We start from the raw sequence: 57,671 nt of genomic DNA on the forward strand, positions 1-57,671 counted from the left end.
CATTGCGGGTAACTTCCGCGCCCTGGAAATCTGGAGCGCCGTTGCGGTGTTCTATCTGATCATTACGCTGGTGCTGAGCTTCATTCTGCGTCGTCTGGAAAGAAGGATGAAAATCCTGTGATTGAATTTAAAAACGTTTCTAAGCACTTTGGTCCAACCCAGGTGCTACACAACATCGATCTGAATATTAAACAAGGTGAAGTCGTGGTGATTATCGGGCCATCTGGCTCCGGTAAATCTACGCTGCTGCGCTGCATTAACAAGCTGGAAGAAATTACCTCCGGTGACCTGATTGTTGACGGTCTGAAAGTCAACGATCCCAAGGTCGATGAACGGTTAATCCGCCAGGAAGCCGGAATGGTGTTTCAGCAGTTCTATCTGTTCCCCCATCTGACCGCGCTGGAAAACGTCATGTTTGGCCCGCTACGCGTACGTGGGGCGAATAAAGAACAGGCGGAAAAACTGGCTAAAGAGCTGCTGGCAAAAGTCGGTCTGGCCGAGCGTGCCCACCACTACCCTTCTGAGCTTTCCGGCGGTCAGCAGCAGCGTGTTGCCATTGCCCGTGCGCTGGCGGTGAAGCCGAAAATGATGCTGTTTGACGAGCCAACCTCGGCGCTGGACCCGGAACTGCGTCATGAGGTTCTGAAAGTCATGCAGGACCTGGCAGAAGAAGGGATGACCATGGTGATTGTGACTCACGAAATTGGCTTCGCCGAAAAAGTAGCCTCACGCCTGATTTTCATCGATAAAGGACGTATTGCCGAAGATGGTAATCCGCAAGCCCTGATTGAAAATCCACCCAGCCAGCGTTTGCAGGAATTTTTGCAGCACGTTTCCTGATGCCTGATACCTCCCTTCAGCCGGAAGGGAGGTTTTTCACCAGAATCCTCTCATTTCAATCCTCTCCCGCCCTGACATCTATACTTATCCTTTTGAATTTGTTTTCTCATGGGAGGAGTGATGCGCTGGTTCCTGTTCATCTTCTTTTGTCTTCTGAGCATGCCGACTCACGCGGTAACGATACCCGGCGTTCCCTCCCCGGCCTCAACCAGCCCGCAAACTGGCCCCACGACAGAACCCGATATCGAACAAAAAAAGGCGGCCTATGGCGCACTGGCGGATGTGCTGGAAAATGAGAGTTCACGCCAGGAGCTGATCGGTCAATTGCGCAAAGTGGCGGCCACGCCACCTCCCGAACCGGTGCCCACCATTGTCCCACCAACGTTAACGGAAGAAAAAACGGTGCTGGAGAATGTCACGGATATCAGCCGTCATTATGGCGAGGCTCTCTCAAGCCGCTTTGCCCAGCTGTATCGCAACATTACTGACGCCCCCCACAAAACCTTTAATCCACAAACATTCTCGAATGCCCTGACCCATTTCCTTATGCTGGCGGTATCTGTTTTTGGCTTTTACTGGCTGATACGGCTTTGCGCACTGCCGCTGTATCGCAAAATGGGGCAGTGGGCGCGACGGAAAAACCGCGAGCGCAGTAACTGGTTACAGCTTCCCGCCATGATCGTTGGCGCGTTCATTGTCGATTTACTGCTGCTGGCGCTCACCCTGTTTGTCGGGCAGATATTGAGTGATCGAATGAATGCCGGTAGCCGCACGATTGCATTCCAGCAGAGCTTGTTTCTCAATGCCTTCGCACTGATTGAATTTTTTAAGGCCATTTTGCGCCTGATTTTTTGCCCGGCGGTGACAGAGCTGCGACCATTTAACATTCAGGATGCAGGCGCACGCTACTGGAACCGGCGTCTGAGTTCATTAAGCAGTCTGATTGGTTACGGGCTTATTGTGGCGGTTCCCATTATTTCGAACCAGGTCAACGTACAGGTCGGCGCAATGGCTAACGTCATCATCATGCTGTGCATCACGCTGTGGGCGCTGTACCTGATTTTCAGAAACAAGAATGAGATTACCCAGCACTTACAGAATCTTGCCGCACGCTCTTTAGCCTTCTTTAGCTTGTTTATCCGTGCTTTTGCGCTGGTCTGGCATTGGCTGGCCAGCACCTATTTCATTGTGTTGTTCTTTTTCTCACTCTTTGATCCGGGCAATAGCCTGAAATTCATGATGGGCGCAACGTTACGCAGCCTGGTGATCATCGGGATCGCCGCCTTTGTATCCGGCATGCTATCCCGCTGGATTGCCAAAACCATTACCTTGTCGCCGCACACGCAGCGCAGCTATCCGGAATTACAGAAGCGACTAAATGGCTGGCTGTCAACGGCGTTAAGCGTGGCCAGGATCCTGACGGTGTGTGTCGCCGTTATGTTGCTACTCAACGCCTGGGGACTGTTCGACTTCTGGAACTGGCTGCATTACGGCGCGGGCGAAAAAACGGTCGATATTCTGATCCGCATCGCACTGATTCTCTTCTTCTCTGCTATCGGTTGGACTATCCTTGCCAGCCTGATTGAAAACCGCCTGGCTTCAGATATTCACGGTCGTCCGCTGCCCAGTGCGCGGACTCGTACGCTGTTGACGCTATTTCGCAACGCGCTGGCAGTGATCATCAGTACCATCACAATCATGATTGTATTGTCAGAGATTGGCGTCAATATCGCTCCATTACTGGCCGGGGCCGGCGCGCTGGGGCTGGCGATCTCTTTCGGATCACAGACACTGGTGAAAGATATTATTACTGGGATATTTATCCAGTTTGAAAACGGCATGAATACCGGCGATCTGGTCACTATCGGCCCGTTAACCGGCACGGTCGAACGCATGTCGATCCGCTCTGTTGGGGTACGCCAGGACACAGGGGCATACCACATCATCCCGTGGTCCTCGATAACGACCTTCGCCAACTTCGTCCGTGGGATCGGATCGGTCGTTGCAAATTACGACGTCGACCGTCATGAAGATGCGGATAAAGCCAATCAGGCGCTGAAGGATGCAGTCGCTGCGGTGATGGAAAAGGATGATATTCATGGGCTTATCATTGGCGAGCCGTCATTCGCCGGGATTGTCGGTTTGACCAATACGGCATTCACCTTGCGGGTCTCGTTTACTACCCTGCCGCTGAAGCAGTGGACGGTACGTTTTGCGCTCGACAGCGAGGTGAAAAAACACTTCGATCTGGCCAACGTGCGCCCCCCGGTACAGACCTATCAGGTACTGCCTGCACCGGTGCCAGGCCCACAATCAACGGCAGCAGAACCGCTGCCGCCGAGCGAGCCCACGATTTAGCGTTGACGCGCCATAAAACGACGACGCTGATCGTTATCCATAAAGGTCCAGGCAATAAAGCGACTCTGCTTTTGCCCCTGGGCCATCTCTTTTTTAACCACTTTCACCGCGCCAGCATCGGTTAACGCATAGTACAACGGAGGCAGATTCTCACCCCGCGATACCAGCGTGGTGAACCACATCACCTGACGACCAAAGGCCTGGCTTTCTGCGATCATTTTCCTGATGAACGCCACTTCACCTCCTTCGCACCACAGCTCCTGCTGCTGGCCGCCAAAGTTCAGCGCATCATCTTTGTCTTGCCCCAGATTGCGGCGTTTGCGCTCGCTTCCGGCACGGGCAGAGGCAGCAGAATCATGGAATGGCGGATTACACAACGTAGCTTCGTACTGCTCATTCTTGTGAATAATGCCGTTGAAGATAGCCGAAGCATCTTTCTGACGACGCAGACGAATCGCCCGGGTTAAGCCAGGGTTGCCATTGATGATTGCCTGAGCGCTGCTAAACGCTTCGCTACTGGTTTCGCTGCCGGTAAAACGCCAGCCGTATTCATGCACGCCGATCAGTGGATAAATGCAGTTCGCCCCTACCCCAACATCCAGCACGCTGGCATTTGCAGGGATGGTTCCGGTGGTTTCACCCAACAGGTCAGCCAGATGGTGAATGTAGTCCGCACGACCCGGAACCGGCGGGCACAGGAAACCTTCCGGGATATCCCAGTTTGCCACCGCATAATAATGCGCCAGCAGTGCTTTATTGAGCGCCTTAACTGCCTGCGGATTCGCGAAATCAACACTCTGCTCGCCGCCTGGCGTGAGGATGAGATATTGCGTCAGCTCGGGGGTAACCTGGCATAACGTCGCAAGATCATAACGGCCATTGTGGCGGTTGCGTGGATGTAATCCCGGTTTCTGGGGGGGCATAGCATTCTCCTTTTAACAGCGGCGTAAGATACCCGCATAACGCCACGGGGTAAACATACACTGCAGGGAAATTTCATTTTTTATGCGAATGGCATCGTTCAAAAAACAGCCTGTTGTTGGTCGATTTTTTGCGGCAAATGCCCTGCAATGACGACCTAAACTTATCAGGCACGATCTGTTGTTTCTCAGAGGATATCATCATGAAGAAATGCCTCACATTCCTTGCCGCTACCGTACTTACCGGCATGACATTTGCGACTTTTGCTGCACAGCCCAATACCAGTCCTGCCACCGGTCCACTACAAGCCTCCGGTACGATTTCCGTGAGCGGAGCATCAAGCCTGGATGACCTTGAAGGTAAGCTGGCAGAAAAAGCGAAAGAGCAAGGCGCGAAAGGCTTTGTGGTTAATTCCGCTGGCGGTAAAAATCAGATGTACGGTACAGCAACTATCTATAAGTAACTCTCCCTCAGCTCAACTGCATTCGCCCTGAATGCAGTTTGCTGTCCTTTCTTTCTGAAATCCCCTGCATGAACTGTAACCACCATGTTGGAATTTTGAGTTCAATGTAAATAAATGTATTTATTTTTGAAGTAATGAATGCTAAAACGTCGCACTTATTGATAATGCTTATCAAAATTATTATCAATTACGCATTTCATTCAGGCGAGACCTGCAGGGTATAACGTCCACAGAGATGTCCCTTCGTTTGAGTGAAACCTTCTAATCAATAATAATAAGTCATTCATTAACATGGATAAAAATCGCAATCTGCCGTCTAGTAGTTTTCACTCGCTCACCTTCTTTGCCGGCCTGTGTATTGGCCTGTCTCCTGTAGCCCAGGCCGTCGCCGCAGGCTCACAAGAGACAAAGCAGGAAGATACGCTGGTCGTTGAAGCAGCTAAGCCCTCGCTGTATGCCCCAACGCACTCTGCCGACCCGAAGTTCTCTCGTCCGGTGGCTGATACCACTCGCACCATGACGGTGATTTCTGAGCAGGTTATTAAAGATCAGGGAGCAACCAATCTTACTGATGCGTTGAAAAACGTGCCGGGAGTTGGCGCATTTTTTGCGGGTGAAAATGGTAACTCCACCACTGGCGATGCGGTGTATATGCGCGGTGCTGACACCTCAAACAGCATTTATATCGACGGTATTCGTGATATTGGTAGCGTCACGCGTGACACCTTCAATACGGAACAGGTTGAAGTGATTAAAGGGCCTTCCGGCACCGACTATGGTCGCAGTGCCCCCACAGGCTCCATCAATATGATCAGCAAGCAGCCGCGCACCGATTCAGGTATTGATGCCTCAGCCAGCGTCGGTAGCGCCTGGTTCCGCCGGGGAACGCTGGATATCAATCAGGTCATCGGTGACACCACCGCAGTGCGCTTAAACCTGATGGGTGAAAAAACGCATGATGCCGGACGCGATAACATTAAAAATGAACGCTACGGCGTGGCCCCCTCTATTGCCTTTGGCTTAGGCACCGAAAACCGACTGTATCTGAACTATCTACACGTCACCCAGCACAACACACCGGACGGAGGAATTCCGACTATTGGTCTGCCTGGCTACTCAGCGCCGTCTGCTGGAACGTCGGCCCTGAACCATTCAGGAAAAGTAGATACACATAATTTCTATGGTACCGACTCCGATTACGACGACTCGACGACCGATACCGCGACAATGCGTTTCGAGCATGACCTGAGTGACAGCACGACCCTTCGTAACACCACGCGCTGGTCGCGCATTAAACAGGATTATCTGATGACCGCGGTCATGGGCGGCGCATCAAACATCACGCAGCCAACCCGCAACGTCGATACCTGGAGCTGGTCACGGGTGGCGAATACCAAAGATGTCAGCAACAAAATCCTCACCAACCAGACCAACCTGACGTCAAAATTTTATACCGGTGCGGTCGGACATGACATCAGTACCGGCGTGGAGTTGACCCGTGAAACACAGACCAACTATGGCGTAGCACCACTCACCCCGCCACCGGTCAATATTTACTCACCGAACAGCAACGTGAACATTGGCGGATTATCCCGTAATGGCGCTAACGCCAACGGACAGACCGATACCTTCGGTATTTACGCCTTCGATACGCTGCAAATTACGCGTGATATTGAACTGAACGGTGGTATTCGTCTGGATAATTACCGAACCGAGTATGACAGTGCAACCGCGTGCGGCGCTTCTGGCCGCGGTGCCGTCGCGTGCCCAACGGGCGCAGCCAAAGGTTCTCCGGTCACCACCGTCGACACCGCGAAATCCGGTAATCTGGTGAACTGGAAAGCGGGTGCGCTGTACCATTTGACCGAGAACGGCAACGTTTACATCAACTACGCGGTTTCTCAGCAACCGCCGGGCGGCAGTAATTTTGCCCTTGCTCAAAGTGGGACCGGTAACAGCGCCAACCGTACCGATTTTAAACCGCAAAAGGCAAAGACCAGCGAAATCGGGACGAAATGGGAGGTGCTGGATAAACGCCTGCTGTTGACCGCCGCCGTTTTCCGCACGGATATCGAGAACGAAGTTGAACAGAACGATGACGGGACATACTCCCAGTATGGCGAAAAACGTGTTGAAGGCTACGAGCTCTCCGTGGCAGGAAATATTACCCCGGCATGGCAGGTGATTGGCGGTTATACCCAACAACGCGCCACGGTGCATAGCGGTCAAGACGTCGCGCAGGATGGTTCATCTTCCCTGCCGTATACGCCGGAACATGCCTTCACGCTGTGGAGTCAGTACCAGGCTACTGATGATGTTTCCGTTGGTGCCGGTGCTCGCTACGTAGGCAGCATGCATCGCGGTTCGGACGGCGCCGTTGGGACGCCATCCTATACCGAAGGCTACTGGGTGGCGGATGCCAAGTTAGGCTATCGCGTAAACCGCAATCTCGATTTCCAGTTGAACGTCTACAACCTGTTTGACACCCAATACGTATCCTCCATTAACAAAAGTGGATACCGTTACCATCCGGGTGAGCCAAGAACCTTCCTGCTCACCGCGAATATGCATTTCTAATCCATTGTGTGGGGCGCAAGCCCCACTTTCAGGAGAAACTCTGATGATGTACCACATTCCCGGCGTCCTGTCGGCGCAGGATGTAGCCTGGTTTCGCGAACAACTGGAAACCATCGACTGGGTTGATGGCCGTGTCACAACGGGCGCTCAGGGAGCACAGGTTAAAAATAACCAGCAGGTTGACACGCGTAGCGAGCGCTATATGGCATTGCAACAAGCGGTGCAGAACGCCGTGAACAACAGCGCGTTGTTTTTCGCTGCCGCACTGCCGAAAACCCTCTCTACACCGCTGTTCAATCGTTATCAGAACAACGAAACCTACGGTTTTCACGTTGATGGCGCGGTGCGTAGTCACCCGGAAAACGGCTGGATGCGAACTGACCTTTCCGCGACCTTGTTTTTAAGCCATCCCGACAGCTATGACGGCGGGGAACTTCGGGTAAATGATACTTACGGACAACATACGGTGAAGCTTCCGGCTGGCGATCTGGTACTTTACCCCTCCAGCAGTCTGCACTGCGTCACGCCGGTTACCCGAGGAACCCGTGTGGCATCGTTTATGTGGGTCCAGTCTATGATCCGTGATGACAAAAAACGCGCCATGCTGTTTGAACTGGATAAGAACATTCAATCACTGAAAGCGCGCCACGGAGAAAGTGCAGAGATCCTGTCGTTGCTTAATCTTTACCATAACCTGCTGCGCGAGTGGTCCGAAATCTGATACGCCTGTAAGCGCTCATTTTTTCCCCATCTCATTCGCTATAATTATTCTATAAATGAATTTTATAAAACGAATGACAGGAGGCACACATGGCATCCGGCTGGGCAAATGACGACGCCGTGAACGAACAGATCAACAATACGATTGAAGATGCTGTTGCCCGTGCCCGTGGCGAGTTACCCACGGGAGAAAGTCTGCATGAATGTGAAGAATGTGGCAATCCTATCCCGCAGGCGCGCCGTGAAGCGGTACCTGGCGTGCGTTTGTGCATCTCCTGCCAACAGGATAAAGATTCACATAACTCTGCATTTTCAGGATATAATCGCAGAGGTTCGAAAGACAGCCAGCTACGTTGACTCATCTTTACCAAAAGTTTCAGCGCATACGATTTCCTTTACGAGCACGCTTTTTCACTCACGGTGTAGCAAAATGTGCCGTTGTCACTTTCTCTGTAAAGCGCAATGACAAGAACTGTAAATCCCTCTTCTGAATTTATTAATATTCAATAAGTTATTTGTCATTCAATTTTTTTGATTGATGTCGTCAATTCTATTCGATTTTATCTCACCGAAAAAAACGTGATACTTCTCACATCGACAGAACAACGTCTACTGAACAGAACATCGACTAACCGAATAAACCTGCGAGAGAAAAATCATGAAAAACATTAAATTTGCTGTTGCTGCTATCGCCCTGTCTACCCTGTCATTTGGTGTTTTCGCTGCTGAGCCGGTTACCTCCACTCAGGCGCAAAGCATGAATAAAATGGGTGTGGTATCTGCTGATGGCGCCACCACGCTGGACGGCCTGGAAGCAAAACTGGCTGAAAAAGCGGCTGCTGCTGGTGCAAGTGGTTACAGCATCACCTCCGCTGTCGGCAACGACAAAATGAGCGGCACCGCGGTTATCTACAAATAACCAACAGAATTACTGTACGACCCAATGCTCCAACCCTCATTGACCCTGTTTGTTACCCTTTGTTTGCCCGTCCGCCACTGGACGGGCTTTTTTTTATCTAGTGTTCAAGCCGTTGGCGAAACGCCTGCAATACCGCATCCGGCATACCGATTTGCCGTGCCGCCTCACATATCGCTTGCCAGCTTCCGACATCAAGCGGGATACCCTGCGCCAGCCGTTCTTCACGGGTATTCACTTCCCACTCACCCGGTAACAGGATAGGCGCATCCTCAGCATGCGGCGATGCTTTGACCCATTCAGCAAATGCCGAAACCTGATTGTCACAGTCCGGGGCACCGAAGAGTGTTGGGTTAATGATGATCGTGGTCATGCAGTTAATAATGGCGTCTGCGCTGTTCTGCAAACTGGCTTCGTGGGTCGTTTTACCGCCAGAGAGCGCACCGCCCATGATTTCACACATTGCCGCCAGCGCGTAGCCTTTATGCTGGGCGAAGGTGAGCAGCGCGCCCAATGGCGATTCCTGCATAACGGCAGGATCGGTGGTAGGAGCCCCCTGGGCATCAATCAGACAACCCGGCGCAACCGGCTCACCTTTGTGCCACGCCACACGCGTTTTACCAAAAGCGATGGCGCTGGTTGCGTAGTCCAACAGCAACGGGAAATCATTTTTACGTGGAAACACAACGCAGAAAGGGTTGGTGCCAAAACGGCTATCACGACCATGGAATGGGGCAACCATCGGGATCCCCACCACATTCACAAAGTGTATAGAGACAAAGCCCGCCGCCGCACACTGCTCCGCCCAGTAGCCAATGCGCCCAATATGATGAGAATTATGCAGTGCTACCGCAGCAATTCCGTACTGCTGTGCTTTCTCAATCCCCAGCGCGATAGCTTCATGCGCGGCTACCTGACCAAATGCGCAATCCCCATCCAGCGTAACCACTGCCCCCGCCTCTTTCACCACTTTCGCATGACGATTAATCTGCAAATGCCCCTGCGAGAATGAGCGAATGTAGCTTGGGATCATCCCGATACCATGTGAATCATGGCCGGCGAGGTTTGAGGCAATCAGATGATCGGCCACCAACTGCGCTTCCTGCTCGTCACTCCCCATCTGGCGGAAAACGGCCTGAATAAACGCATGCAGCGTTGGCGCGTGAAAGCGATGTCCACTGTTCATTGTAATCTCCTGTTGTGTTGCGTGTTTGTTGTGTTTCTTATTTTTCAACAAACTATGCTGCGCTACGGTAGCCAGGAGGTCAATAAACGTGCAGAAATTTCACGTTACAGAGGGTGCAGGACAGGAGCAACTGACGGGCCAGATGACAGGCCCGTCGGAATGACGAAAGGGTCAGAAGCTTTGATCGACGCGAGCAAGCCCGTCTGCCAGCGTGGCGGATTCCCCGGTGGCCACCAGACAGCAAGCCATCTGAATTTTCAATGAGGCCGGTATCGGCTCGCTTCCGGCCAGACAGCGTTCTATCCAGCGGGCGGTCGTCTCCGGATCTTTTGCTACCGGCAGTGGGACTGGCTCGTCAGGCATTTCACTCTGGCGGTCCTGTAGCACACGCACTCCCGTCGGGTCTATCAGGCTAATCTGCGGGCAGCGTTGCGGGTTGGCATACACTTCGCCTTCCGTGCCGTGCATCAGCAGACCACGGCCGCCAATGTCGCCGAAAAATTTCGCCACTCGCGAGACATATTCAGGATGAGAAACACTGGCAAGACGCAGCGCGGCATCTTCTGCAAACGGTGTGGCCAGCTTCGCCAGCGTATGCGCACTGTTGCGCACGCCCATTCTCCAGCGCATCGCCAGTTGCGTCTCCAGCGGCGGACACAGCGCACGCACCGGAATAAACACCGGTTCATGGCCATCCAGTTTTGCCTGTGCCTGGCCGGCATGCAGCGTGGGCATGATCCCCATCAGGTCAAAAATGGTTTCTGTCAGCACGCGGGTTGGATCTTCGCTGACGCCGTGTACCAGCACCGGGAATCCCAGTTTATGCAGTAAAATAGCCAGCAGCGGCGTCAGATTGGCCTGCTTGCGCGCGCCATTGTAACTGGGGATCACAATAGGCATGGGTTTGGCAACAGGCGGCGTCAGGCGAATGGTATGGTTTTGCATCGCTTCATAAAAGCCCAGCATCTCCGCTTCTCCCTCGCCTTTAATACGCAGCGCAATCAGCACGCCGCCCATCTCAAGGTCAGGGACATCGCCATTCAACATATGGGTATACAGTCCGCGAGCAGTATCCTGGTCCAGGTCACGCGCGTGATTTTTACCTCGCCCAATCTCTTTGATGATTTTGCGGTAATCCATCGATAACTCCTTTCCTGTTGCTCGCATCGTTAACGCCGACGGCGGCGCGTGGGTTTCGCTTTTTCTTTTGGTTTTACTATAACGTCTGGCACAGCAGGTTGCTCTATCGGAAAAATGGGTAACGCATTCAGTAAACGCTTGCCATAGTTTTTGGTCAACAACCGCTTATCGTAGATCACGACTTCACCCCAGCAGCCATGGCTACGAATGAGTCGCCCAACTTGCTGGATCAAATTGAATGACGCTGCCGGTAAGCTTTGCACCTCAAAAGGGTAGCGGTTCAGGCTTTTCAGCCACTCGCCCTCAGTGAGCACTACCGGACTGTCGATGGGCGGAAAGGCGATTTTGTGAATATGTACCTGGGTCAGCAATTCGCCTTTCAAATCCAGACCTTCGGCAAAAGATTGCAGTCCGACCAGTACGCTGCGTTCGCCGTTTTCTACCCGCTTTCGGTGTAACTCCACCAGACGATAGCGCGGCTGGTCACCCTGTACCAGCAGCAGCAAGCGCAGATCGGTAACATGCTCAAGAAAACGCTGCATCGCCCGCCCGCTGGCAAAAAGCACCAGCATGCCCTGATGCTTTTTACTTTCCAGTTGCTCGCGGAAATAGGCCGCCATTTCCGCAATATGCTGCTCTTCGTTCTCCATCAACGGTTCGTAACGCATCTTTGGAATGACGATTTTGCCTTGCTCGACATGGTTAAACGGTGAATCCAGCGCGACAAAGCGGTCTCCCGCTTTTTCTTTCAGACCGCTCATCTCCTGCAGACGCGAGAAGCTATTGAGAGAACGGAGCGTGGCAGAGGTCACAATAATATGCGGTACGCTACGCCACAGCAGTCGTTCGAGCTGATCGCTCACGCGGATCCCGACACAATGGAACCAGACGTGGATCTGCCCATCGCGCACCTCGCGCGTTGCCCATTTACTCACCGGCGCGCCTGACGACTGCGCCAGCGACGCCAGACGCCACAATTTGCTTTGCGCCTCGAACATGCCCAATGCCCGGTTCATCTGCAAAATAACCCGATGCAGGCGCACAATATCGTGGGTACCGGTTTTTTCACTGAGATCGTTGAGGAACAGTTCTGCCAGGCCGCGCAGCATTTCCGTCAGTTTCGCCAGTCGCTGGCAGATTTCCATCACTTCATCAGGCAGTTCTCCCATTGCAAAGCGGTGTTCCGCTTCCTGCGTGGCGGGCATATAGAGATTAAGGATGTTATTAAGTGAAGCAATCAGCTCATATAGCTCTTCACAGTGGCCGTTCAACCGCTCGGCGTTCGCCAGCGGCGGCGTGGTTTTCGGGCGGAACTGCTCCATGCAGGTTGCTACTAATTTGCAGAACAGATCCAGCTGAAGTCGATACCAGGGGGCACTGATTTCCGCACTCATCTCCAGCGCATCGCGGGCGACGTCGGGCAGATGGTGGCCTTCATCAAGGACTAACAGCAGGTTTTTCGGCTCTGGCAGTACGGCTTCGCTTTCCATTGCCGCCATCACCAACGCGTGGTTCGCCACCACCACTTCAGCTTCCTGAATCTCGCGGCGGGCGACAAAGAAAGGGCATTCACGATAGTAGTGGCAGTTGCGGTTCAGACAGCTCGCTTTATCGGTGCTCAGACGCTGCCAGAGTCCGTCATCAATGGCGATATCCGTGTGATCGCGCAACCCGTCCCATTTATAGCTGTCGAGATCGCCTTTCAGCCTGGCGCAGCGCTTTTGTTCTTCCTGGTTATTGGGCGTCAGGTCATCGTCGAGAAAGGCCAGCAGATCCTGTTGATTGGGTTCGGTACTCGCCAGCGCAGCCAAATTGCGCGGGCAGACATAACGACCACGACCAAAAGCAGCGGTAAAACGCAGATCGGGGATGATTTTACGCAGTAGCGGCAGGTCTTTGCTGTAGATCTGATCCTGCAGCGCGACGTTAGCGGTACTGACCACCAACGTTTTCTGTTCTTCACGCGCAATGGCGATACCGGGGATCAGGTAAGATAACGTTTTCCCTACACCGGTCGGTGCTTCAATCGCCAGATGCCGTCCCTCTTCCCCTGCCAGCGTTTTCGCGACATCGGCAATCATCTGCCGCTGCGGTGCTCGGGGAATAAAGTCGGGGATCTGTTCCTGAAGCGCCTTGTACCAGGCGGCTATTTGCGCTTTTAGCGCCGCGGTTAATGCCATGAGAAAACCTGAAATACTGTATAAACAGCCACCATTGTGGCACATTTCAGACGCTCAATGTACCTTTTTCCCCCATTCTGGAAAGTGGCTCGCAGCACTGGCTTAAATTGCCGGATGTCGGCTTACACGCCTTATCCGGCCTACAATCCGGGTTCGCGCCTTATTCGGCACATTGCAAGCCGAATAAGGGTGTCGGTTAATAGTACCCCAACAACTTCCACCACAGCATGCCCACGGCAAAAATGATAATCACATTCGCCGTCACCACGCAGAGGTTGATTTTGTAAAAGCGCGGACGTTCAAAATACCCCTGGGCAAAATAGATGGGGCCTGGCCCGCCACCGTACTCCGTATTGCCCCACATCAGGTTGCTGAAGATACCAAAACAGATAGCGACCATCATCGGCGGCGCGCCTGCTGCGATCGCCGTTGCCGCAAAAGGGGCATACAGTGCAGCGACATGCCCGGTCGCCGTGGCAAAGAGATAATGAACGTAAATATAAAGGATCCCCAGCATAACAAAGGATTCTATCGCGCCAAATCCCTGAATACCGCTGCCCAGTTTTATCGTCATCCATTTAATAAAGCCCAGATCGGCAAGTCCGGTCGCGAGGCTAATAATGACGCTAAACCAAATCACCGTATCCCAGGCCGCGTGGTCATTGAGCAGGCTTTTCCAACTGACTGCGCCAGAGGCGAACAGATAGGCGGCCAGCCCCAGCCCAACAGAGGTCGCCGATAATCCCGTGATCAAGCTGGTGCCCCAGCCGACCAACGCCAGCACAAAGCCAAAGGCGACCTTTTTCTCGTTGCTGCTCATCGCACCGAGTTCACCCAACGCCTGCTTGCCCATCGCTTTTGCTTCTGGCGTCCGCTTAAGCTCAGGGTCCAGCAATTTATAGACCAGAAGCGGCATCAGGCAGAAACAGACCATCGCCGGAACCACCGCGGAAATAAACCATCCGCCCCAGGTTATCTCAACGCCTAACGAGGATTTTGCCAGACTGGCCACCAGCGGATTCGCCGCCATCCCGGTGAGGAATATCGCCCCGGTAATCGGCGTAAACTGAAAGCACACCATGGTTAAGAAATCGCCGATGCGCTTGCCAGTTACCCCAGGCGCAGAGCCCAGAACGTCATTGATTGAACGGGTGATGGGAAAAATTATCCCCCCGGAGCGGGCAGTAACCGACGGCATTGCCGGGGCCATAATCAGATCGGACACCCCCAGCGAGTAGGCGATACCCAGGCTGCTGCCGCCAAAAAGCGACAGCATTTTGTACGCGATACGTTTCCCAAGCCCTGAGGTAACAAACCCCAGAGATAGGACATAAGCGCAGAAGATAAGCCATACCGTGCCGGAAGCAAACCCGGAAAGCGCTTTTGCCTCTGGCAAGGTTTTGGTAAAAATGACCACGCAAAGCGCAATCAACATCACCGCCCCCGACGGGAGCGGTTGGGTAAGAATAGCGGCAATGGTCGCGGCAAAAATGGCAAACATATGCCAGGCCTGAGGCGTCAGACCATCAGGTACGGGATAAAACCAAATGATCCCCCCAATGGCCAGCGGTATCAGGAACGACAGAATGGATTTTCCCGCGACAGAATTCGTTGACATAAAAATATCCTTATTCCGTTAACCCGAGAACCGTCATTTCTGCGACAGATATTTGGCCAGCACCTGATCGACCATCGCGGGTGCCATTCCCAGGTAATTCGCCGGGTCGGTCAGTTCTTCAATCAACTGTGGGTCCAGTCGTTCACAGACGGATGGCATCGCATTCAGCACATCCGCCAGTCGTCCCCCGTTTTCATTGACGATACGACAGGCGTCATACACGACGTCATGCGCATCCTGACGACCGATATACGGTGCCAGTCCCATCATGACTGCTTCCGCCACAATCAGCCCGTTGGTCATGCCGAGGTTACGTTTCATCGCAGCCTCATCAACCACCAGCCCCGCTAACATAAAGTTGGCCTGATGCAATGCCCCGGCGCTGAGGACGAAACTTTCCGGGATAGCAATCCATTCCGCATGCCACGGTCCGGTCGCCCGCTCCAGATCCTGCACCATCGCATCCAGCATCAGTCCCGCTTGCTGACGTACGCCTTTCGCACAGGCCAGCATCAACTCGCTGGAAATGGGGTTACGTTTCTGCGGCATAGTGCTGCTGGCTCCGCGGCCTTTGACAAACGGTTCATACAGCTCACCAAACTCGTTTGATGCCATCAGCATCACGTCATACGCAATTTTGCCCAGCGAACCGGTCATTACCGCCAGCAGGTTTACGGCTTCGGCAAAACCATCACGCGCAACGTGCCAGGTGGAGGTCGGTACATTGAGTCCCAACTCTTCCATCATGGCTTTTTGTACCGCCAGCCCTTTATCCCCCAGCGATGCCAGCGTACCGGCCGCACCCGCAAACTCGCCTACCAGTACACGCGGACGCGCCTGGGTAAGACGTTCCGCGTGGCGTTCAAACATATCCAGCCAGATGGCCGTTTTGTAACCGAAGGTCACGGGCAAAGCCTGTTGTAAATGGGTTCTCCCTGCCATCGGCGTATCACGGTAGCGGCGTGAAAGATCGGCCAGCGTTGCACGGAGTTTGTCCATATCGGATTCAATGAGCGCAAAAGCATCACGAATTTGCAGGACCACTGCGGTGTCCATAATGTCCTGAGTGGTTGCCCCCCAGTGCACATAGCCACCGGACTCGCCAGCCTGTTTAGAAATCTGGTGCACCAGTGGTAGGATCGGATAACCCACAATTTCGGTTTCATGGCGCAATAAATCAAAATCGAGCGTGTCAGCATTACATTTTTCTGCAATTTCCTGCGCCGCAGATTCGGGTATCACACCGCAGCGTGCCTGGGCTTTGGCTAATGCCACTTCCACTTCCACGTATTTGCGCACCAGCTCGCGATCGTCAAACACCGCGCGCATCGCCGGTGTGCCGAAAGAATCCCTGAACAGAACAGAATCAAGTACATTCGAAGCCATAAATCCCCCTGGAAAATCTGATAATGATAAGATGCGTGTTTACGGCAGTTTGTTGGATATTCAAATGCCGCCATAATGTCCAGACATAAATAAATGTCCGTACATTTGAATGTACGGACATTTATAGTATTCATAAGAAATGTAGGGAATAGTCCGTACAAATTTTCGTGATAAAGATCACTAATATTTTGATGAAACTGCGATGAAAGAATCTCTGTACAAGCGAATAGCACGTGAACTGGCGCAGCAAATTGCGGTGGGAACTTTTGCCCCCGGTTCGCTGTTTCCTACGGAAATGGAACTGTGCGAAACATGGCAGGTCAGCCGCCACACCATGCGTGAGGCGCTAAGGGAATTAACAGAGCAAGGTCTGATTTCACGGCGTAAAGGTGCAGGAACACGCGTTTGCGAACCACAGGCAAACGGTGTTAATCACCCGCTATCGCATCTGGAAGATCTGTTACTGCTGGCAAAAAACAACCTGCGCGTGATTAAGAAAATCGACGAGATTGTGGCGGATATTGAGCTTTCCCAGATGATTGGTTGCCCGCCAGGCTCCCGCTGGCTGCACATTGCCAGTACGCGTGAAGATGCGCAGAACCCGGATGCGCCAATCTGCTGGACCGACAGTTACGCCAGTACGGATTACGCCAAGCTGCGCACGTACATCCGCGACGATCCGCACTCGTTAATTAGCGATCTGATCGAAACGCATTACGGCATTAAAAGCCATGAAGTTCACCAGACGATTACGGCCGTCGGCGTGCCCAGGAAGATGGCAAAAATCCTTAACGTCGCACCTGATTCTCCGGCGATGAGAATTGTGCGTCGCTATCTGGACAGGGAAGGAAAGGTTTTTGAAACGACGATTTCGATTCATCCGGCAGGACGCTATACCTGCTCAATCGTACTGAAATCGCAAAGTTCCGGGGAATGATGCATTGCGTATCCGACCTACGCGACAGGCAGGCCGGATAACACGTTTACGCTGCCATCCGGTAGCGTAACTTACTGTGCAGATGAAGGTTTGCGTGGACGACGCGGCGGACGAGGCTTATCGCCCGCCGGTTTGCCTTCGCTGCTACGCGGTTTCGCTTTTGGCGCACCGCTATCCTGACGACGCGGCTGCTGCCCGCGACCCGCACCACCCTGACCACGACCACCGCCGCCACGCTGCTGACGTCCGTTCTGGATCGGCTCAGCTTTGATTGACGGGTCTGGCTCATAGCCCGGGATCGCAATACGCGGGATCTCTTTTTTCAACAGCTTCTCGATATCACGCAGCAACTTGTGTTCATCAACGCACACCAGCGACAACGCTTCACCGGTTGCCGCCGCACGGCCGGTACGGCCAATACGGTGCACGTAATCTTCCGGTACGTTTGGCAACTCGTAGTTCACAACATGCGGCAGCTCTTCGATATCCAGCCCGCGTGCTGCAATGTCGGTCGCCACCAGCACACGAATATCCCCGGATTTAAAGTCAGCCAGCGCACGCGTACGCGCCCCCTGAGATTTATTGCCGTGGATCGCCGCACTGCGAATACCGTCTTTGTTCAACTGTTCTGCCAGATGGTTCGCGCCGTGTTTAGTACGGGTAAATACCAGCACCTGCTGCCAGTTACCCTGACCAATCATCTGCGACAGCAGTTCACGTTTACGTTTTTTATCCACGAAATGCACATGCTGAGTCACCTGCTCTGACGCGGTATTACGACGCGCCACTTCAATTTCCAGCGGATTGTGCAGCAGCTTTTCGGCCAGCGATTTAATGTCGTCAGAGAACGTAGCCGAGAACAGCAGGTTCTGACGTTTTGCCGGCAGTTTAGCCAGTACGCGACGAATATCATGGATAAAACCCATATCCAGCATGCGGTCGGCTTCATCCAGCACCAGGATCTCAACCTGATCCAGCTTCACCGCATTCTGGTGTTCCAGATCGAGCAAACGTCCCGGCGTTGCAATCAGTACATCCACACCACCGCGCAGTTTCATCATCTGCGGGTTAATGCTGACGCCGCCAAAAACCACCAGCGAGCGAATATTCAGATACTTACTGTAATCACGCACGTTTTCGCCAATCTGAGCCGCCAGTTCGCGGGTTGGCGTGAGGATCAGCGCACGTACCGGACGACGGCTTTTGCCATGCGGCTGATGGGTAATGAGATGTTGTAACAGTGGCAGGGTAAAACCTGCCGTTTTACCCGTGCCGGTCTGGGCGCTGGCCATCAGATCGCGGCCTTCCAGCACGGCAGGGATCGCCTGCTGCTGAATAGGGGTAGGTTCACGGTAACCCTGCTCGGCAACGGCACGTAAAATATCAGGGTTTAAACCAAGGGAATCAAAAGACATAACAACTCCGAACCACCCTGACCGTTACCGGTGTCGTTTTCAGGGAGATACATATAATAGAGATGACAAAAACCACAATGTCATGAAGGGGCGGAGTGTAGCAGTTTTTGTGATATACCGCATAAATTTCCCGCCCACGGAAAATACGTCGACAGACTGGACAAGGTGACGTATGAGTCATAATCTTAATCAATCGATTGATTAAGTTCAGAGTCGCGCAATGAATACACCCACCATGACAACCAAAGGTGAACAGGCGAAAAATCAGCTCATTGCCGCCGCACTGGCGCAATTTGGCGAGTACGGCCTGCACGCCACTACGCGTGATATTGCGGCTCAGGCCGGACAAAACATTGCGGCCATCACCTACTATTTTGGCTCAAAAGAAGATTTATATCTCGCCTGCGCCCAGTGGATTGCTGATTTTATCGGCTCGCAGTTTCGCCCTCACGCGGAGGAAGCAGAGCGACTGTTTGCTCAGCCAACGCCAGACCGGGCCGCGATGCGCGAACTTATCCTGCGCGCCTGCAAAAATATGATCATGCTGTTAACCCAGGACGACACGGTTAACCTGAGCAAGTTTATTTCACGCGAGCAGCTTTCCCCTACCGCCGCGTATCAACTGGTGCATGACCAGGTTATCAACCCACTGCATACCCACCTGACACGCCTGATCGCCGCCTATACTGGCTGCGATGCCCATGATACCCATATGATCCTGCACACCCACGCCATACTTGGCGAGGTGCTGGCCTTTCGCCTGGGTAAAGAAACGATTCTGTTACGTACGGGCTGGTCACAATTTGATGAGGATAAAACCGCGCTGATTTACCAAACGGTCACCTGTCATATCGATCTTATTCTGCAAGGTTTAACGCAAAGGAGTCTGGAGTCATGAAAAAACCTGTCGTTCTTGGGCTGGTTATCGCGGCCCTCGTTGCCGTGATTGCCGGTGGAACGTGGTGGTATCAAAGTCGGCAAGATAACGGCCTGACGCTGTACGGCAACGTCGACATCCGTAGCGTCAACCTGAGTTTTCGCGTCGGTGGCCGGCTGGCCTCGCTGGCGGTTGACGAAGGCGATGCCATTACCGCAGGCCAGGTGCTGGGCGAACTGGATCACGCCCCGTATGAGAACGCGCTGATGCAGGCGAAAGCCAATGTTGCCGCCGCCCAGGCGCAGTACGACCTGATGCTGGCAGGTTATCGGGAAGAAGAGATCGCGCAAACTGCCGCGGCGGTAAAACAGGCGCAGGCGGCTTATGATTACGCGCAGAATTTTTATAATCGCCAGGTAGGATTGTGGAAAAGTCGCACCATCTCCGCCAACGATCTGGAAAATGCCCGTTCATCGCGTGACCAGGCGCTGGCCTCGTTAAAAGCCGCGCAAGATAAACTCACACAATATCGCAGCGGTAACCGTGTGCAGGATATTGCGCAGGCAAAAGCCACGCTCGAACAGGCTCAGGCTGAACTGGCACAGGCTGAGCTTAATTTGCATGACACCACGCTAACCTCACCGTCAGACGGCACGCTGCTTACCCGTGCGGTCGAACCCGGCAGTATGCTCAGCGCAGGCGGTACGGTACTGACGCTGTCGCTCACCCGCCCGGTCTGGGTGCGCGCCTATGTTGACGAACGTAATCTGAGCCAGGCGCAGCCGGGACGTGAAATTTTGCTCTACACCGACGGTCGGCCGGACAAACCGTATCACGGTAAAATTGGCTTCGTGTCACCTACCGCAGAATTTACCCCGAAAACGGTGGAAACCCCGGACCTGCGTACTGACCTGGTTTACCGTCTGCGTATTGTCGTGACCGACGCAGACGATGCGCTACGCCAGGGAATGCCGGTGACGGTAAAATTCGGTACCGAGGCGCGGCATGAATGACGCTGTCATTACGCTGAATGGTCTGACGAAACGCTTTGCCGGGATGGAAAAACCGGCGGTTGCCCCACTCGACTGCACCATTCATGCAGGCTACGTCACCGGGCTTGTCGGGCCTGATGGCGCCGGAAAAACCACGCTAATGCGGATGCTGGCAGGTCTGTTAAAACCCGATGACGGTAGCGCCACCGTGATCGGCTTTGACCCCATCAAGGACGACAGTGCGCTGCATGCGGTACTGGGCTATATGCCGCAGAAATTTGGCCTGTATGAAGATTTAACCGTCATGGAGAACCTCAATCTCTATGCCGATTTGCGCAGTGTCACCGGCGAAGCGCGAGAAAAAACCTTTGCCCGCCTGCTGGAATTTACCTCGTTGGGGCCATTTACCGGGCGTCTGGCTGGCAAACTTTCCGGTGGGATGAAACAGAAACTGGGGCTGGCCTGTACGCTGGTCGGCGAGCCCAAAGTGTTGTTGCTTGATGAGCCAGGTGTCGGCGTCGACCCCATCTCCCGTCGTGAACTGTGGCAAATGGTGCACGAACTGGCAGGGGATGGCATGTTGATCCTCTGGAGTACCTCGTATCTGGATGAGGCAGAGCAGTGCCGTGATGTGCTGTTGATGAACGAAGGCGAACTGTTGTATCAGGGCGAACCGACGCGACTGACGCAAACCATGGCGGGCCGCAGTTTCCTGATGAGCAGTCCGCAGGAAAACAACCGTCGGTTGCTGCAGCGGGCATTAAAACTACCGCAGGTCAGCGACGGGATGATTCAGGGTAAATCGGTACGTTTGATCCTGAAAAAAACAGCCACTGCGGACGATATTCGTCGGGCGGACGGGATGCCGGAGATTAACATCAGCGAAACGACGCCCCGCTTCGAGGATGCCTTCATTGATTTACTGGGTGGTGCCGGTACGTCGGAATCACCGCTGGGCGCGATCCTGCATACGGTTGAGGGAACGCCTGGTGAAACGGTGATCGAAGCCAAAGCACTGACCAAGAAATTTGGTGATTTTGCGGCCACCGATCATGTGGATTTTGCCGTACAACGTGGTGAGATTTTTGGCCTGCTTGGGCCAAACGGTGCCGGTAAATCCACCACCTTTAAAATGATGTGCGGTCTGCTGGTCCCCACCTCCGGCAAAGCGCTGGTGCTGGATATGGATCTGAAAGTCAGCTCCGGCAAAGCGCGCCAGCATCTGGGTTATATGGCGCAAAAATTCTCCCTGTACGGCAACCTGACGGTTGAGCAGAATCTGCGCTTTTTCTCCGGGGTCTACGGTCTGCGCGGCCGTGCGCAGAAAGACAAAATTGGGAGTATGAGCGAGGCATTCGGCCTGAAAAGCATCGCGTCTCACGCCACCGACGATCTGCCGCTGGGCTTTAAGCAGCGCCTGGCACTGGCCTGCTCGCTGATGCATGAACCCGATATCCTGTTCCTCGATGAACCCACTTCCGGGGTCGATCCCCTCACCCGTCGGGAGTTCTGGTTGCATATCAACAGCATGGTGGAAAAAGGCGTCACGGTGATGGTGACCACCCACTTTATGGATGAGGCGGAATACTGCGATCGTATCGGGTTGGTGTATCGCGGCAAACTGATTGCCAGCGGTACGCCGGACGACCTGAAAGCTCAGGCTGCCGACAGCGACACGCCGGATCCGACCATGGAGCAGGCGTTTATTACGCTAATCAATGACTGGGATAAGGAGCATACGCATGAGTAACTCCGCTCTCTCCTGGCGTCGCGTACGTGCGCTGTGCGTAAAAGAGACGCGCCAGATCGTCCGCGATCCCAGTAGCTGGCTGATTGCCGTCGTGATCCCGCTGCTGCTGCTGTTTATCTTCGGCTACGGGATCAACCTCGACTCCAGCAAGTTGCGGGTGGGGATTTTGCTTGAACAGCAAAGCAAAGAGGCGCTGGACTTTACCCATACCATGACCGGCTCGCCCTATATTGATGCCACCATCAGCGATAACCGTCAGGAATTGATTGAGAAAATGCAGGCCGGACGCATTCGCGGGCTGGTGGTGATCCCGGTAGATTTTGCCCAGCAGATGGCGCGACCCAACGACGTGGCGCCCATTCAGGTCATCACCGACGGCAGTGAGCCAAACACGGCTAACTTTGTGCAGGGCTATGTCGAAGGTATCTGGCAGATTTGGCAAAAGCAACGGGCGGAAGACCGGGGTGAATCGCTCGAGCCACTGATCGATGTGCAGACCCGGTACTGGTTTAACCCGGCGGCCATCAGCCAGCATTTTATTATTCCCGGGGCGGTTACTATCATTATGACGGTCATTGGCGCGATCCTCACCTCGCTGGTGGTAGCGCGTGAGTGGGAACGTGGCACCATGGAAGCGCTGCTGTCTACCGAAGTCACCCGCGTCGAACTCCTACTGTGCAAACTGATCCCCTATTACTTTCTGGGCATGCTGGCGATGCTGCTGTGTATGCTGGTATCGGTGTTTATTCTTGGCGTGCCCTATCGTGGCTCGTTGCTGATCCTGTTTTTTATTACCAGCCTGTTTCTGCTCAGTACGCTCGGCATGGGGTTGCTTATTTCCACCATCACTCGCAACCAGTTTAACGCCGCGCAGGTCGCGCTGAATGCCGCCTTCCTGCCCTCCATTATGTTGTCGGGATTTATCTTCCAAATAGACAGCATGCCCGCGATTATTCGGGCGGTGACCTACATTATTCCGGCTCGTTATTTCGTCAGCACGTTGCAAAGCCTGTTTCTGGCGGGAAATATTCCAGTGGTGCTGATTGTCAACGTGCTGTTTTTAATCGCTTCGGCAGTAATGTTTATCGGCCTGACGTGGCTTAAAACCAAACGTCGGCTGGATTAAGGGGACGGGCATGTTTCATCGATTATGGACATTAATTCGCAAAGAGCTGCAATCGCTGCTGCGTGAGCCGCAGACGCGGGCCATTCTGATTTTACCGGTACTGATTCAGGTCATTCTGTTCCCGTTCGCCGCAACACTGGAAGTCACTAACGCCACTATCGCTATCTATAACGAAGATAACGGTAAACATTCGGTGGAATTAACCCAGCGTTTTGCCCGTGCCAGCGCCTTTACCCATATTCTGCTGCTGAAAAGCCCACAGGAAATCCAACCCACCATCGACACGCAAAAAGCACTGCTGCTGGTACGCTTCCCGGCAGACTTCTCGCGTAATCTGGATACTTTCCAGCAGGCGCCCATGCAGCTCATTCTCGATGGGCGCAACTCCAACAGCGCGCAGATTGCCGCGAATTATCTGCAGCAGATCGTTAAGGCGTATCAGCAGGATCTGATGGACGGCAAGCCGAAACCGAACAACAGCGAGCTGGTCGTGCGTAACTGGTATAACCCTAATCTGGATTACAAATGGTTCGTGGTTCCGTCGCTGATCGCCATGATCACCACCATCGGCGTGATGATCGTCACCTCACTGTCGGTCGCCCGCGAACGCGAACAGGGCACACTTGATCAACTGCTGGTTTCCCCACTGACGACCTGGCAGATTTTCATCGGTAAAGCGGTGCCCGCACTGATTGTTGCCACCTTTCAGGCCACCATCGTACTGGCCATCGGCATCTGGGCCTATCACATCCCGTTTGCCGGTTCACTGGGTTTGTTCTACTTCACGATGGTGATTTACGGGTTGTCGCTGGTGGGATTTGGCTTGCTGATTTCGTCACTGTGCGCGACACAGCAGCAGGCATTTATCGGCGTCTTTGTCTTTATGATGCCGGCGATTTTGCTGTCCGGATATGTCTCTCCGGTCGAAAATATGCCGGTATGGTTGCAAAATCTGACATGGATAAACCCGATCCGTCACTTTACGGACATCACAAAACAGATTTACCTGAAGGATGCGAGTCTGAAGATTGTCTGGGGAAGTTTGTGGCCGCTATTGGTGATAGCGGCCACAACAGGCTCAGCGGCGTATGCGATGTTTAGACGCAAAGTGATGTAACTTTTTGTCTTTCGCCAACAGCGAGACCACTGCGGGTCCGGCAAGGATCGCCAGCCCCGCCAGCGCCAGTAACACGTTGTTTTGCAGCACACGCGACAGCAGCCACAGTACGATCATTGCCGCACCGAAATACCACGTGGTCGTCAGTTCTTCCAGCACGTCAGCCACATCACGCCAGCGCTGTTCATGGTGACGTTGCAATGCCAGCATTAAGATAACCGTTACGCCATACACGACGCATAATCCCAGGCCGACGTGCACCAGCTTGCCGCTCATCCAGCCCATTACCAGCAACGCCACTACCAGTAAATGCAACACAATCTGCCAGCAACTTAGACCCGTTGCGACACGAACACGTTGTTGCCACCTCATGGCTTTTCTCCTGAAGGATTTTTAACTAATTATTCAGAGTACCGGACTTTACGGAAAATTCCGCAACACCGCATCTTTTTGTGACGGCGACTACACTATTTATTTCGCCACAGAATTCACGATACGGTCAAAACCCCCGCATCCCGAAGGATGACGGAGAGAGTCAGGAAAGTGACGCCAACGGGAGAATCATGAGCGAATCAGCAGACCGATTTTCATTCAATGTGCTCACCATTAATACTCACAAGGGTTTCACCGCCTTTAACAGGCGCTTTATTTTGCCCGAGCTGCGGGATGCCGTCAGGGCAGTTGGCGCAGATATTGTGTGCCTGCAGGAAGTGCTGGGCGCTCACGACATACACGCACTGCAGATAGCAAACTGGCCGGATACCAGCCACTATGAGTTTCTGGCCGACAGCATGTGGAGCGATTTCGCCTACGGGCGCAATGCCGTGTATCCACAGGGGCATCACGGCAACGCCGTGCTATCGCGTTACCCCATTGAACATTATGAAAACCGTGATGTATCCGTTGGCACGAGTGAAAAGCGTGGTGTGCTTTACTGCCGCATTGTGCCGCCGATGCTTTCCCGCCCGATTCATGTGATGTGCGTCCACCTCGGTTTACGTGAAGCCCATCGCCAGGCACAGCTCAGCATGCTGGCAAATTGGGTCAATGCCCTGCCCGACACGGACCCCGTGGTGGTTGCTGGCGATTTTAACGACTGGCGACAGCAGGCGAATTATCCGTTGAAGAGCCAGGCCGGTCTTGACGAGATTTTTACTCGCGCTCACGGTCGCCCGGCACGAACGTTCCCGGTGCGATGTCCTCTACTGCGCCTCGACAGGATCTATGTAAAAAATGCTAACGCCAGTATGCCAACCGCGCTGGCGCTGCGACACTGGCGACATTTGTCCGATCATGCTCCCCTGAGCGCGGAGATTCGTGTATGAAAACTGGCTGGCGTGAAGGCAATCAAATTCAGCTCCTGGAAAACGGCGATCAGTACTATCCCGCCGTCTTTCACGCGATTGAACAGGCGGAGCAAAAAATCATTCTGGAGACCTTTATCTGGTTTGAAGATGCGGTTGGGAAACAGCTACATGCCGCGTTACTCGGCGCTGCCCAGCGAGGAATCAAAGCGGAGGTGCTGCTGGATGGCTACGGCTCGCCGGATCTTAGCGACAGCTTTGTTGAAGAGTTAACCGCGGCGGGTATTGTTTTCCGTTATTACGATCCACGCCCTCGTCTGTTCGGGATGCGCACCAATCTGTTTCGCCGGATGCATCGCAAAATTGTGGTCATTGACGATCGCATCGCCTTCGTCGGCGGCATTAATTACTCCGCCGAACACATGTCTGACTACGGGCCGGAAGCCAAGCAAGATTACGCTGTGCGTATTGAAGGCCCGATTGTGGTTGATATTCTTACCTTCGTACTGACGAGCCTGCCGGGACAAAGCGCCGTACGCCGCTGGTGGCGGCGGCATCACCGGGCAGTCGACAATCATCGCCCCGGCGAAGCGCAGGCGCTGTTCGTCTGGCGTGATAACGAGGAACATCGCGATGATATTGAACGCCATTATTTGAAAATGCTCGCGCAGGCAAAGCGGGAAGTGATTATTGCCAATGCCTATTTCTTCCCCGGTTATCGTCTGTTGCATGCACTACGTAAAGCGGCACGACGCGGCGTACGGGTAAAACTCATCGTTCAGGGCGAGCCTGATATTCCCATTGTGAAAGTGGGTGCCCGGTTGCTGTATAACTATCTGGTCAAAGGGGGCGTCCACGTCTACGAATATCACCGCAAGCCGCTGCATGGCAAAGTGGCGCTGATGGACGATCACTGGGCTACCGTCGGCTCCAGCAATCTTGACCCGCTCAGTCTGTCGCTGAATCTGGAAGCCAATCTCATTATTTATGACCGCACATTTAACCAGACCCTGCGCGACAACCTGAACCCTATTATTGCGCAGGACTGCCAGCGGGTAGACGAATCCATGCTGCCAAAACGAACCTGGTGGAACCTGACCAAAAGCGTATTGGCATTTCACTTTTTACGCCACTTCCCGGCACTGGTCGGTTGGCTACCGGCACACACTCCACGCCTGACTGAAGTGGAGCCGCCGGCACAACCCGCGATCGCAACACAAGATCGCATTCACGCTGAAGATGCTGGAGGAAAAACCTGATGGCGAAGTCGGGCGAACAAGCGGCGGGTAAAAAACGAGGAGGCGATGGTTAAATCATCGTGACTTTAGTGCCGGATGCGGCTTAACGCCTTATCCGGCCTACTTTCGTTGCAAAACCGTAGGCCGGACAGGCGCAGCGCCATCCGGCGACAAGCATTATCGACGATTGCCGAAGATACGCAGCAACATCAGGAACAGGTTGATGAAGTCCAGATACAGCGTTAACGCGCCGAGGATCGCATACTTGCGCAGATTCGAACTATCACGCAGGTCGATCTGCTCACCGATGTTTTTCAGCTTTTGCGTATCGTAGGCCGTCAGGCCGACAAACACGATCACCCCAATGTAGGTCACTGCCCACATCAGCGCTTCGCTCTTCAGCCAGAAGTTAACCAACGAGGCCAGAACGATACCAATTAACGCCATAAACAGCATGTTACCCAAGCCGCTGAGATCGCGTTTAGTGGTGTATCCGTACAGGCTCATGATACCGAACATCCCGCCGGTCACCACGAAGGTGCTGGCGATAGACGAGTAGGTATAAACGATAAAAATACTCGATAGCGTCAGCCCGGTTAGCGCCGAATAGAGCATAAACAGCGTCGTTGCCATTCCGGCACTGAGCTTTTGCACCATTCCCGACAGGACAAATACCAGCGCCAGTTGCGCAATGATCAGCCCAAAGAAGGTAATTTTGCTGGAAAAGACAAACATCATCACCGCAGGCGTATTCGCCGCGTACCATGCAATAAACGCCGTCAGTAACAACCCACAGGTCATCCAGCCGTAGACCTGCGCCATGTAGGTTTGCAGGCCAGAACGGGCCTGCACAATAGAATCGGATCGTGGGAATCGGTCCATGACAATCTCCTGAGTCAGTATGTGTCTAAACCAATTGTACTCTACCAGCGTTTTGCTGCTTGCTTATCGCTGTCGCGGGCGTCGACCCAACGTTCACCTTCCGGCGTGGCTTCGCGTTTCCAGAACGGCGCACGCGTTTTCAGGTAATCCATAATGAACTGCCCGGCATCAAACGCGCTACTACGATGCGCACTGGTCACACCGACAAAAACAATTTCATCGCCCGGCCACAGTTCGCCAATGCGATGGATCACCGTTACCCGGCCTAGCGGCCAGCGCGTACGCGCTTCGTCGACGATTTCCGCCAGCGCTTTTTCAGTCATCCCCGGATAGTGTTCCAGCGTTAATGCTTGCACGCTGTCACCCAGATTATGATTGCGGACTTTACCGGTGAAGGTGACCACCGCGCCGTCTTCATCGCGCCCGGCAAGCCAGGGGTATTCGTCACCGACGCTGAATGGCGCATGCCCAACAACAATTCGCGTTTCAGCCATTTTAGCCTCCGGTCACTGGCGGGAAGAAAGCCACTTCATCACCCGCCCTGAGAGGATGATCAAAGCTGACCAGCGTCTGGTTTACCGCCGCCAGCAGCTTGCCATCTTCCAGCGCCAGTGCCCAACGATCGCTTTTGCCCGCCAGATGCTGACGCAGTGCTTCTACCGTTGGAAATTCAGCCGTCACCTCTAGCGCATCGGTGTTGACCAGTTCGCGCACCTGGGCAAAGAAAAGAACCTTAATCATGTGCATCCACCTTAAAATCCCCCGACTTGCCGCCGCTTTTTGCCAGCAGACGTACCGGACCAATTACCATATCCTTTTGTACTGCTTTGCACATGTCGTAAATGGTCAACGCCGCAACGGAAGCCGCCGTTAATGCTTCCATTTCAACGCCGGTTTTTCCCGTCAGCCGACATAGCGTTTCAATGCGAACACGGTTGTGTTCTGGTTCGGCCTGCAGGTTGACTTCAACCTTGCTGAGCATCAGCGGATGGCACAGCGGGATCAGATCCCAGGTGCGTTTAGCCGCCTGAATACCCGCAATGCGGGCCGTAGCGAAAACATCACCTTTATGATGGCTGCCATCAATAATCATCGCCAGCGTTTCACTGCGCATGGTCACGAATGCTTCAGCTCGCGCCTCGCGTACCGTCTCTGCTTTGGCAGAAACATCCACCATGTGCGCTTCACCAGCGGCATTAATATGGGTTAATTGCGACATACTTATTTCTTCAAATGTGGGTGGAAGTTACACGGACGTGTACGGGCATCGAGCTGCGGCGCAATAATATTTTCCCAGGCGGTACGACACGCTTTGGTCGACCCCGGCATGGCGAAAATCAGCGTCTTATTTGCCACCCCGGCAACCGCACGAGACTGCAGCGTCGCCGTACCAATCTCTTCAAAGGAGAGCATGCGAAATACTTCGCCGAAGCCTTCGACTTCTCTGTCAAACAGCGGCAGCAGCGCTTCCGGTGCCTGATCGCCTTCGGTTAAACCGGTACCGCCAGTAATGAGCACGACTTGCACATCGTCACTGGCAATCCACGCAGAAACCTGAGCGCGAATCGCATAGCGGTTCTCTTTGACAATCGCCTTATCAACAATCTGATGACCCGCTTCTTGCGCCGAATCACGCAGATAATGGCCGGAAGTGTCATCTTCTTCGCCACGACGGTTGGAAACGGTAAGAATAGCAATGCGTGTCGGGATAAATTCAGCGCTTACCTGACTCATGAGAAACTCCTTTTAGCGATCAGCCGCCAATGTAAGATAAGTTTTGCGTAATACCGGTATTGTTCTGATGCAGGAAATGGGTCTGCTTTTTCTCCAGCAACGCGGCAGAGATACGTTCTTCAAGCGCAGCCTGCTGGGCGTCGTCGGTCAGCAAATCACGCAAGTTCACCCCGCCTTCACCAAATAAACACAGATGAAGTTTGCCGACGGATGAAACACGCAGGCGATTGCAGGTGGCGCAGAAGTCTTTCTCATAAGGCATGATCAGACCAATTTCACCGGCATAATCAGGATGGCAGAAAACCTGAGCCGGACCGTCGCTGCGCTGGCGTAACTGGTGGATCCAGCCGCGCTTAAGCAGTTCATCGCGCAGTACCTGCCCGGAGATATGGTGTTTGCGGAAGAGAGAACTGCCCTCACCCGTTTCCATCAGTTCAATAAAACGTAGCTGAATTGGCCGCGGTTGAACCCAGGCCAGGAAGGTGTCCAGTTGATGATGGTTTACATCGCGCATCAGCACGGTGTTGACTTTCACTTTTTCAAAACCGGCATCGAAGGCGGCGTCAATCCCCGCCATCACCTGCTGAAACTTATCCTGCCCGGTAATGGCGTGAAACTGACGGGCATCGAGGCTGTCGACGCTGACGTTAAGTGCCGTCAGCCCGGCATCGCGCCATGCAGCAGCATCGCGCGCCAGACGATAACCATTGGTGGTTACCGCAATCTGACGAATCGCGTCGTTTTCACGTACGGCAGCAATAATGTCGGTAAAATCGCGACGCAGTGACGGTTCGCCACCTGTCAGACGCACCTTTTCCGTTCCCAGACTGGCGAACGCACGTGTGACGCGGCGAATTTCATCAACGGTCAAAAAGCCGTTATTAGTCACACCACCTGGCTTATAGCCATCTGGCAGACAGTAGGTGCAACGAAAGTTACACACATCGGTAATCGACAAACGCAAGTAGTAAAACTTACGCGCGAATGCATCGGTAAGTTGAGAGCCCATGTACACCTTTCCAAATACGGGAGGCGAAGTCATTTCTTCCTGCGCCCTGGTGACAATCGTATTCACGTATCGTCACGGCCAAAGCACCGTATCATTTGACCCAGGTGCAGAGGCTAGAGTGTTTATACTCGTCATGCTTCGAGTACATTGTGGTTATGCCGATACTAGCGTGTAAATGACACTTTTGCCATGTACACTTTCGCTGTATAAATATGTATATAGCGACATGATCGTGCAATTTCGCTACAGAATAAGCAAAAACCATGGTTTTGCATTGATATACATCATCTTGCTATCAGGTGGATGTCGTCAGAAAGGGGTAGATCGCAGAAAATTATTTTCTGCCGATGGCGACTGGATAATTGCTGAAAACACGCTATTTACGTTACTGTAGCGCCGATCAATTGATATCAGGAATAACTATGCGCACTCGTACGCTGGCAGATCTGGATCGCGTTGTCGCTCTCGGCGGAGGGCATGGATTAGGACGCGTTCTGTCGTCACTTTCCTCTTTAGGTTCACGCCTGACGGGCATCGTCACGACCACCGATAACGGTGGTTCCACAGGGCGAATTCGCCGTTCAGAAGGCGGTATTGCCTGGGGAGACATGCGGAACTGCCTTAACCAATTAATTACCCAACCAAGCGTTGCATCGGCGATGTTTGAGTACCGTTTTGGCGGTAATGGCGAACTTTCCGGTCATAACCTCGGAAATCTGATGTTAAAGGCGCTCGATCACCTCAGCGTGCGGCCTCTGGAAGCCATCAATTTAATTCGCAGCCTGCTAAAAGTTGATGCACATTTAATTCCCATGTCAGAACTGCCGGTGGACCTGATGGCGCTCGACGATCAGGGACATGAAGTGTATGGCGAAGTAAATATCGACCAGCTCACTACCCTGCCGCAAGAATTAATGCTCTCACCTAAAGTTCCCGCCACACGAGAGGCGATTGAAACCATCGCGGAAGCGGATCTGATCCTGATAGGACCGGGGAGTTTTTATACCAGCCTGATGCCGCTACTACTGCTTGACGAAATGGCGCAGGCATTACGTCGCACACCGGCGCCAATGGTTTATATCGGCAATCTGGGACGCGAACTTAGCCTGCCTGCCGCCAGCCTGACCCTTGCCGATAAGCTGGCTATCATTGAGCAATATGTTGGTAAGAAAGTGATTGATGCGGTGATTGTGGGGCCAAAAGTCGATGTTTCGGCCGTTACCGACCGCATTGTAGTTCAGGAAGTGCTGGAAGCCAGCGACATTCCCTACCGTCATGACCGTCAATTGCTGCATAGCGCGCTGGAGAAAGCGGTGCAGGCGTTAGGTTGAACGTATTTGCCCGATGCGCTGCGCTTATCAGGCCTACAGGTGCGCTTGTAGGCCGGATAAGGGGTTTACCCCGCATCCGGCACCCACTTACGATGCCGCGATAAACAATTCACGCAACTGATGCAACTGGTCACGGATCTGCGCGGCCTCTTCGAACTCAAGGTTCTGCGCATGCTGCATCATCTGACCTTCCAGCTCGTGAATCTTCTGCTGCAGCGCTTTCGGCGTCATATCCAGCTCAACAACCTCGGATTTCGCCCCGGCACGCGACTTCCCTTTACCTTTCGCTTTGGTCTTCGCAATATTCTGACCCAACGCCAGAATATCAACGACTTTCTTGTTCAGCCCCTGTGGCGTAATACCGTGCTCTTCGTTATACAGTTGCTGCTTCTCGCGACGACGTTCGGTTTCACCAATGGCCTTCGCCATCGATGCGGTAATTTTATCGCCGTAGAGAATCGCTTTACCGTTGATGTTACGCGCCGCTCGACCGATGGTCTGGATAAGCGATCGTTCCGAACGCAGGAACCCTTCTTTGTCTGCATCCAGAATCGCCACCAGAGAGACCTCTGGCATGTCCAGGCCTTCTCGTAACAGGTTGATACCCACCAGCACGTCAAACTCGCCCAGGCGCAAATCACGGATGATTTCCATGCGTTCGACGGTATCAATGTCGGAGTGCAGATAGCGCACCCGTTCGCCGTGTTCTTCGAGGTATTCGGTGAGGTCTTCCGCCATGCGTTTGGTCAGCGTCGTCACCAGCACGCGTTCGTTAATCGCCGCGCGAATGCGGATCTCAGACAGCAGATCGTCGACCTGCGTCGCCACCGGACGCACCTCAATGACCGGGTCCAGCAGCCCGGTGGGCCGCACCACCTGATCGACCACATCATCACCGGATTTCTCCAGCTCATAATTACCCGGTGTCGCTGAAACATAAATGGTTTGCGGCGCCAGCGCCTCGAACTCTTCAAACTTCAGCGGACGGTTATCCAGCGCCGACGGCAGACGGAATCCATATTCAACCAGCGTCTCTTTTCGTGCCCGGTCGCCGCGGTACATCCCACCAATTTGCGGAATCGTAACGTGGGATTCATCCACCACCAACAGGCCATCGGCGGGCAGGTAATCAAACAACGTCGGCGGCGGCTCGCCCGGACCGCGTCCGGACAGATAGCGGGAATAGTTTTCAATACCCGAGCAGTAACCCAGCTCGTTCATCATTTCCAGATCGAACTGCGTACGCTGGCTTAAACGCTGTTCTTCCACCAGCTTGTTGTTCGCCAGCAGGATTTTGCGGCGATCCGCCAGCTCGACTTTAATTTCTTCCATAGCCTGCACAATACGTTCGCGCGGCGTCACGTAGTGGGTTTTCGGGTAAATAGTGAAGCGCGAAATCGTGGATTCAACCTGCCCGGTTAGCGGGTCGAACAGCGACAAGCGCTCAACTTCTTCATCAAACAATTCGACGCGCAGCGCGATATCGTCAGATTCGGCCGGAAAGATGTCGATCACCTCACCACGCACGCGGAACGTCCCGCGCTGGAATGCCTGATCGTTACGCGTGTACTGCAGTTCAGCCAGCCGGCGCAGGATCGCGCGCTGGTCGATAATCATCCCCACCGTCAGGTGCAACATCATCTTCAGATACAGATCCGGATCGCCCAGACCGTAGATCGCGGAAACCGAGGCCACCACCACCACATCCCGCCGTTCAAGCAGAGCTTTGGTCGCCGACAAACGCATCTGCTCAATGTGTTCGTTGACCGAGGCATCTTTCTCGATGAAGGTATCAGAGCTCGGCACGTAGGCTTCCGGCTGATAGTAGTCGTAGTAGGAGACGAAATACTCAACCGCGTTATCCGGGAAGAACTCTTTCATCTCGCCGTACAACTGAGCTGCGAGGGTCTTGTTAGGGGCCAGCACCATCGTCGGACGCTGTAAATCCGCAATCACGTTGGCGATAGTGAATGTCTTCCCCGACCCTGTCACCCCGAGCAGCGTCTGATGCGCCAGACCATCCTCCAGCCCTTCTTCCAGGCGACGAATCGCCTCAGGCTGATCGCCAGAGGGTTTAAAAGCGGAATTCAGTTTGAACGGTTTACTCATGAGCAGCTACCTGAAGCAATGGGCGGGCAGGTGTGTAATTTTACTCGCAGCAGTATATTTTGCCAGTAAAATATACTGGATGAAAAAACAGTAACGCACCAGAATATTTCTGTTACGCCCTCAGAATGCCCGTCAGAGCAGGCTAAAATTTTGGCACTGGCAAGATAAAACACCAGTAAAAATGTGTTATCCCCAAACCAATGACTTTTTTAACATTTGTCAAGACGGCAGATGAAAGTTTTATGGCAACGCATGACACTTCCGCGACAGCCATTGCTTTTATCTAACATTCTGTATTTCAATAACTATTCTCTCGAGCCGTCTTTCGCATCAATTTAGTCGCAGGCCGCGTCTTCTCTCGCTTACATTGTGTTTTCTAACTCTAATACACAAGGTTATCCACAGGAATAGTGGATAACTGCCTCCAGCCCGTGCTGACTGCCGCCTGGCAAAAACACCGACGTGCCCTTTTCGGGTGGGATAAAAAAAAATTATCGCCATTTTTTTATATTTATCAGCTAACGAAGCCCTGGAGGCGGTCGAGATCTTGCTCGCATTTTCACCATTTACCTGCCTGCACCATTCCGACGCGACCCGGCACTGGCAGTGTGCGCAAAATTAACCCGGATCGCTAAAAACCAGACATCGCTGCCGGTGGATCACGCTATCCCGCTGTTTTTCGCGTATTTCCCTTTTCTGGCAAGAGATTTGCAATTTTCTTCTGCTCCCCGGCCTATCGGGCGAATAACTTCATGATGGAGAAAATCGATGTTGAGTCTTCGCGCAGTGAATCACTATTACGGCAACCAGCACACGCTATGGAATGTGGATCTCGACCTGCAGCCCGGCAAGTGTACCGGCGTGCTGGGACTTCCGGGGATGGGGAAAACGACGCTGGCCAATTGCATCATCGGCAATTTGCCTATCGAAAGCGGTACGATGGTCTGGCATCAGGCAGGCGCACCACCGTGCGATCTGAGTCCGATCCCGGCGGCAAATCGCATTGCGCTGGGTATTAACGCCGTTTCACAAGAGAGACGGATTTTTTCGCAGCTGACGGTCGAGGAAAATCTGCATATTGCGCGCCAGGCGGTTGAAGAAAGCGAAACGATGAACAGCAGCGATATATACCGCCTCTTCCCACAGTTGTACAGTCTGCGTCAGACCAAAGGGGGCGTCTTATCAGAGGATGATCAGCACCAGCTCGCGCTCGCCAGCGCGCTGGTGACACGCCCACGCCTGCTGATCCTCGATGAGCCTACGCGAGGCACGGGCCAGGCGTATATCCACAAGCTGGGGAACCTGATTGTGAGGCTAAGCCAGGAGTTGGGCATCGCCATTATGCTCGCAGAGCAAAGCCTGCCGTTTATTCGTCGGGTCGCTGATTGCTATTGCCTGTTACATCGCGGACGCAATGTGGCTCAGGGACAACTGGCGCAGCGCAACGACCCGTTTCTTAACGACTGGATGGCGCCAGAGGCAAAACGCTAAGGTCGAGATAGTGCCCTGTCGTTGCGCGTTCTGGCTCGTCTTCCAGCCAGGGGATCTCCCCCAGTAGCGGGGCCGGAATCGCGCGTTTCAGCGTTGCCATATATTCAGCATGGCGTTTTCCTGGCGGGGTCACATCATTGGCGACCCACCCCGCCAGCGTCAACCCAGCCTGTTGTACCGCTTGCGCAGTCAGAATGGCATGGTTGATGCAGCCAAGCTTGACGCCAACCACCAGAATCACTGGCAGTTGTTCCGTTTGTACCCAGTCAGAAAAACTCAGCGTGGGAGAAAGCGGCGTAAACCAGCCGCCAGCACCTTCCACCAGCACCCAGTCGGCCTGCATTCGCAGCGCCTGTAAACCCGCAGACATCACTGAAGCCAGAATCGGTCGCCCTTCATCAGCGCTGATGATATGCGGTGACGTGGGTTCAGCAAAGGTATAGGGATTAATTGCCGTATAGCTCACTGCCACCGCGCTGTTGCGCTGCAGGGCAAGGGCGTCGGAGTTTCGCAGACCATCTGCTGTCATTTCACTCCCAGAGGCGACGGGCTTATAGCCGACCGTTCGATAACCCAATTGCCCCGCAGCCTGCAGGAGCGCACAGCTGGCAATGGTTTTACCGACCTCAGTGTCCGTCCCGGTGACAAAATACGTTCTGGTCACGTTGAATTACTCCTAAAAAAAGTTGATACGTTAGCGGGTATTTTCCCTGCACGGAGGGCCAGGCTAACTGTAACTGCTGCAGCTGTGAACGGGTCAGTACGCGCTGTTCGCGTCCATCATGGAGATGCGTCGCACCGATCCCTTTGAGCGAGCGCATGGCGCTCAACGCGTCGTCAAACCACAGTGTCACCGTATGAAGCTGATATTCGACGTCCCAGCCATGCAACGCCTTTTCAAGTTGCTCCACGGGCAAGAAACGGTTGGTGTGCTCCCGGTCATCTACCGCTTGCCACGCCCGGCGTAATTCCGGCATCGACCCTTGCGCCAGCGTACTAAACGCCACCGCCCCGCCAGGACGCACCACCCGGTAAAGTTCGTTTAACGCACCACGGAGATCGCTGCACCACTGTACGGCCAGATTGCTCCAGGCCAGGTCGAATGTGCTGGTTGCCTGCGGAATAGCTTCAATATCCGCCAGCAGATAGTGGTGGGCGGCATTTTGCCGCTGTGCCTCTGCCAGCATTTGTTCAGAAAGATCCAGTGCGCTGACTTCGCTTCCCTGCTCACGCCAGTAGCGACTCATGCGCCCAGGGCCGCACCCCGCATCCAGTACCCGTGCATAATCCCGTTTGCCAAGCAGCGTCAGCAAGGCATCGGCGCTTTGGCACTGTAGCCCGGCATGTTGTTCATAGTGGGAAGCGGCGCGTCCAAATGCGGCAGCAATGGCCTGTTTATTGACCTGCGCCATGCAGCACCTCCAGTAAACGGTCGATATCCTGGCATTCATGCGCCTGCGTCAGCGTCAGCCGTAATCTGGCTGTGCCGACCGGTACCGTAGGAGGCCGGATGGCGGTCACCCAACAACCCTGAGCGCGTAAAGCCTCCGCCAGTTGCAGCGCTTTATGGTTATCGCCCACGATCAATGGCTGGATGGCACTGTCTGAATTTGCCAGCGTGAAATCCGGCGTATCCAGGCCAGCGCGAAAACGTTGGATCAACATAGCCAGTTTTTCCCGACGTTCATCACCCTCACGACTGCGGATCACTGCCAGCGCAGCACGCAATGCCTGCGCCTGCGCCGGGGGCATGCTGGTGCTGTAAATCAGATGACGGGCAAACTGCAGCAGATAATCAGCCACGCTATCAGAACACAGTATTGCCGCACCGCTGACGCCAAATCCCTTACCAAACGTCACCACCAGCAGTTCAGGTTTGACCTGCTGTCGGGAGCACGAGCCGCGCCCTTCCTCACCGCACACGCCGATACCGTGCGCATCATCCACCAGCAACCAGGCCGCCTGGCGTTGCGCTGCGGCATGGATATCCGCCAGCGGTGCGCTGTCGCCATCCATGCTGAACACGCCTTCGGTAACCACTAACTGCTGCCCCGGACAGGGGGCTGACAGCAGACGAGCCAGATGTTGCGGGTCATTATGGGTAAAACGGCGTAACACGGCGGGACTCAGGCTGGCCGCTTCCAGCAACGACGCATGGCTGAGGCGGTCGGCAACAATCCGATCCTCTTTTCCCATCAACGCGGCGATCACCGCCTGGTTGGCAGCAAAGCCGGAGATGAACAACAATGCTCGTGAATAACCCAGCCATTGCGCCAGTTCGTCTTCCAGCGCCTGATGCGCGATGGAATAGCCGCTAACATGGCCTGAACCCCCGCTACCGACACCAAAACGTTCAGCCCCCTGCTGCCAGGCGCAGACTATCTGCGGATGGTGACTCAATCCCAGATAATCGTTGCTGGAAAAATTCAGATACTGACGCCCCTCGGCCAACAACCAGCGCCCTGCCCCCTGCGTTACCGCATAACGGCGGCGCAGGGCATCAGCACAACGACGCGCCGTTAGCGCATCGTCAATTTTTTGCTGCCAGGTCATACGGTTGCCGCGTTGTAGTAGTCGTCTGTATCCGGGGTGCGCAACGCCTGCTCCAGACGTTGCTGCTGTTCGTTATCCCCCGCCAGCACCGCCGTTTGCTGCGGATTCAGACCGAGTTTGCGGAATAAAAGCAGATCTTTATCTTCGTTCGGGTTCGGCGTGGTCAGCAGTTTGCAGCCGTAGAAAATCGAGTTGGCCCCGGCCATAAAACACATTGCCTGGGTCTGTTCGTTCATCTGCTCGCGCCCGGCGGACAGACGCACGTACGAGGTCGGCATCATGATGCGCGCCACGGCGATGGTGCGAATAAAATCAAACGCATCGACATCGTCGTTATCCGCCAGCGGCGTGCCTTTTACTTTCACCAGCATGTTGATCGGCACGCTTTCCGGCGGCGTTGGCAGATTCGCCAACTGCAGCAATAAACCGGCACGATCGGTCACCGTTTCACCTAACCCGACGATACCGCCAGAGCAGACTTTAATCCCCGCCTCGCGCACTTTGTCCAGCGTATCAAGTCGCTCCTGGTAGGAACGGGTGGTGATGATATTGCCGTAGAACTCCGGCGAGGTGTCGAGGTTGTGGTTGTAGTAGTCCAGACCCGCACTGGCCAGACGCTGAGCCTGGGTTTCGTCCAACGTGCCCAGCGTCATACAGGCTTCCAGCCCCAGCGCTTTTACACCCTGGACCATCTGTTCCAGGTAAGGCATATCGCGCTCATGCGGATTCTTCCACGCCGCCCCCATGCAAAACCGCGTTGAACCGGCCTGTTTCGCCTTACGCGCAGAATCCAGAACCTGCTCAACCTCCATCAGACGCTCGGTTTCCAGACCAGTTTTATAGCGTGAACTTTGCGGGCAGTATTTGCAGTCTTCCGGACAGGCACCGGTTTTAATCGACAGCAGCGTACTGACCTGAACCTGTTGAGGATCGAAGTGCTGACGGTGCACTTGTTGCGCTTCAAACAGCAGATCCAGCAGGGGTTTTTCAAATAATTCGGTGACTTGCGACATTGTCCAGCGAGAAGTGTGAGCCATATTGATATACGTTTCGTTGTAAGTTTGGTGTAGACTCGTAAACCTAAATCTTTTTAATTTGGTTTACAAGTCGATTATGACAACGGACGATCTTGCTTTTGACCAACGCCATATCTGGCATCCTTACACCTCGATGACCTCCCCGTTGCCGGTATACCCGGTGGCACGCGCCGAAGGTTGCGAACTGATTTTAGCCAGCGGCGAGAGACTGATTGACGGCATGTCGTCCTGGTGGGCGGCGATCCACGGCTACAATCACCCGCAGTTGAACGCCGCGATGAAAACGCAGATTGATGCCATGTCGCATGTGATGTTTGGCGGTATTACCCATGCCCCGGCCATTACATTGTGTCGCCAGTTGGTGGACATGACACCCAAGGCGCTGGAGTGCGTTTTTCTCGCGGATTCAGGTTCGGTTGCCGTCGAAGTGGCAATGAAAATGGCACTGCAATACTGGCAGGCAAAAGGCGAAGCGCGTCAGCGTTTCCTGACGTTTCGTAACGGCTATCACGGTGACACTTTCGGCGCCATGTCGGTCTGCGATCCCGACAACTCAATGCACAGCCTGTGGAAGGGTTATCTGCCAGAAAACCTGTTTGCGCCCGCCCCGCAAAGCCGCATGGGCGGCGAGTGGGACGAACTGGATATGGTACCGTTCGCCCGCCTGATGGCCGCGCATCGTCACGAGATAGCGGCGGTGATCCTTGAGCCAATCGTACAGGGCGCTGGCGGTATGCGCATGTATCATCCCGAATGGCTGAAGCGTATTCGTAAGATGTGTGACCGTGAAGGTATCCTGTTGATTGCCGATGAAATCGCCACCGGATTTGGTCGTACAGGTAAACTGTTTGCCTGTGAACATGCGGGTATTACGCCGGATATTTTGTGCCTCGGCAAAGCGTTAACCGGCGGCACGATGACCCTTTCCGCGACCCTGACCACCCGCCTGGTCGCAGAAACCATCAGCAACGGTGATGCTGGCTGCTTTATGCACGGCCCGACCTTTATGGGTAATCCGCTGGCCTGCGCCGTCGCCTCGGCCAGCCTGTCGCTACTCAACACCGGCGAGTGGCGCTCGCAGGTCGCGGCCATTGAAGCGCAGTTGCGTGAAGAACTCGCCCCTGCGGCGGATTCCGACTATGTCGCCGACGTGCGCGTACTCGGCGCCATTGGCGTGATAGAAACCACCCAGCCGGTAAATATGGCGGCACTACAGAAGTTCTTTGTCGAACAGGGCGTGTGGGTACGACCGTTCGGCAAACTCATTTATCTGATGCCGCCGTACATTATTCAGCCCGAGCAGTTGCGCCGCCTGACGCAGGCCGTCAATGAGGCTGTGCGCCATGCAACATTTTTTAGCGATTAATCAGCGGTAAGCTCTACGGTTTCTGGCTACACTTTTTGGCTAACAAGAGGAGTCAGTATGAAACTAATCAGCAACGATCTGCGCGATGGGGAAAAGCTACCACATCGCCACGTCTTTAACGGTATGGGGTATGACGGGGATAATCTTTCGCCACATCTGGCATGGGATGATGTGCCCGCCGGGGCTAAAAGCTTTGTCGTGACCTGCTTTGATCCTGATGCGCCAACCGGCTCCGGCTGGTGGCATTGGGTGGTGGTCAATCTGCCGGCTGATACCCGCGAGCTACCGCAAGGGTATGGCTCCGGACGGGTTGCACTGCCGGATGGAGTCATTCAAACCCGAACAGATTTCGGCAAAGCGGGCTATGGCGGTGCGGCGCCACCCAAAGGCGAAACCCATCGCTATATCTTCACGGTTCACGCGCTGGATGTGGAACGAATTGATGTCGATGAAGGCGCCAGCGGCGCGATGGTCGGATTTAACGTCCATTTTCATTCGCTCGCCAGCGCCTCGATTACTGCGATGTTTAGTTAAACGCAGCGCCGGATATCGGCTTCGCCTCATCAGGCCTACAAAGCAGACCGTAGGCCTGATAAGACGCGTTAGCGTCGCCATCAGGCAATTTTCTACAGAAATTCAGGCAACAATTTTAACAACGCTCCCTGCGCTAACAATTCGGCCGCACATTCAATATCCGGGGCGAAAAAACGGTCATGCGTATAGTGCGCAACCTGCTCACGCAGCGTCTGGCGCGCCTGCTCCAGCAGCGGGCTTGAGGTTAACCCTTCACGCAGGTCGATCCCCTGACAGGCCGCCAGCCACTCCACCGCAATCACGCCACGCGTATTTGCCGCCATCTCCCACAGTCTACGACCTGCTGCAGGAGCCATTGAGACATGATCTTCCTGATTTGCCGACGTCGGTAAACTGTCCACGCTGTGCGGGTGCGCGAGGGCTTTATTCTCGCTCGCCAGCGCAGCTGCGGTCACCTGGGCAATCATAAAACCGGAGTTAACCCCGCCATTTTTCACCAGGAAAGGTGGCAGTTGCGACATGTGTTTATCCATCATCAACGCAATACGTCGCTCGGATAACGCCCCGATTTCGGCAATCGCCAGCGCCAGATTATCCGCGGCCATCGCCACGGGTTCAGCATGGAAGTTACCACCAGAAATCACATCGCCTTCTTCGGCAAACACCAGCGGGTTGTCCGAAACGGCGTTGGCTTCCACCAGCAACACCTCCATGACCTGACGCATTTGTGTCAGACAGGCTCCCATGACCTGAGGCTGACAGCGCAGAGAATAAGGGTCCTGCACTTTTTCACAGTTATGATGCGACTGTGCAAGTGCGCTGGAATCGGTCAGCACATGGCGATACAGCGTCGCGGCATCAATCTGTCCACGCTGTCCTCGTGCCGCATGAATACGGGCATCAAACGGACGACGCGAGCCTAAAACCGCTTCGGTGGTCAGCGCCCCGCACACCGTCGCGGAAGCAAACAGCTCCTGCGCCTCAATCAACCCACGTAATGCAAAGGCGGTGGAAGCCTGGGTGCCGTTGAGCAGCGCCAGCCCTTCCTTCGCTTCCAGAGTAATTGGCTCCAGTCCGGCTTTCTTCAGCGCGTCTGTCGCCGGGAGCCATTCTCCCTGCCAGCGCGCCTTGCCTTCTCCCAACAGCGTCAGGGACATATGCGCCAGCGGCGCCAGGTCGCCCGATGCCCCTACCGATCCTTTCGCCGGAATGCGCGGATATACCCCGGCGTTGACCAGCGCAATCAGCGCTTCAATGACGCTCAGGCGAATACCGGAAAAACCACGCGCCAGGCTGTTAATTTTCAGCACCATAATCAGGCGCACCATCGCATCATCTAACGCTTCGCCTACGCCTGCTGCATGAGATAATACCAGCGAACGCTGTAAATTTTGCAGATCGTCAGTCGCGATACGTGTCTGAGCCAGCAGCCCAAACCCGGTATTAATGCCATACGCCGTGCGGCCTTCCGCGACAATGCTATTGACGCAGGCGACGCTGGCATTAATTGCGTCAATCGCACTGGCATCGAGGCTCAGTTGAACCGGCTGTTGCCAGATATCGCGCAACTGCGCAAAGCTTAGGTGGCCAGGCGTTAAGGTAATCGTGTTCATATCAGCGTTTCCCCTGCGTGGCGGCAATCATCGGCAAATTCAGCCCTTCTTCGACGGCGCATTCCACAGCAATGTCATACCCGGCATCAGCATGGCGCATCACGCCTGTCGCCGGATCGTTATGCAATACCCGGGCAATACGTGCAGCTGCTTCATCAGAGCCATCACAAACAATCACCATTCCGGCATGCTGGGAGAACCCCATCCCAACGCCACCACCGTGGTGCAGTGATACCCAGGTCGCACCGCTGGCGGTATTAAGCAGCGCATTCAGCAGCGGCCAGTCGGATACGGCGTCAGACCCGTCGCGCATCGCTTCGGTTTCGCGGTTCGGGCTGGCAACAGAGCCTGAATCCAGATGGTCACGGCCGATGACGATAGGCGCAGATACTTCACCGCTGCGCACCATCTCGTTAAATGCCAGGCCCAGCTTTTGTCGCCATTCCAGACCAACCCAACAGATACGCGCCGGTAAGCCCTGGAAGTTGATCCGCTCACGAGCCATGTCCAGCCAGTGGTGCAGATGCTTATCATCGGCCACGATCTCTTTCACTTTGGCATCGGTTTTATAAATATCCTGCGGATCGCCGGAAAGCGCCACCCAGCGGAACGGACCAATGCCGCGGCAGAACAACGGACGAATATAAGCCGGCACAAAGCCAGGGAAATCAAAGGCGTTTTCCACGCCCATCTCTTTGGCCATCTGGCGAATGTTATTGCCGTAATCAAACGTCGGTACGCCCATTTTGCTAAACGCCAGCATCGCTTCGACATGCGTTGCCATTGAACGTTTCGCCGCCTGCACAGTGCCCTGCGGATCGGATACCGCTTTCGCCTGATACTCTTCCCAGCTCCAGCCGGACGGCAGATAACCGTGCAGCGGATCGTGGGCGCTGGTCTGGTCAGTGACCATATCCGGACGTACGCCGCGCTTAACCAGTTCCGGTACAATGTCAGCAGCGTTCGCGCACAGCGCAATGGACACCGCTTTACCTTCGCGGGTGTATTTGTCGATACGCGCCAGCGCATCGTCCAGCGATGTCGCCTGCTCGTCCACGTAACGGGTACGCAGGCGGAAATCAATGCGACTTTGCTGGCATTCAATATTCAGCGAGCATGCGCCCGCAAGCGTAGCAGCGAGCGGTTGCGCCCCGCCCATGCCGCCCAGCCCGGCGGTCAGAACCCAGCGTCCACTCAGGTTGCCCTGATAATGCTGACGTCCGGCCTCAACGAAGGTTTCATACGTGCCCTGTACGATGCCCTGACTGCCGATGTAGATCCAGCTCCCGGCAGTCATCTGGCCATACATCGCCAGCCCTTTGGCGTCCAATTCGTTAAAGTGTTCCCAGGTCGCCCAGTGCGGCACCAGGTTGGAGTTAGCAATCAGCACGCGTGGCGCATTGTCATGGGTTTTGAACACGCCGACCGGTTTCCCGGACTGAACCAGCAGGGTTTCATCGGATTCCAGTTCGGTCAGTGCCTTGACGATGGCGTCATAGCATTCCCAGTCACGCGCTGCACGACCAATCCCACCGTACACCACCAACTCATGCGGATTTTCCGCCACGTCAGGGTCCAGATTGTTCATTAACATGCGCAGCGGCGCTTCGGTCAGCCAGCTTTTGGCCGTTAAGGTGGTACCGCGTGGTGCACGAACATCCTGCTGACGATACTTGCTGTGAGACATGACAGAAAACTCCTCGCGAACGTCGGATAGATAAGTAACATATACTTGTCTATACAAGCTACCGCAAGGGTGATTTTAACAATTAAGATACATTTTTATTATATTGCGTCAGCAATCACGGTTTTCATATCCTGTATCAGGACATGAACCGCCCTTGCAGACGATAGCGGGAGCCTGGGAAAAGTAAGCGGGCATGAGAGACAATAGAAGACGCCGACCAAGTTTTGCGGCGGATCAACAGGCAGGGATCGTGCTCTTTGATATGCAACAGCGCACACTCTTCCGCGCTGGCGCGTACCGCTTCGACAATATGTTCTCCTTCCGTCAAAGGGGCGATGAGCGACAGATAAGCGTGCGGTGTGGTCTGGCTGTAATCCTGCAACAGATACTCCGGCACAATCTCCGCATTCACGCAGCGATCTTCAATCTGCACCGGCAGCTCGTTCTCGTAGTGCACCATGATGGAGTGAAAAATGGGGGTGCCTTCTTTGACGTTTAACACCAAAGCCTGCTGCGCGCTTGCCCGGGTTCTTTCCAGCGTCAGGACCTCACAGCGGTGCTGATGCTGGCGCGCATTAATTTCATCCGCGATGCTACGAATTTCAAACAGCGCGGACTGGCCTTTCGGTTCGGCGACAAACGTCCCCACCCCCTGCAAACGCACCAGTAAACCTTCATCCGCTAATTCACGCAGCGCCCGGTTGATGGTCATACGGCTAAAGCCATACTGCGCCACCAGCTCCGCCTCCGATGGGATACGATCGTGAGGTTGCCAGATACCGCTGGCAATCTTTTCACTGATCTCCTGTTTGACCTTTTCGTAAAAAGGCGCCGGAGCAGTTTGGGGGCGGGTTCGGTGCATTCGTGAGCCTTCCTTAAGCTGAGAATTTTAATAGGTGCAGTTTACAGATATAACCTGGACCTGATAAGCGCAATTCCCTCAGGCCTGTCAGTGCCACCAGTGTGCAATTTGCCAGCCTAAACGCGCCGCAACGCGTGCTGCCCTGCCATCGTCATCAAAACGCGGGTTAAACTCAACCATATCCACCGCCTGGAGTTTACCGCTGCGACAAAGGGGTTCAATCAGCCCCAACAACGTCGCCAGCGGGACCCCCAACGCGGCAGGCGCGGATACGGCCGGCATTTCCCAAACCGGCAGCACGTCAAGATCGATAGTCAGATAGATGACGTCCATGTTGGCAACAAATTGCGCCAGCTGCGCCTGCGCCGTATGACAGTGCAGATCTTCCACCACGGTCACCCCCAGCCGTTGCGCCTCATCCCACAGCGCCTGGGTATTCGCCGCCCGACTGACGCCCACGCAGGCGTAATGAAATTCACGCTGCTGTTGCTCACAGAGGTGCGCCAGTTGACGAAACGGCGTACCGGAAGTGGGTTGTTCGGCGTAGCGTAGGTCCAGGTGCGCATCGAGGTTAACAATCCCCACTTTTGCCTGCGGGAAGGCATCCAACACCCCTGCACCATGCGCAAATGCCGTTTCGTGTCCCCCGCCCAACACGAAGGTACGCATATCCGCCTGCAGGCAACGCTGCACCGCCGTGCGCAGCGCCTGCTGAGCACCTTCAAGGTCGGGCGCCTGGGCCACAATGTTTCCCAAATCGACCAACCGTTGATGGCCCGCGTGACTGGCTAAATTGGCCAGTGCTTTACGCAGCGCGTCCGGCGCTCCGGCGGCTCCCGTACGTCCCTGATTACGCTTAACGCCTTCATCACAGGCAAAACCAAGCAGTGCTATCTGCTCAGAGTACATTTCTGGACTAAACGTCGGGCTCAGCGTGAGAGTCTGAAACAGGCGCAGCGCAGTCGGCGACTCGGCGCGGTCATCTCGCCCCTGCCAGAGCGCAGGAGAAGCAGGTTGCCAGTTAGTCATGCTGATTGTCCTTTAAATACGCGTTGGTAGAGCGGGTTACGCCCTGGCTCATAGAGGATCTCGACCGGGAGTTCGGCATCCCACACCACAAAATCGGCCACAAACCCGGCTTTCAGTTGTCCGTGAGTGGCATGACGCCCCAGCGCCCGGGCCGCATGACGGGTTACGCCCGCCCATGCCTCTTCCGGCGTTAAGCCAAACTGTACACAGGCCATATTCATCGCCCAATGCAGGCTAATAAACGGGCTGGTGCCTGGGTTATAGTCGGTCGCCACCGCCATCGGAACCTGATACTGACGTAACAATTCGACTGGCGGACGCTGTTTCTCTTTGAGGAAATAAAAAGCGCCGGGCAATAGCACACCGACCGTACCGTTTTGGCTCATCGCCGCTACGCCCGCTTCATCCAGATATTCAATGTGATCGGCTGATAATCCGTGGTAGCGGCTAACCAGTTGTGCGCCGCCCAGTAATGACAGTTGTTCGACATGACCTTTAACCGGGATACCCAACGCCTGCGCGGCCTGAAACACGCGTTCGCTCTGCGCCAGCGTAAAGCCCACTGTTTCACAGAACAGGTCAACGGTTTCAAACAATCCCTGTTCCCACAACTGCGGCAAAATCGTCTCGCACACTAGCGTAATGTAGCTATCGGGATCATCGCGATACTGCGCCGGTGTGGCATGTGCAGCTAACAGCGTTGGGCTTATTTCGACGGTATTTTCTGCCGCCAGCGCAGCCACGACGCGCAAAATTTTCTCTTCTGTCGTCAAATCCAGGCCGTAGCCCGATTTGATTTCCAGCAACGTAACGCCTTCTTTTATTAGCCGCTCCATTCGCTGATGCGCTATATGAAGAAGTTGTTCATCCGTGGCACTACGGGTCGCCGACACGGTGGCATTAATACCGCCTCCCTGAGCACTGATCTGTTGGTAGGAAACGCCGTTTAGCCGCTGTTCCCATTCACCTGCACGATTCCCTCCAAACACCAGGTGTGTATGGCAGTCAATCAGACCCGGCGTAATCAATCGTCCTTGCATATCAAGGGTATTATCGTGTGTAAGGTATAACGACGACTCAGGCACAATGTCCCGAATCTTACCCTGACGGACGATCAGCGCATGGCCATCCACCAGCCCATACGGAGTATCACGTTCAGGATCCATGGTCGCCAGGCGGACATTACGCCAGATAGCATCATCAGGAAAAAATTGCTGCATTCGACTCACCACTTGTCATAGGTTGTATAGACATTTATTTTTCATCCTGTGGATGTTGTCAACCTGAAGGACCAAAATTGTTATCTAATTGTGATATAAGGACTCTCTACACCCGACATTGCTGCTATAAAAAACAACTTTTTACCTTTTCGCCTTCCCGTTTCGCTCAACTTAGTATAAAAAAGCAGGCTTCAATGGATAACTTTCAAAGCCCGGAGCAACCTGTGAACATTTCATCAGTTTCCCGTCTGGCGCTGGCAATGGCTTTTGGCGTGACGCTGACAGCCTGTAGCTCTACACCGCCCGATCAAATTCCGTCCGATCAGACCGCGCCTGGAACGTCTATGCGTCCGATTCTGTCGGCAAATGAAGCGAAAAATTTTGTCGCTGCGCACTATTTTTCCGCGCTGACGCCAAACACTGCGCCATGGAGTCCTTCCGCTATTTCCCTGCCCGCCCAGCCTGACTTTGTCGTCGGCCCGGCAGGAACTCAAGGCGTTACCCATACCAGTATTCAGGCAGCAGTTGATGCGGCAATCATTAAACGCACCAATAAACGTCAGTACATCGCGATCATGCCTGGCGAGTATCAGGGCACGGTCTATATCCCGGCGGCGACAGGAAGCCTGACGCTCTACGGTACTGGCGAAAAACCGCTGGATGTGAAAATTGGCCAGGCTATTGATGGCGAAATGAGCACCGCAGACTGGCGTCGTACGGTGAACCCTGGCGGTAAATATATGCCGGGTAAACCTGCGTGGTATATGTATGATAATTGCCAGAATAAACGCGGCACAAACATCGGCGTGATGTGTTCTGCGGTTGTCTGGTCACAAAACAATGGTCTGCAGTTGCAGAACCTGACCATCGAAAACAACCTCGGTGACAGCGTGGATGCGGGTAACCACCCGGCCGTCGCACTGCGTACCGATGGCGATAAAGTGCAGATCGACAAGGTGAACATTCTGGGACGTCAGAACACCTTCTTCGTGACCAACAGCGGCGTACAAAACCGTCTGGAAAACGATCGTCAGCCGCGTACGCTGGTGACGAACAGCTACATTGAAGGTGATGTGGATATGGTTTCTGGTCGTGGCGCGGTGGTATTCGATAACACCGATTTCCGCGTAGTAAACTCCCGCACCCAGCAGGAAGCCTACGTTTTTGCACCGGCAACCCTGTCGAACATTTACTACGGTTTCCTCGCCACCAATAGCCGCTTTACCGCAGCAGGCGATGGCGTCGCGCAGTTGGGCCGCTCGCTGGATGTCGATTCCAACACCAATGGTCAGGTGGTTATTCGCGACAGCGTGATCAACGAAGGCTTTAACATGGCAAAACCCTGGGCTGACAGCGTTATCTCAAAACGTCCGTTTGCCGGGAACACCGGTGCGGAAGATGACAAAGGTGAAATTCAGCGCAACCTGAACGACACCAACTTCAACCGCATGTGGGAATACAACAACCGCGGTGTAGGTAGCAAAGTGGTTGCAGAGCCGAAGCAGTAATTGCGCAAAGGGATGGCTGACCGCCATCCCTGAATAGGTCACTCTTTTTATTGTACCAGTACACTCTGGCGGCTGAGAATACGACTGAGTTCTCTTTTGCTGAAAAACTCTTTTGGAGCCTTGCCAGCAGGTGTCCCATTTGAAGGCTGTGCCGCGACAGTTTCATTATCATCACTCTCTGATGACTTCGAAACATGAGATGAGTCGTCAGCCACTTTCAGTATTGAAGCATTTTCATCAAGTGCAGAAGCAGGTTGCTCATCCTTTTTCCTTAGCTCTTCTACGATCATGTGCTCTTCTGCTGCATCCTTTTGCACCTTAGCAAGTAATTCCTCAAAATCCAACATACCACGATTTCGATCAGATACCGCAACGCTAGCTCTGTATTCAGCAATCCGAGCTTCAATCTTAGCTTCCACGTTCAGTTTCTTCTCAAATTCCCGGAACTGTTCCACAAGATTGAAGAGCTCTTCAGAACATTTATTTTCTCTTACTATGAGTTCTACTCTCATATCCTTTTTCAAATCAGCAAGTAGCTTATCAAGAGAAATCATACCACCACCCTCATCAGCCTCATCAGCCTCATCAGCCTCATATAGGCTAGCTTTATATCTAGCAATCTCAGCTTCCTCGTTCAGTTTAGTCTCAACTTTCTGGTACAGTTCTACAAGTTTGAAAAGATATTTAGAACGTTTTTCCAATTCTGGAGGAAGCCTGTTAATTTTACGTTTATCGTTTTCAGTAAAAAACGCATTAATAATTTCTTCGATATATTCAGAAGACTTTAGATATTCTGCAGTCTTAGCAGCAAGATTTTTTCCGTCAATTTTTTTGTCAAATTCATTTGTGTCAATTTTATTTAACATTTCGGCTGCGGCCTGGAAAAGACAGTCCCCATCGCCTGCAACTATTGTTTGGCGCGTGCGTGATTCATAGCCATTATAATGATTATTTTCCAAAATAATATTTACAACACCATTATATGAATCCCTCTTTGGCATATATAAATTTCTATCCTTACGCACGGGTTTAACATAAGAAGTCGACATCGAATCTGTTTCTAGAATATTAAGTTTAATACCTAGTGAATCTAAATAAAAACCAAGTGCATATGGCGCGATTTCACCATCAATGCTTTGCCAATATTTGTTAAAATCTAATCGCGCTATGATTTTATTCCCTAATTCCGTTAGATATTTATTCCCTAATGCTATATCCTGAGACTGGTTTACATTATCCGTTGATATCACGGAAGCATCATAATGAGCGGATGAATCTTTACGAATTTTTTCCTGGCCGCTTATTGTTGCCTTTAATTCTTTAGCTTTATTATATTTTTCACCAAAATATTGATCAAATCTCTTCTTGAAATCATGATTATCTGTTGACATTTTAAAGTCACAAAAACTGTTATCACTAAGCTTATCAGGACTATATTTTTCATCCTGGAAAACCATTATAGGACCGCGATTCTTGAATTTAAATTTTTCACTCATTAATTTAAGAAACTGTTCTTTATCCAGCCCATTTTTTTTAAGCATTGTGGCATTATACGTTATCTTTTCCAATCCAAAACTCACCTCATCAATATCATTATCACTAATAACTCGCTGAGCAATACAATTTGAAGGGACTTCAACTTCGAGTAACATTCTTGATTTATCAATTGATGCTTCCATTTTATCCTCCCACATAAATTTGTTTGATTTATCAACATGAGCAGGATAATCAAATTTATTTTCCCTCTTATTATTATCTGCGGAGAATTCATAATGAATCCTTACAAACAATTCATTTAACGGCACATCAATTCCATTTTTAAATTTTATAGCCGTTATTCCTTTTGAATCTATACCATCAAGACTAGAAGATAGTAGCGTTCTTATTTTTAAGGTTGATTCATCCTTCAATAGATACTGTACTCCTTGGTCAATGTTTTTCGCAACGTATAAAAACTCCTCCATAAAACCAAGGAAAGCGTCCGTTCCACTCTTCAATTCAAGATAATTTTCCGCAAGAATGTCTCTAATTTCTCTTTCATGCAATTCACACAATTTAGATATATCTAAAGAAAGATTCGGGTATATTAATTTTTTATATTTTTCAAATATATCAGGAAATCTACTTATAATTATAGCTAATCTTGGATCTAGCCCCTTTATCTCACTATTGACAATAGGAATCCGATTACCAGAACTGATAATATTCTCATGAGCACCAGGAACTTTATTATTTTCTGTCATTTGTGGCTGAAAGTAGCCCTCAATTTTTATACTGGATCGATCGATTATCTCTTGTTGTGATAATAGTTCAACTTGTTTTCGAAGATCATGAAGTTCAGATGGTGTCATGGTTCTGAAATAATCAAATCTATTTTCAGCTATTATATCATTAATATAGTTGGTAAAACCAGCATGTGTAAAATGTGTTTCTTTTGCATTTTCTACTTGTTTAAAATAATCATAATTTGTAGAAGCGCCCAACTTTCTTTCATATCTTTTATAAGTACAACCTGGAATAGTATAAATTTTACCATTCACTCCAGGTATTTTAAGATCCCCCGCCCCTGATATTGGTTTATATTCTGTCGCATCTTCATTACACTTAAATTCTGAATCGTAAAAATATTTAACCTGTACAAGCAAGTCCTTCTGCTTCTCCAATACCGTGACAGTCATGCTGTTTTTAGTAAGCTCGACACTTTCAAATGGGATATTCAATTTTTTATAAATTGACTTTTGCTCTTTAACCTCTTCATGTAATTGTTTTTTCTCTGCCCTATCAGAGGTTTTCTTCGCCATTTCCTCAAGAGCTTTTACATTTTTTAATGTGTATACTTCATCATTAAAAGTAATCTTAAATTCAAGGGAATTATCATCCCCGGAAGCCGTTGCGCCAGTCGATGTCATGGATTTATTATCAGTATTTAAATCCTCTACAGACTCACTGGGCTGATGCGCTGTAGTTTCAGTTGTCAACGGTTCATCGGGGTGCGAGTCTTCCGCTGTGGGGACATCATCACCTGCTTTAGATAGTGAAGTATTGCCAGCCAGTAGCTCGTCAATCCCATCATCAATATTTTCTCTGACTACTTCCTCATCCGACAAATCATAAGTTAGCTTAACATCGCCAGAATTAGCATCTCCGGAAGCAGTTGCGCCAGATTCGACAGTTTCCAATGGCAAATTTTTATATTCTTTCACAAGATGGAAAAGAGCTTTCGTACGCTTTCCATTTGTAGTGTCACTTTCGTCATCAGAGTTAAAAAATGCGGCAATAAACTTATCAAAATTATTATTAAAATGTTCTTTTGTCAGTTGATTAAGATAAACACCATCCACGATATCATTAATACCTTCCATTTTAATATTATTAATTTTTAACATATTAGCAACGGAATGAAAAAGACAGTTGCCATCTCCTTTAGATGGATATGTTATTGCTTCTTTTGGATCAAAGCCAGAATAATGCCCACGATCAAGAATAATGGAAACGGAGTTATCAGTTTTAGGCGGTTTTTTTATATTCAACCCTCTACCCGCAGCTATGAGTTCGATAGGTACACGTGATTCTTTATCAGCCTCCAAAATATTGAGCTGAACATTACGCTCTGCTAAATAAGAATAAAGTGCCAAGACAGCTATTTCACCATCAATTTGAGAATTGTATTTTTTAAAATCAATCTCGTTGATAATTTCCTTTCTCAGGGTATCTTTATTTTTAGGATTTACATTGTCTTTAACCTGTAGAGATTTTTCTACATTATCTGAATCTGCCAAAGGTTCATTTTTATTGATACTTACATCAGATAATTTTTTATTTCGCAAAGTATTTCTAGATACAGGATCATGGGTGGCGTTATATTTTTGGTACCATGCCCATGTACTAAACTCTGAGAAACTGTCACGCGTTTTTTCCAGTGAACGAAATACTTTCTTATCGAATTTTATGCCATCAGGTATATCGGGTATGCATAAGCAGTTTGGATTTGAAATTTGGTTTGAAATATGTTCAATATCCCCAGGCGAGAAAATATAATTTTCATTACTTATTTTTTTTATTGCAGAAATTAAATACTTTAACTGGCTATTTCTGGTGATGGCCATATGGTGATATTTCCTCACCAGTTCCTTGTCGACAGGCTCGCTTAAATAGTCAGCATACTTTCCCCATGCAATGTCAGATTCCTGTAGCAAGAAATCTACTTTATCTTTAAGTGATAAGAATCCATAATATGTTTCAACAACAGACTCAATATGATTGTCCAACCAGGCAATTTGCTGTCTGAGGCATTCCCGCTCATGCTTGTTTTCGTTCCCACGCAGTCCAAGAACCTTTTCATCTCTCAATGCTCTGAGAGTATCTATACTCTTTTCTGAATATTTACTCTGAACATTGTTACGGGATAGGCTTGTCGCAACCATATGCTCCATGCTACCCGGTTCAAGTTCGGTGATTTTTTTCAGCTCCATTTTAAACGAGGAAATTTCTTTACGATAAGCCTTATTTTTCAAGAGATTCAACTGATTAGAAAGTTTATCAATCTCTTTTCCGTACGCCAAAGTTTTGACATCTTTATCCAGGATACTATTCTGCTCAAGATGATTAAGTAGTTCCTTTTCATTTTTTTTCAGTTCACGCCTGATTTTTTTGGGGTTTAGTAATGCCAACTCCTCCAGATTGGAAATAGCACTCTTGATATTTTCCGCTCTCGCTCTCGGTGAGACCTCATTAATACCTTGTATTCCGCTAAAATCATTACTATTCACCATGGAACGCAAAGCTATTTGATAGCCAGAGTTAGCGTAAACAGTATTAATGTACTGATTGAATCTCTTACTGGTATAAATCGTCGGAAAATATTTCTTCGCATCAGCATCCGATATTCTGTTTGCATGCCCTGATTTAATAACGTTTTCAATCACCGCGCAGCGTAGCGTATCGTTATCGCTCCATTTTTCCGCACTGGTTGGCCGGTCCCAGTCCGCGGACAGTGCCTTAATTCCTTGCGCGTAGATTTTCTTAGCTTCAGATACCCCCTTAGCCTGCTCATGTCTGTAACGATGGCTTAGTCCCAGTGCTTCCCTGCTCTTTCCATTTGAATCAGTACACATTGCGTCAATGTTTTTACGCAGATGATAAAGCTTATCTTTACCATAGGAATCCATAGCCTCAGCATAGAGCTTTGTTAAAGCAACACGCTCAGGAACCGCAGTCCCAAACTCATGAATCAGTGAATCAACATATTCACTCACTTTAATTTCGTGCAAGTCCGGTAACTTATTATACAGACGTGCAGGATAAAAACAGTCTAACGTTTCGGTTGTTTTGCATAAATGATTCAAATTCAGTCGGTTTTCTTCATTAAGAACAGCAACGCCCTCACCTTTGCGGAAAAATAGTATTAACTTAGCGGCATTATTCGGCTTATCAAAAGTACTTGTTTCAGGCTTCTGCCAGGCAATGAAATTATCCCATGGAATAATCTTATCACCGCATTGAATACCTTCAGTGCTGATTAGTTTATTTCCTGCAGAATTATTTTTACTATCAGCAATGAGAGCCATTCTTTCTTTTATGTCAAGGGTTCTGACAAATGTCTCATCATTTTCCATTTTGGCCAGTGAATACTTAACCAATGGATCACCCACATGCCTCGCTGGCACGTTTATTTTAAGGCTCGTTGACGTCCCACCGTTACCTGAATCAAGGGTATAGACCCCCATTTGAGTGATCTGCGGTATGCCACCCGGCCCCTGAGGTACCCTGATGCTCTTAGAAGGCTCAATGTTGGGTTGACCTTTAGGCAAACGACTAATAGAAGAAATTCGGGAAAGTGCTTCTGATTTTTGCTCTGTTTTATTTTTAACTGATTGAAGATTTTTACTAAGATCTCCGGTACTGCGGCTGCGTTGAGTCTCCGAAGAATGGTTCTGTACCCCAGCGGTAGAACCCGATGAACCAGATATGTTCATTTTACTCATTTTTTCACTCCCAATATGCCTACCACTATAAATTAGTAGATATTCTAATTACGCTTACACGCCTTATTAATTCAGAGGACATATTTCCGTAATCTTAAAATTACGTCAATTATTCAGATAATATATATATAATGAAAATTTAATTTTAAGTTGCATCACAATTATTTATATATTTTCATTTCAATTATCTCATTGAAATTTAATACACGATACCCCACATTTAAAAAAATAGACTTTTAGGAAAATATTTAGTGCGGGTGAGAGATGAAATGAAGAAACGACCTCAGCCCTCAGTCAATATGGGTAGTCTGAGTTATCACAAACGAAAATGAAATAGGCAGGTACAGCAAAAACAGGAATCACGTTCAGATAATGACGCCCGCAAGCGGGCGTCGCAGTGATTAGTACGCGTTAACCACCACCCACATTGGGCCCTGGCCTACCGCATAGCGTCCTTTCTCTGCCAGCAATCCCTGTTCACCCGCAATTTCATACACCGCAATATGGTGGGACTTCTGCCCTGCGGCAATCAGGTATTTCCCGCTGTGGTCGATATTAAAACCGCGCGGCTGTGTTTCAGTAGGCTGGAAGCCTTCTTTCGTCAGCACACTTCCGTCTTCTGATACGCTGAATACCGTAATCAGGCTGGCGGTACGGTCACAGGCATACAGATGACGACCATCTGGCGTAATATGGATATCTGCCGCCCAGCGTGTATCAGAGAAATCAGCAGGCATCATATCCAGCGTCTGTACACACTCAATTTTGCCGTACGGATCTTTCAGTTCCCAAACATCGACTGAACTGTTCAACTCATTCACGCAGTAGGTATATTGCTGATTCGGATGGAACACCATATGACGCGGACCCGCACCTTCAACGGTAGTCACTTCCGCGGGTTTCTGTGCAACCAAATGGCCATCATCACTGACGGTGAACAGGCAGATACGATCCTGTTTCAACGCCGGAACCCACAGGGTCCGGTTATCCGGAGAGATGTTGGCCGAGTGGCAGCCATCCAGACCGTCAACCACGTCAACCAGTTCCACCGGCAGGCCATCTTCCAGACGCGTGACGCTCACACTACCCGCGTTATAAGAGCCGACAAACACAAAACGCCCTTGATGATCGGTCGAAATATGCGTCGGGCTCCCCGGCAGGGCAGATTCCGCAGCGAATGTCAGTGCACCGTCATCAGGCGCAATACGGTATGCCAGCACCCGAAACTCCGGGCGCACACCGACATAGAGGTAGCGTTTATCCGGGCTGACAACCATCGGCTGTACCTGACCCGGTACATCAACCACCTGCGTCAGCGTCAGTGAACCATCGTGATTCAGGCCCCAGATGTGAATTTGCTGACTTTCAGGGCTGGCGGTATAAACGGTTTGCTTCATGAAAACTCCTTTGCTTTTGGCAGGTGGCTGCAATGGCCTGACACACGCCTAAGGTAGACGCTTTTATCGGTGAATGCTTAATTAAGGCTCAGAATTTTGTCCGGCCCCCGACTCGGTGTACCATTCTGACAGACAAAATTCTCAACCTTCATCTGGAAAAACCTATGACCGCACGCGTGATTGCCCTGGATTTAGACGGTACGTTGCTGACCCCGAAAAAAACCTTGCTGCCATCCTCTCTCGAGGCGCTCTCTCGCGCCAGAGAAGCAGGCTACCAACTTATCATTGTCACGGGTCGCCATCACGTTGCTATTCATCCTTTTTATCAGGCACTGGCGCTGGATACACCTGCAATTTGCTGTAACGGTACCTACTTGTATGATTATCAGGCAAAAAAGGTACTGGAATCCGATCCCCTTCCGGTTAACCAGGCGTTGCAGTTGATTGATATGCTGAATGAACATCAGATCCACGGGCTGATGTATGTTGACGAGGCCATGCTGTATGAACGCCCGACCGGGCATGTCGTGCGTACCGCAAACTGGGCGCAAACGCTGCCGCCGGAACAGCGCCCGACCTTCACTCAGGTTCCTTCGCTGGCACAGGCCGCGCATGACGTTAATGCCGTGTGGAAATTTGCCCTGACTGACGAAGATATTCCAAAGCTGCAGCAGTTTGGTAAACATGTTGAACAGCAGCTGGGGCTGGAGTGTGAGTGGTCCTGGCACGATCAGGTTGACGTGGCCCGTAAAGGCAATAGCAAAGGAAGACGCCTTGCCCAGTGGATTGAAGCGCAAGGTGGATCAATGGAAAACGTGATCGCTTTTGGCGACAACTTCAATGATATCAGTATGCTGGAAGCCGCGGGTACCGGCGTGGCGATGGGCAATGCCGATGATGCAGTCAAAGCCCGCGCCAACATCGTGATAGGTGACAACACCACCGACAGCATCGCCAAATTTATCTATTCTCAGTTGCTGTAATCAGGCGGTAATCGACACGCTCTTAATTTGTGCGTACAGCCACAGGCCAGGTTTGATGCCCAGCTCATCCCTGGCCCACGGGCTGATCCTCGCCCACAGCGTTTTCCCGCCGACCTCAAGCTGCACTTCCACCTGCCCGTTGTCGTCATAGCTCTGCGCAACCTTGGCGCGCAACACGTTACGAATACTGGTCTGCTGCGGCGGTTGTAATACCAGTGAAACATCCGACGCCTGAATACGAATGCGCAGCGCAGTTTGCAGCGGTTGATCCAGCTTATTGA

49 protein-coding genes and 1 riboswitch (2 of these 50 cut by a window edge) are annotated in these 57,671 nt (G+C 52.3%); of the genes, 22 read left to right on the forward strand and 27 right to left on the reverse strand.

Going from position 1 to position 57,671, the window contains the following annotated elements:
* The 3 genes from glnP to ybiO all read left to right on the forward strand — a co-directional run.
* Positions 1 to 121 carry the end of a glutamine ABC transporter permease GlnP gene (gene glnP / locus FDX19_RS21530; protein ID WP_005123684.1) on the forward strand. It extends 539 nt beyond the left edge of the window, so the window shows 121 of its 660 coding nt (coding positions 540-660); the start codon falls outside the window, past its left edge; its stop codon occupies positions 119 to 121.
* Complete coding sequence (glnQ, locus tag FDX19_RS21535; protein ID WP_006685365.1) at positions 118 to 840, forward strand: glutamine ABC transporter ATP-binding protein GlnQ; 723 nt, start codon at positions 118 to 120, stop codon at positions 838 to 840. The genes glnP and glnQ overlap by 4 nt, the downstream gene beginning before the upstream one ends.
* 120 nt (positions 841 to 960) lie before the next feature.
* Positions 961 to 3,198 (forward strand): mechanosensitive channel protein, encoded by a 2,238-nt coding sequence (gene ybiO / locus FDX19_RS21540; RefSeq protein ID WP_137384319.1) that lies wholly within the window; start codon positions 961 to 963, stop codon positions 3,196 to 3,198.
* Here the strand turns inward: ybiO and rlmF are convergent.
* The gene (rlmF, locus tag FDX19_RS21545) at positions 3,195 to 4,121 is read right to left on the reverse strand and encodes a 23S rRNA (adenine(1618)-N(6))-methyltransferase RlmF (protein WP_137384320.1); all 927 of its coding nucleotides are present in this window, start codon (positions 4,119 to 4,121) and stop codon (positions 3,195 to 3,197) included. The genes ybiO and rlmF overlap by 4 nt on opposite strands.
* Before the next feature lie 200 nt (positions 4,122 to 4,321).
* Here rlmF and mcbA point away from each other — a divergent pair, with 200 nt between their 5' ends.
* The 5 genes from mcbA to ybiJ all read left to right on the forward strand — a co-directional run bounded on the left by mcbA (position 4,322) and on the right by ybiJ (position 8,798).
* A complete protein-coding gene (gene mcbA / locus FDX19_RS21550; protein WP_137384321.1) occupies positions 4,322 to 4,582 on the forward strand; it encodes a DUF1471 family periplasmic protein McbA in 261 nt (86 codons plus the stop codon).
* A gap of 291 nt (positions 4,583 to 4,873) precedes the next feature.
* Positions 4,874 to 7,159: a catecholate siderophore receptor Fiu gene (locus tag FDX19_RS21555; RefSeq protein WP_137384322.1), complete on the forward strand. Its 2,286-nt coding sequence runs from the start codon at positions 4,874 to 4,876 to the stop codon at positions 7,157 to 7,159.
* Between the two features lie 43 nt (positions 7,160 to 7,202).
* Positions 7,203 to 7,880, forward strand: coding sequence for a PKHD-type hydroxylase YbiX (gene ybiX / locus FDX19_RS21560; RefSeq protein WP_137384323.1), 678 nt, complete (start codon positions 7,203 to 7,205; stop codon positions 7,878 to 7,880).
* Positions 7,881 to 7,969: 89 nt separating this feature from the next.
* A complete protein-coding gene (locus FDX19_RS21565) occupies positions 7,970 to 8,236 on the forward strand; it encodes a DksA/TraR family C4-type zinc finger protein (protein WP_048212198.1) in 267 nt (88 codons plus the stop codon).
* A 301-nt stretch (positions 8,237 to 8,537) separates the two neighbouring features.
* Positions 8,538 to 8,798, forward strand: coding sequence for a DUF1471 family protein YbiJ (gene ybiJ / locus FDX19_RS21570; RefSeq protein ID WP_048212199.1), 261 nt, complete (start codon positions 8,538 to 8,540; stop codon positions 8,796 to 8,798).
* Between the two features lie 97 nt (positions 8,799 to 8,895).
* Here ybiJ and FDX19_RS21575 read toward each other — a convergent pair whose 3' ends face one another.
* From FDX19_RS21575 to FDX19_RS21595, 5 genes are all read right to left on the reverse strand, one after another.
* The gene (locus FDX19_RS21575; protein ID WP_137384324.1) at positions 8,896 to 9,981 is read right to left on the reverse strand and encodes a malate/lactate/ureidoglycolate dehydrogenase; all 1,086 of its coding nucleotides are present in this window, start codon (positions 9,979 to 9,981) and stop codon (positions 8,896 to 8,898) included.
* A gap of 171 nt (positions 9,982 to 10,152) precedes the next feature.
* On the reverse strand, positions 10,153 to 11,121 hold the full coding sequence (ybiB, locus tag FDX19_RS21580; RefSeq protein ID WP_137384325.1) for a DNA-binding protein YbiB: 969 nt from the start codon (positions 11,119 to 11,121) through the stop codon (positions 10,153 to 10,155).
* 29 nt (positions 11,122 to 11,150) lie between these two features.
* Entirely contained in the window at positions 11,151 to 13,301 is a 2,151-nt protein-coding gene (dinG, locus tag FDX19_RS21585; RefSeq protein WP_137384326.1) for an ATP-dependent DNA helicase DinG, read from the reverse strand.
* Positions 13,302 to 13,497: 196 nt separating this feature from the next.
* Positions 13,498 to 14,919, reverse strand: a complete 1,422-nt coding sequence (locus FDX19_RS21590) for a DASS family sodium-coupled anion symporter (RefSeq protein WP_137384327.1) — start codon at positions 14,917 to 14,919, stop codon at positions 13,498 to 13,500.
* A gap of 33 nt (positions 14,920 to 14,952) precedes the next feature.
* Entirely contained in the window at positions 14,953 to 16,305 is a 1,353-nt protein-coding gene (locus FDX19_RS21595; RefSeq protein WP_137384328.1) for an adenylosuccinate lyase family protein, read from the reverse strand.
* A 202-nt stretch (positions 16,306 to 16,507) separates the two neighbouring features.
* On the opposite strand from FDX19_RS21595, the gene FDX19_RS21600 reads away from it, so the two are divergent.
* On the forward strand, positions 16,508 to 17,242 hold the full coding sequence (locus FDX19_RS21600; RefSeq protein ID WP_137384329.1) for a GntR family transcriptional regulator: 735 nt from the start codon (positions 16,508 to 16,510) through the stop codon (positions 17,240 to 17,242).
* A gap of 71 nt (positions 17,243 to 17,313) precedes the next feature.
* Here the strand turns inward: FDX19_RS21600 and rhlE are convergent, their stop codons facing one another.
* A complete protein-coding gene (gene rhlE, locus FDX19_RS21605; RefSeq protein ID WP_137384330.1) occupies positions 17,314 to 18,657 on the reverse strand; it encodes an ATP-dependent RNA helicase RhlE in 1,344 nt (447 codons plus the stop codon).
* Positions 18,658 to 18,877: 220 nt separating this feature from the next.
* On the opposite strand from rhlE, the gene cecR reads away from it, so the two are divergent.
* Genes cecR through FDX19_RS21630 form a run of 5 tightly spaced genes read left to right on the forward strand, consistent with a single transcriptional unit; the run spans position 18,878 to position 24,519 of the window.
* The gene (cecR, locus tag FDX19_RS21610; protein ID WP_137384331.1) at positions 18,878 to 19,555 is read left to right on the forward strand and encodes a transcriptional regulator CecR; all 678 of its coding nucleotides are present in this window, start codon (positions 18,878 to 18,880) and stop codon (positions 19,553 to 19,555) included.
* The gene (hlyD, locus tag FDX19_RS21615; RefSeq protein ID WP_137384332.1) at positions 19,552 to 20,547 is read left to right on the forward strand and encodes a secretion protein HlyD; all 996 of its coding nucleotides are present in this window, start codon (positions 19,552 to 19,554) and stop codon (positions 20,545 to 20,547) included. Before cecR ends, hlyD begins: the two co-directional genes overlap by 4 nt.
* Entirely contained in the window at positions 20,540 to 22,276 is a 1,737-nt protein-coding gene (locus FDX19_RS21620) for an ATP-binding cassette domain-containing protein (RefSeq protein WP_137384333.1), read from the forward strand. The genes hlyD and FDX19_RS21620 overlap by 8 nt, the downstream gene beginning before the upstream one ends.
* Positions 22,269 to 23,402 (forward strand): ABC transporter permease, encoded by a 1,134-nt coding sequence (locus FDX19_RS21625; protein WP_137384334.1) that lies wholly within the window; start codon positions 22,269 to 22,271, stop codon positions 23,400 to 23,402. Before FDX19_RS21620 ends, FDX19_RS21625 begins: the two co-directional genes overlap by 8 nt.
* A 10-nt stretch (positions 23,403 to 23,412) precedes the next feature.
* Positions 23,413 to 24,519 carry an ABC transporter permease gene (locus FDX19_RS21630; RefSeq protein WP_137384335.1) on the forward strand — a complete coding sequence of 369 codons (1,107 nt, stop codon included), beginning with the start codon at positions 23,413 to 23,415 and terminating at the stop codon, positions 24,517 to 24,519.
* Here FDX19_RS21630 and FDX19_RS21635 read toward each other — a convergent pair.
* Positions 24,481 to 24,891: a YbhQ family protein gene (locus FDX19_RS21635; protein ID WP_048212208.1), complete on the reverse strand. Its 411-nt coding sequence runs from the start codon at positions 24,889 to 24,891 to the stop codon at positions 24,481 to 24,483. The genes FDX19_RS21630 and FDX19_RS21635 overlap by 39 nt on opposite strands.
* A 191-nt stretch (positions 24,892 to 25,082) precedes the next feature.
* Here FDX19_RS21635 and FDX19_RS21640 point away from each other — a divergent pair, with 191 nt between their 5' ends.
* Positions 25,083 to 25,844 (forward strand): endonuclease/exonuclease/phosphatase family protein, encoded by a 762-nt coding sequence (locus FDX19_RS21640; RefSeq protein ID WP_137384336.1) that lies wholly within the window; start codon positions 25,083 to 25,085, stop codon positions 25,842 to 25,844.
* Positions 25,841 to 27,082, forward strand: coding sequence for a cardiolipin synthase ClsB (gene clsB, locus FDX19_RS21645; RefSeq protein WP_137384337.1), 1,242 nt, complete (start codon positions 25,841 to 25,843; stop codon positions 27,080 to 27,082). The genes FDX19_RS21640 and clsB overlap by 4 nt, the downstream gene beginning before the upstream one ends.
* A 156-nt stretch (positions 27,083 to 27,238) precedes the next feature.
* Here clsB and FDX19_RS21650 read toward each other — a convergent pair whose 3' ends face one another.
* The 6 genes from FDX19_RS21650 to moaA form a co-directional block, all read right to left on the reverse strand.
* Entirely contained in the window at positions 27,239 to 27,943 is a 705-nt protein-coding gene (locus FDX19_RS21650; RefSeq protein WP_137384338.1) for a Bax inhibitor-1/YccA family protein, read from the reverse strand.
* A gap of 41 nt (positions 27,944 to 27,984) precedes the next feature.
* Positions 27,985 to 28,437, reverse strand: coding sequence for a molybdopterin synthase catalytic subunit MoaE (gene moaE / locus FDX19_RS21655; protein ID WP_137384339.1), 453 nt, complete (start codon positions 28,435 to 28,437; stop codon positions 27,985 to 27,987).
* A gap of 1 nt (position 28,438) precedes the next feature.
* On the reverse strand, positions 28,439 to 28,684 hold the full coding sequence (gene moaD / locus FDX19_RS21660) for a molybdopterin synthase sulfur carrier subunit (protein ID WP_137384340.1): 246 nt from the start codon (positions 28,682 to 28,684) through the stop codon (positions 28,439 to 28,441).
* On the reverse strand, positions 28,677 to 29,162 hold the full coding sequence (moaC, locus tag FDX19_RS21665) for a cyclic pyranopterin monophosphate synthase MoaC (protein WP_137384341.1): 486 nt from the start codon (positions 29,160 to 29,162) through the stop codon (positions 28,677 to 28,679). Before moaC ends, moaD begins: the two co-directional genes overlap by 8 nt.
* A gap of 2 nt (positions 29,163 to 29,164) precedes the next feature.
* Complete coding sequence (gene moaB / locus FDX19_RS21670) at positions 29,165 to 29,677, reverse strand: molybdenum cofactor biosynthesis protein B (RefSeq protein WP_115643677.1); 513 nt, start codon at positions 29,675 to 29,677, stop codon at positions 29,165 to 29,167.
* 19 nt (positions 29,678 to 29,696) lie between these two features.
* The gene (moaA, locus tag FDX19_RS21675) at positions 29,697 to 30,686 is read right to left on the reverse strand and encodes a GTP 3',8-cyclase MoaA (RefSeq protein ID WP_115602345.1); all 990 of its coding nucleotides are present in this window, start codon (positions 30,684 to 30,686) and stop codon (positions 29,697 to 29,699) included.
* A riboswitch (molybdenum cofactor riboswitch) is annotated at positions 30,674 to 30,819 on the reverse strand. (Overlaps the previous gene by 13 nt.)
* Positions 30,820 to 31,108: 289 nt before the next feature.
* Here moaA and yvcK point away from each other — a divergent pair.
* Positions 31,109 to 32,017 carry a uridine diphosphate-N-acetylglucosamine-binding protein YvcK gene (gene yvcK, locus FDX19_RS21680; RefSeq protein WP_137384342.1) on the forward strand — a complete coding sequence of 303 codons (909 nt, stop codon included), beginning with the start codon at positions 31,109 to 31,111 and terminating at the stop codon, positions 32,015 to 32,017.
* 87 nt (positions 32,018 to 32,104) lie between these two features.
* Here the strand turns inward: yvcK and uvrB are convergent, their stop codons facing one another.
* Positions 32,105 to 34,126: an excinuclease ABC subunit UvrB gene (gene uvrB, locus FDX19_RS21685; RefSeq protein WP_137384343.1), complete on the reverse strand. Its 2,022-nt coding sequence runs from the start codon at positions 34,124 to 34,126 to the stop codon at positions 32,105 to 32,107.
* Positions 34,127 to 34,894: 768 nt separating this feature from the next.
* Between uvrB and FDX19_RS21700 the strand changes: the two genes are divergently transcribed.
* Complete coding sequence (locus FDX19_RS21700; protein WP_137384345.1) at positions 34,895 to 35,617, forward strand: ABC transporter ATP-binding protein; 723 nt, start codon at positions 34,895 to 34,897, stop codon at positions 35,615 to 35,617.
* Here FDX19_RS21700 and bioD read toward each other — a convergent pair.
* From bioD to bioB, 4 genes are read right to left on the reverse strand one after another with little or no spacing between them, the layout of a single operon-like run.
* Entirely contained in the window at positions 35,583 to 36,281 is a 699-nt protein-coding gene (gene bioD, locus FDX19_RS21705; RefSeq protein WP_137384346.1) for a dethiobiotin synthase, read from the reverse strand. The genes FDX19_RS21700 and bioD overlap by 35 nt on opposite strands.
* The gene (bioC, locus tag FDX19_RS21710; RefSeq protein WP_137384347.1) at positions 36,244 to 37,029 is read right to left on the reverse strand and encodes a malonyl-ACP O-methyltransferase BioC; all 786 of its coding nucleotides are present in this window, start codon (positions 37,027 to 37,029) and stop codon (positions 36,244 to 36,246) included. The genes bioD and bioC overlap by 38 nt, the downstream gene beginning before the upstream one ends.
* Positions 37,013 to 38,170 carry an 8-amino-7-oxononanoate synthase gene (bioF, locus tag FDX19_RS21715; RefSeq protein WP_137384348.1) on the reverse strand — a complete coding sequence of 386 codons (1,158 nt, stop codon included), beginning with the start codon at positions 38,168 to 38,170 and terminating at the stop codon, positions 37,013 to 37,015. The genes bioC and bioF overlap by 17 nt, the downstream gene beginning before the upstream one ends.
* Entirely contained in the window at positions 38,167 to 39,207 is a 1,041-nt protein-coding gene (bioB, locus tag FDX19_RS21720) for a biotin synthase BioB (RefSeq protein ID WP_137384349.1), read from the reverse strand. Before bioB ends, bioF begins: the two co-directional genes overlap by 4 nt.
* 76 nt (positions 39,208 to 39,283) lie before the next feature.
* Here bioB and bioA point away from each other — a divergent pair, with 76 nt between their 5' ends.
* Together bioA and FDX19_RS21730 are read left to right on the forward strand one after the other, a co-directional pair.
* Positions 39,284 to 40,573 (forward strand): adenosylmethionine--8-amino-7-oxononanoate transaminase, encoded by a 1,290-nt coding sequence (gene bioA, locus FDX19_RS21725; protein ID WP_137384350.1) that lies wholly within the window; start codon positions 39,284 to 39,286, stop codon positions 40,571 to 40,573.
* Between the two features lie 57 nt (positions 40,574 to 40,630).
* Entirely contained in the window at positions 40,631 to 41,107 is a 477-nt protein-coding gene (locus FDX19_RS21730) for a kinase inhibitor (protein WP_137384351.1), read from the forward strand.
* A gap of 92 nt (positions 41,108 to 41,199) precedes the next feature.
* Here the strand turns inward: FDX19_RS21730 and hutH are convergent, their stop codons facing one another.
* The 5 genes from hutH to hutI form a co-directional block, all read right to left on the reverse strand.
* Positions 41,200 to 42,720, reverse strand: coding sequence for a histidine ammonia-lyase (gene hutH, locus FDX19_RS21735; RefSeq protein WP_137384352.1), 1,521 nt, complete (start codon positions 42,718 to 42,720; stop codon positions 41,200 to 41,202).
* A gap of 1 nt (position 42,721) precedes the next feature.
* A complete protein-coding gene (gene hutU, locus FDX19_RS21740; protein WP_137384353.1) occupies positions 42,722 to 44,407 on the reverse strand; it encodes a urocanate hydratase in 1,686 nt (561 codons plus the stop codon).
* Between the two features lie 136 nt (positions 44,408 to 44,543).
* A complete protein-coding gene (locus FDX19_RS21745) occupies positions 44,544 to 45,269 on the reverse strand; it encodes a histidine utilization repressor (RefSeq protein ID WP_137384354.1) in 726 nt (241 codons plus the stop codon).
* A gap of 87 nt (positions 45,270 to 45,356) precedes the next feature.
* Positions 45,357 to 46,298 carry a formimidoylglutamase gene (gene hutG / locus FDX19_RS21750; protein WP_137384355.1) on the reverse strand — a complete coding sequence of 314 codons (942 nt, stop codon included), beginning with the start codon at positions 46,296 to 46,298 and terminating at the stop codon, positions 45,357 to 45,359.
* The gene (gene hutI, locus FDX19_RS21755) at positions 46,295 to 47,518 is read right to left on the reverse strand and encodes an imidazolonepropionase (RefSeq protein ID WP_137384356.1); all 1,224 of its coding nucleotides are present in this window, start codon (positions 47,516 to 47,518) and stop codon (positions 46,295 to 46,297) included. The genes hutG and hutI overlap by 4 nt, the downstream gene beginning before the upstream one ends.
* 224 nt (positions 47,519 to 47,742) lie before the next feature.
* Between hutI and FDX19_RS21760 the strand changes: the two genes are divergently transcribed.
* Positions 47,743 to 49,026, forward strand: coding sequence for a putative acyl-CoA thioester hydrolase (locus FDX19_RS21760; protein WP_137384357.1), 1,284 nt, complete (start codon positions 47,743 to 47,745; stop codon positions 49,024 to 49,026).
* A gap of 47 nt (positions 49,027 to 49,073) precedes the next feature.
* Here FDX19_RS21760 and FDX19_RS21765 read toward each other — a convergent pair whose 3' ends face one another.
* Both FDX19_RS21765 and pgl read right to left on the reverse strand, forming a co-directional pair.
* Positions 49,074 to 55,010: a hypothetical protein gene (locus tag FDX19_RS21765; RefSeq protein WP_137384358.1), complete on the reverse strand. Its 5,937-nt coding sequence runs from the start codon at positions 55,008 to 55,010 to the stop codon at positions 49,074 to 49,076.
* 401 nt (positions 55,011 to 55,411) lie between these two features.
* Positions 55,412 to 56,407, reverse strand: coding sequence for a 6-phosphogluconolactonase (gene pgl, locus FDX19_RS21770; RefSeq protein ID WP_137384359.1), 996 nt, complete (start codon positions 56,405 to 56,407; stop codon positions 55,412 to 55,414).
* A 164-nt stretch (positions 56,408 to 56,571) separates the two neighbouring features.
* Here pgl and FDX19_RS21775 point away from each other — a divergent pair, with 164 nt between their 5' ends.
* The gene (locus FDX19_RS21775; protein ID WP_137384360.1) at positions 56,572 to 57,390 is read left to right on the forward strand and encodes a pyridoxal phosphatase; all 819 of its coding nucleotides are present in this window, start codon (positions 56,572 to 56,574) and stop codon (positions 57,388 to 57,390) included.
* On the opposite strand, the gene modC is transcribed toward FDX19_RS21775, so the two are convergent.
* A protein-coding gene (modC, locus tag FDX19_RS21780) for a molybdenum ABC transporter ATP-binding protein ModC (protein ID WP_137384361.1) crosses the window boundary here: on the reverse strand, positions 57,391 to 57,671 show its 3' portion. Its footprint extends 778 nt past the window's final position; the window shows 281 of its 1,059 coding nt (coding positions 779-1,059); its start codon lies off the right edge, out of view; its stop codon occupies positions 57,391 to 57,393. It abuts the gene before it with no gap.

The organism is Citrobacter sp. wls619, from assembly GCF_005281345.1.
Lineage (GTDB): Bacteria > Pseudomonadota > Gammaproteobacteria > Enterobacterales > Enterobacteriaceae > Citrobacter.

Excerpts from the sequence above, each read along its gene's own strand:
- hutG (WP_137384355.1), bottom strand. The coding sequence starts at position 46,298 with ATGACTAACTGGCAACCTGCTTCTCCTGCGCTCTGGCAGGGGCGAGAT.
- FDX19_RS21630 (WP_137384335.1), top strand. The coding sequence starts at position 23,413 with ATGTTTCATCGATTATGGACATTAATTCGCAAAGAGCTGCAATCGCTG.
- FDX19_RS21765 (WP_137384358.1), bottom strand. The coding sequence starts at position 55,010 with ATGAGTAAAATGAACATATCTGGTTCATCGGGTTCTACCGCTGGGGTA.
- moaB (WP_115643677.1), bottom strand. The coding sequence starts at position 29,677 with ATGAGTCAGGTAAGCGCTGAATTTATCCCGACACGCATTGCTATTCTT.
- hlyD (WP_137384332.1), top strand. The coding sequence starts at position 19,552 with ATGAAAAAACCTGTCGTTCTTGGGCTGGTTATCGCGGCCCTCGTTGCC.
- FDX19_RS21635 (WP_048212208.1), bottom strand. The coding sequence starts at position 24,891 with ATGAGGTGGCAACAACGTGTTCGTGTCGCAACGGGTCTAAGTTGCTGG.
- rhlE (WP_137384330.1), bottom strand. The coding sequence starts at position 18,657 with ATGTCTTTTGATTCCCTTGGTTTAAACCCTGATATTTTACGTGCCGTT.
- moaD (WP_137384340.1), bottom strand. The coding sequence starts at position 28,684 with ATGATTAAGGTTCTTTTCTTTGCCCAGGTGCGCGAACTGGTCAACACC.
- moaE (WP_137384339.1), bottom strand. The coding sequence starts at position 28,437 with ATGGCTGAAACGCGAATTGTTGTTGGGCATGCGCCATTCAGCGTCGGT.
- bioB (WP_137384349.1), bottom strand. The coding sequence starts at position 39,207 with ATGGCTCACACTTCTCGCTGGACAATGTCGCAAGTCACCGAATTATTT.
- bioC (WP_137384347.1), bottom strand. The coding sequence starts at position 37,029 with ATGGCGCAGGTCAATAAACAGGCCATTGCTGCCGCATTTGGACGCGCC.
- cecR (WP_137384331.1), top strand. The coding sequence starts at position 18,878 with ATGAATACACCCACCATGACAACCAAAGGTGAACAGGCGAAAAATCAG.
- bioF (WP_137384348.1), bottom strand. The coding sequence starts at position 38,170 with ATGACCTGGCAGCAAAAAATTGACGATGCGCTAACGGCGCGTCGTTGT.
- hutU (WP_137384353.1), bottom strand. The coding sequence starts at position 44,407 with ATGTCTCACAGCAAGTATCGTCAGCAGGATGTTCGTGCACCACGCGGT.
- hutH (WP_137384352.1), bottom strand. The coding sequence starts at position 42,720 with ATGAACACGATTACCTTAACGCCTGGCCACCTAAGCTTTGCGCAGTTG.
- FDX19_RS21565 (WP_048212198.1), top strand. The coding sequence starts at position 7,970 with ATGGCATCCGGCTGGGCAAATGACGACGCCGTGAACGAACAGATCAAC.
- FDX19_RS21575 (WP_137384324.1), bottom strand. The coding sequence starts at position 9,981 with ATGAACAGTGGACATCGCTTTCACGCGCCAACGCTGCATGCGTTTATT.
- FDX19_RS21700 (WP_137384345.1), top strand. The coding sequence starts at position 34,895 with ATGTTGAGTCTTCGCGCAGTGAATCACTATTACGGCAACCAGCACACG.
- ybiX (WP_137384323.1), top strand. The coding sequence starts at position 7,203 with ATGATGTACCACATTCCCGGCGTCCTGTCGGCGCAGGATGTAGCCTGG.
- FDX19_RS21590 (WP_137384327.1), bottom strand. The coding sequence starts at position 14,919 with ATGTCAACGAATTCTGTCGCGGGAAAATCCATTCTGTCGTTCCTGATA.
- uvrB (WP_137384343.1), bottom strand. The coding sequence starts at position 34,126 with ATGAGTAAACCGTTCAAACTGAATTCCGCTTTTAAACCCTCTGGCGAT.
- bioA (WP_137384350.1), top strand. The coding sequence starts at position 39,284 with ATGACAACGGACGATCTTGCTTTTGACCAACGCCATATCTGGCATCCT.
- FDX19_RS21620 (WP_137384333.1), top strand. The coding sequence starts at position 20,540 with ATGAATGACGCTGTCATTACGCTGAATGGTCTGACGAAACGCTTTGCC.
- FDX19_RS21730 (WP_137384351.1), top strand. The coding sequence starts at position 40,631 with ATGAAACTAATCAGCAACGATCTGCGCGATGGGGAAAAGCTACCACAT.
- ybiJ (WP_048212199.1), top strand. The coding sequence starts at position 8,538 with ATGAAAAACATTAAATTTGCTGTTGCTGCTATCGCCCTGTCTACCCTG.
- moaA (WP_115602345.1), bottom strand. The coding sequence starts at position 30,686 with ATGGGCTCTCAACTTACCGATGCATTCGCGCGTAAGTTTTACTACTTG.
- clsB (WP_137384337.1), top strand. The coding sequence starts at position 25,841 with ATGAAAACTGGCTGGCGTGAAGGCAATCAAATTCAGCTCCTGGAAAAC.
- dinG (WP_137384326.1), bottom strand. The coding sequence starts at position 13,301 with ATGGCATTAACCGCGGCGCTAAAAGCGCAAATAGCCGCCTGGTACAAG.
- pgl (WP_137384359.1), bottom strand. The coding sequence starts at position 56,407 with ATGAAGCAAACCGTTTATACCGCCAGCCCTGAAAGTCAGCAAATTCAC.
- moaC (WP_137384341.1), bottom strand. The coding sequence starts at position 29,162 with ATGTCGCAATTAACCCATATTAATGCCGCTGGTGAAGCGCACATGGTG.
- ybiO (WP_137384319.1), top strand. The coding sequence starts at position 961 with ATGCGCTGGTTCCTGTTCATCTTCTTTTGTCTTCTGAGCATGCCGACT.
- mcbA (WP_137384321.1), top strand. The coding sequence starts at position 4,322 with ATGAAGAAATGCCTCACATTCCTTGCCGCTACCGTACTTACCGGCATG.
- yvcK (WP_137384342.1), top strand. The coding sequence starts at position 31,109 with ATGCGCACTCGTACGCTGGCAGATCTGGATCGCGTTGTCGCTCTCGGC.
- FDX19_RS21775 (WP_137384360.1), top strand. The coding sequence starts at position 56,572 with ATGACCGCACGCGTGATTGCCCTGGATTTAGACGGTACGTTGCTGACC.
- FDX19_RS21555 (WP_137384322.1), top strand. The coding sequence starts at position 4,874 with ATGGATAAAAATCGCAATCTGCCGTCTAGTAGTTTTCACTCGCTCACC.
- rlmF (WP_137384320.1), bottom strand. The coding sequence starts at position 4,121 with ATGCCCCCCCAGAAACCGGGATTACATCCACGCAACCGCCACAATGGC.
- FDX19_RS21745 (WP_137384354.1), bottom strand. The coding sequence starts at position 45,269 with ATGCACCGAACCCGCCCCCAAACTGCTCCGGCGCCTTTTTACGAAAAG.
- hutI (WP_137384356.1), bottom strand. The coding sequence starts at position 47,518 with ATGCAGCAATTTTTTCCTGATGATGCTATCTGGCGTAATGTCCGCCTG.
- ybiB (WP_137384325.1), bottom strand. The coding sequence starts at position 11,121 with ATGGATTACCGCAAAATCATCAAAGAGATTGGGCGAGGTAAAAATCAC.
- FDX19_RS21650 (WP_137384338.1), bottom strand. The coding sequence starts at position 27,943 with ATGGACCGATTCCCACGATCCGATTCTATTGTGCAGGCCCGTTCTGGC.
- FDX19_RS21600 (WP_137384329.1), top strand. The coding sequence starts at position 16,508 with ATGAAAGAATCTCTGTACAAGCGAATAGCACGTGAACTGGCGCAGCAA.
- FDX19_RS21640 (WP_137384336.1), top strand. The coding sequence starts at position 25,083 with ATGAGCGAATCAGCAGACCGATTTTCATTCAATGTGCTCACCATTAAT.
- FDX19_RS21625 (WP_137384334.1), top strand. The coding sequence starts at position 22,269 with ATGAGTAACTCCGCTCTCTCCTGGCGTCGCGTACGTGCGCTGTGCGTA.
- FDX19_RS21595 (WP_137384328.1), bottom strand. The coding sequence starts at position 16,305 with ATGGCTTCGAATGTACTTGATTCTGTTCTGTTCAGGGATTCTTTCGGC.